The organism is Saccharopolyspora sp. 7B, assembly GCF_020177435.1.
GTDB classification, from domain to species: domain Bacteria; phylum Actinomycetota; class Actinomycetes; order Mycobacteriales; family Pseudonocardiaceae; genus Saccharopolyspora_C; species Saccharopolyspora_C gregorii.
This window is the reverse complement of record NZ_JAIUKC010000054.1, coordinates 1-54,223: the sequence shown is the minus strand read 5'-3', so window position 1 is coordinate 54,223 and position 54,223 is coordinate 1. Positions and strand designations below refer to the sequence as shown.

General features: G+C 73.5%; 53 protein-coding genes. 34 read left to right on the top strand and 19 right to left on the bottom strand.

Annotation, left to right across the window (positions count from 1 at the left end; genetic code table 11):
- The first annotated feature begins 323 nt into the window (after positions 1-323).
- Positions 324-1,823: a helix-turn-helix domain-containing protein gene (locus tag LCD33_RS29360; protein WP_224955681.1), complete on the top strand. Its 1,500-nt coding sequence runs from the start codon at positions 324-326 to the stop codon at positions 1,821-1,823.
- On the opposite strand, the gene LCD33_RS10515 is transcribed toward LCD33_RS29360, so the two are convergent.
- From LCD33_RS10515 to paaI, 3 genes are read right to left on the bottom strand one after another with little or no spacing between them, the layout of a single operon-like run.
- Positions 1,814-2,416, bottom strand: coding sequence for a TetR/AcrR family transcriptional regulator (locus LCD33_RS10515; RefSeq protein WP_224955680.1), 603 nt, complete (start codon positions 2,414-2,416; stop codon positions 1,814-1,816). The genes LCD33_RS29360 and LCD33_RS10515 overlap by 10 nt on opposite strands.
- Positions 2,413-3,717, bottom strand: coding sequence for a phenylacetate--CoA ligase PaaK (gene paaK / locus LCD33_RS10510; RefSeq protein WP_224966828.1), 1,305 nt, complete (start codon positions 3,715-3,717; stop codon positions 2,413-2,415). Before paaK ends, LCD33_RS10515 begins: the two co-directional genes overlap by 4 nt.
- The gene (gene paaI, locus LCD33_RS10505) at positions 3,714-4,106 is read right to left on the bottom strand and encodes a hydroxyphenylacetyl-CoA thioesterase PaaI (protein ID WP_224955703.1); all 393 of its coding nucleotides are present in this window, start codon (positions 4,104-4,106) and stop codon (positions 3,714-3,716) included. Before paaI ends, paaK begins: the two co-directional genes overlap by 4 nt.
- 178 nt (positions 4,107-4,284) lie before the next feature.
- On the opposite strand from paaI, the gene LCD33_RS10500 reads away from it, so the two are divergent.
- Positions 4,285-4,944 (top strand): GNAT family N-acetyltransferase, encoded by a 660-nt coding sequence (locus LCD33_RS10500; protein ID WP_308011260.1) that lies wholly within the window; start codon positions 4,285-4,287, stop codon positions 4,942-4,944.
- A 257-nt stretch (positions 4,945-5,201) separates the two neighbouring features.
- On the opposite strand, the gene LCD33_RS29355 is transcribed toward LCD33_RS10500, so the two are convergent.
- Complete coding sequence (locus LCD33_RS29355; protein ID WP_224966827.1) at positions 5,202-5,840, bottom strand: polysaccharide pyruvyl transferase family protein; 639 nt, start codon at positions 5,838-5,840, stop codon at positions 5,202-5,204.
- Positions 5,841-6,362: 522 nt separating this feature from the next.
- Here LCD33_RS29355 and LCD33_RS10490 point away from each other — a divergent pair.
- Positions 6,363-6,566: a hypothetical protein gene (locus tag LCD33_RS10490; protein WP_224955676.1), complete on the top strand. Its 204-nt coding sequence runs from the start codon at positions 6,363-6,365 to the stop codon at positions 6,564-6,566.
- Positions 6,567-6,953: 387 nt separating this feature from the next.
- Here LCD33_RS10490 and LCD33_RS10485 read toward each other — a convergent pair whose 3' ends face one another.
- Both LCD33_RS10485 and LCD33_RS10480 read right to left on the bottom strand, forming a co-directional pair.
- On the bottom strand, positions 6,954-7,631 hold the full coding sequence (locus LCD33_RS10485) for a M15 family metallopeptidase (protein ID WP_224955675.1): 678 nt from the start codon (positions 7,629-7,631) through the stop codon (positions 6,954-6,956).
- 427 nt (positions 7,632-8,058) lie between these two features.
- Positions 8,059-8,673 (bottom strand): TetR/AcrR family transcriptional regulator, encoded by a 615-nt coding sequence (locus LCD33_RS10480; protein WP_224955674.1) that lies wholly within the window; start codon positions 8,671-8,673, stop codon positions 8,059-8,061.
- Between the two features lie 113 nt (positions 8,674-8,786).
- On the opposite strand from LCD33_RS10480, the gene LCD33_RS10475 reads away from it, so the two are divergent.
- Positions 8,787-9,284 carry a methylated-DNA--[protein]-cysteine S-methyltransferase gene (locus LCD33_RS10475; protein ID WP_224955673.1) on the top strand — a complete coding sequence of 166 codons (498 nt, stop codon included), beginning with the start codon at positions 8,787-8,789 and terminating at the stop codon, positions 9,282-9,284.
- A gap of 5 nt (positions 9,285-9,289) precedes the next feature.
- Here LCD33_RS10475 and LCD33_RS28835 read toward each other — a convergent pair whose 3' ends face one another.
- Positions 9,290-9,505 carry a DUF2277 domain-containing protein gene (locus LCD33_RS28835; RefSeq protein ID WP_255614474.1) on the bottom strand — a complete coding sequence of 72 codons (216 nt, stop codon included), beginning with the start codon at positions 9,503-9,505 and terminating at the stop codon, positions 9,290-9,292.
- 294 nt (positions 9,506-9,799) lie between these two features.
- Between LCD33_RS28835 and LCD33_RS10465 the strand changes: the two genes are divergently transcribed.
- Complete coding sequence (locus LCD33_RS10465) at positions 9,800-10,744, top strand: GlxA family transcriptional regulator (protein WP_224955671.1); 945 nt, start codon at positions 9,800-9,802, stop codon at positions 10,742-10,744.
- A 134-nt stretch (positions 10,745-10,878) separates the two neighbouring features.
- On the top strand, positions 10,879-11,403 hold the full coding sequence (locus tag LCD33_RS10460) for a DUF664 domain-containing protein (protein WP_224955670.1): 525 nt from the start codon (positions 10,879-10,881) through the stop codon (positions 11,401-11,403).
- Here LCD33_RS10460 and LCD33_RS10455 read toward each other — a convergent pair.
- Positions 11,400-11,933 carry an AAA family ATPase gene (locus LCD33_RS10455; protein WP_224966826.1) on the bottom strand — a complete coding sequence of 178 codons (534 nt, stop codon included), beginning with the start codon at positions 11,931-11,933 and terminating at the stop codon, positions 11,400-11,402. The two genes, LCD33_RS10460 and LCD33_RS10455, sit on opposite strands and share 4 nt — an antisense overlap.
- Before the next feature lie 254 nt (positions 11,934-12,187).
- On the opposite strand from LCD33_RS10455, the gene LCD33_RS10450 reads away from it, so the two are divergent.
- Entirely contained in the window at positions 12,188-12,817 is a 630-nt protein-coding gene (locus LCD33_RS10450; protein WP_224955668.1) for a class I SAM-dependent methyltransferase, read from the top strand.
- 18 nt (positions 12,818-12,835) lie between these two features.
- On the opposite strand, the gene LCD33_RS10445 is transcribed toward LCD33_RS10450, so the two are convergent.
- Complete coding sequence (locus LCD33_RS10445) at positions 12,836-14,401, bottom strand: substrate-binding domain-containing protein (RefSeq protein WP_224966825.1); 1,566 nt, start codon at positions 14,399-14,401, stop codon at positions 12,836-12,838.
- Between the two features lie 193 nt (positions 14,402-14,594).
- On the opposite strand from LCD33_RS10445, the gene LCD33_RS10440 reads away from it, so the two are divergent.
- From LCD33_RS10440 to LCD33_RS10415, 6 genes are all read left to right on the top strand, one after another.
- A complete protein-coding gene (locus LCD33_RS10440; RefSeq protein WP_255617307.1) occupies positions 14,595-15,557 on the top strand; it encodes a 5-dehydro-4-deoxyglucarate dehydratase in 963 nt (320 codons plus the stop codon).
- Between the two features lie 13 nt (positions 15,558-15,570).
- Positions 15,571-16,863, top strand: a complete 1,293-nt coding sequence (locus tag LCD33_RS10435) for a glucarate dehydratase family protein (RefSeq protein WP_224955666.1) — start codon at positions 15,571-15,573, stop codon at positions 16,861-16,863.
- Between the two features lie 28 nt (positions 16,864-16,891).
- Positions 16,892-18,202, top strand: coding sequence for an MFS transporter (locus LCD33_RS10430; protein WP_224966823.1), 1,311 nt, complete (start codon positions 16,892-16,894; stop codon positions 18,200-18,202).
- A 139-nt stretch (positions 18,203-18,341) separates the two neighbouring features.
- A complete protein-coding gene (locus tag LCD33_RS10425) occupies positions 18,342-19,145 on the top strand; it encodes an IclR family transcriptional regulator (protein ID WP_224955664.1) in 804 nt (267 codons plus the stop codon).
- 144 nt (positions 19,146-19,289) lie between these two features.
- On the top strand, positions 19,290-20,246 hold the full coding sequence (locus LCD33_RS10420; protein ID WP_224955663.1) for an SAM-dependent methyltransferase: 957 nt from the start codon (positions 19,290-19,292) through the stop codon (positions 20,244-20,246).
- A gap of 368 nt (positions 20,247-20,614) precedes the next feature.
- Positions 20,615-21,535 (top strand): AEC family transporter, encoded by a 921-nt coding sequence (locus LCD33_RS10415; RefSeq protein WP_224955662.1) that lies wholly within the window; start codon positions 20,615-20,617, stop codon positions 21,533-21,535.
- Positions 21,536-21,815: 280 nt separating this feature from the next.
- On the opposite strand, the gene LCD33_RS10410 is transcribed toward LCD33_RS10415, so the two are convergent.
- Positions 21,816-22,532, bottom strand: coding sequence for a dienelactone hydrolase family protein (locus LCD33_RS10410; protein WP_224955661.1), 717 nt, complete (start codon positions 22,530-22,532; stop codon positions 21,816-21,818).
- Positions 22,533-22,632: 100 nt separating this feature from the next.
- On the opposite strand from LCD33_RS10410, the gene LCD33_RS10405 reads away from it, so the two are divergent.
- The 5 genes from LCD33_RS10405 to LCD33_RS10390 all read left to right on the top strand — a co-directional run bounded on the left by LCD33_RS10405 (position 22,633) and on the right by LCD33_RS10390 (position 26,726).
- Positions 22,633-23,418 (top strand): enoyl-CoA hydratase/isomerase family protein, encoded by a 786-nt coding sequence (locus LCD33_RS10405; RefSeq protein ID WP_224966822.1) that lies wholly within the window; start codon positions 22,633-22,635, stop codon positions 23,416-23,418.
- Positions 23,419-23,663: 245 nt separating this feature from the next.
- A complete protein-coding gene (locus LCD33_RS10400) occupies positions 23,664-24,089 on the top strand; it encodes a universal stress protein (RefSeq protein WP_224955659.1) in 426 nt (141 codons plus the stop codon).
- A gap of 121 nt (positions 24,090-24,210) precedes the next feature.
- Positions 24,211-24,288, top strand: a complete 78-nt coding sequence (locus tag LCD33_RS29600; protein ID WP_358444385.1) for a putative leader peptide — start codon at positions 24,211-24,213, stop codon at positions 24,286-24,288.
- Positions 24,289-24,397: 109 nt separating this feature from the next.
- A complete protein-coding gene (locus LCD33_RS10395; protein ID WP_224955658.1) occupies positions 24,398-25,396 on the top strand; it encodes an ABC transporter substrate-binding protein in 999 nt (332 codons plus the stop codon).
- Between the two features lie 13 nt (positions 25,397-25,409).
- Complete coding sequence (locus LCD33_RS10390) at positions 25,410-26,726, top strand: LLM class flavin-dependent oxidoreductase (protein ID WP_224955701.1); 1,317 nt, start codon at positions 25,410-25,412, stop codon at positions 26,724-26,726.
- Positions 26,727-26,750: 24 nt separating this feature from the next.
- On the opposite strand, the gene LCD33_RS10385 is transcribed toward LCD33_RS10390, so the two are convergent.
- From LCD33_RS10385 to LCD33_RS10375, 3 genes are all read right to left on the bottom strand, one after another.
- Complete coding sequence (locus tag LCD33_RS10385) at positions 26,751-27,620, bottom strand: SAM-dependent methyltransferase (protein ID WP_224955657.1); 870 nt, start codon at positions 27,618-27,620, stop codon at positions 26,751-26,753.
- Positions 27,621-27,890: 270 nt separating this feature from the next.
- Positions 27,891-28,751, bottom strand: a complete 861-nt coding sequence (locus LCD33_RS10380) for a helix-turn-helix transcriptional regulator (RefSeq protein ID WP_224955656.1) — start codon at positions 28,749-28,751, stop codon at positions 27,891-27,893.
- A gap of 151 nt (positions 28,752-28,902) precedes the next feature.
- Positions 28,903-29,139, bottom strand: a complete 237-nt coding sequence (locus LCD33_RS10375) for a DUF397 domain-containing protein (protein WP_224955655.1) — start codon at positions 29,137-29,139, stop codon at positions 28,903-28,905.
- Positions 29,140-29,227: 88 nt separating this feature from the next.
- Here LCD33_RS10375 and LCD33_RS10370 point away from each other — a divergent pair, with 88 nt between their 5' ends.
- Both LCD33_RS10370 and LCD33_RS10365 read left to right on the top strand, forming a co-directional pair.
- The gene (locus LCD33_RS10370; protein WP_224955654.1) at positions 29,228-29,509 is read left to right on the top strand and encodes a hypothetical protein; all 282 of its coding nucleotides are present in this window, start codon (positions 29,228-29,230) and stop codon (positions 29,507-29,509) included.
- A gap of 344 nt (positions 29,510-29,853) precedes the next feature.
- On the top strand, positions 29,854-31,164 hold the full coding sequence (locus LCD33_RS10365; protein ID WP_224955653.1) for an MCE family protein: 1,311 nt from the start codon (positions 29,854-29,856) through the stop codon (positions 31,162-31,164).
- Positions 31,165-31,300: 136 nt separating this feature from the next.
- Here the strand turns inward: LCD33_RS10365 and LCD33_RS10360 are convergent, their stop codons facing one another.
- On the bottom strand, positions 31,301-32,392 hold the full coding sequence (locus tag LCD33_RS10360) for an AraC family transcriptional regulator (RefSeq protein ID WP_224955652.1): 1,092 nt from the start codon (positions 32,390-32,392) through the stop codon (positions 31,301-31,303).
- A gap of 105 nt (positions 32,393-32,497) precedes the next feature.
- Between LCD33_RS10360 and LCD33_RS10355 the strand changes: the two genes are divergently transcribed.
- The 3 genes from LCD33_RS10355 to LCD33_RS10345 all read left to right on the top strand — a co-directional run bounded on the left by LCD33_RS10355 (position 32,498) and on the right by LCD33_RS10345 (position 40,429).
- The gene (locus tag LCD33_RS10355) at positions 32,498-34,345 is read left to right on the top strand and encodes a long-chain fatty acid--CoA ligase (protein WP_224955651.1); all 1,848 of its coding nucleotides are present in this window, start codon (positions 32,498-32,500) and stop codon (positions 34,343-34,345) included.
- An 82-nt stretch (positions 34,346-34,427) separates the two neighbouring features.
- Positions 34,428-36,713 carry a molybdopterin-dependent oxidoreductase gene (locus LCD33_RS10350; protein ID WP_224966820.1) on the top strand — a complete coding sequence of 762 codons (2,286 nt, stop codon included), beginning with the start codon at positions 34,428-34,430 and terminating at the stop codon, positions 36,711-36,713.
- Positions 36,714-37,138: 425 nt separating this feature from the next.
- Entirely contained in the window at positions 37,139-40,429 is a 3,291-nt protein-coding gene (locus tag LCD33_RS10345) for an arabinosyltransferase domain-containing protein (protein WP_374108136.1), read from the top strand.
- A gap of 97 nt (positions 40,430-40,526) precedes the next feature.
- Here LCD33_RS10345 and LCD33_RS10340 read toward each other — a convergent pair whose 3' ends face one another.
- A complete protein-coding gene (locus LCD33_RS10340) occupies positions 40,527-41,669 on the bottom strand; it encodes a glycoside hydrolase family 25 protein (RefSeq protein ID WP_224966819.1) in 1,143 nt (380 codons plus the stop codon).
- 202 nt (positions 41,670-41,871) lie between these two features.
- Between LCD33_RS10340 and LCD33_RS10335 the strand changes: the two genes are divergently transcribed.
- Entirely contained in the window at positions 41,872-42,618 is a 747-nt protein-coding gene (locus LCD33_RS10335) for an SDR family oxidoreductase (RefSeq protein WP_224955649.1), read from the top strand.
- A gap of 205 nt (positions 42,619-42,823) precedes the next feature.
- Here LCD33_RS10335 and LCD33_RS10330 read toward each other — a convergent pair whose 3' ends face one another.
- The 3 genes from LCD33_RS10330 to LCD33_RS10320 form a co-directional block, all read right to left on the bottom strand.
- Positions 42,824-43,720: a MerR family transcriptional regulator gene (locus LCD33_RS10330; RefSeq protein ID WP_224977775.1), complete on the bottom strand. Its 897-nt coding sequence runs from the start codon at positions 43,718-43,720 to the stop codon at positions 42,824-42,826.
- 213 nt (positions 43,721-43,933) lie between these two features.
- Positions 43,934-44,542: a TetR/AcrR family transcriptional regulator gene (locus tag LCD33_RS10325; RefSeq protein ID WP_224966816.1), complete on the bottom strand. Its 609-nt coding sequence runs from the start codon at positions 44,540-44,542 to the stop codon at positions 43,934-43,936.
- Positions 44,542-45,258, bottom strand: a complete 717-nt coding sequence (locus tag LCD33_RS10320) for a hypothetical protein (protein WP_224966815.1) — start codon at positions 45,256-45,258, stop codon at positions 44,542-44,544. Before LCD33_RS10320 ends, LCD33_RS10325 begins: the two co-directional genes overlap by 1 nt.
- Positions 45,259-45,384: 126 nt before the next feature.
- Here LCD33_RS10320 and LCD33_RS10315 point away from each other — a divergent pair, with 126 nt between their 5' ends.
- The 4 genes from LCD33_RS10315 (at position 45,385) to LCD33_RS10300 (ending at position 48,095) form a co-directional block, all read left to right on the top strand.
- A complete protein-coding gene (locus tag LCD33_RS10315; RefSeq protein WP_224977774.1) occupies positions 45,385-45,660 on the top strand; it encodes a hypothetical protein in 276 nt (91 codons plus the stop codon).
- Positions 45,661-46,015: 355 nt separating this feature from the next.
- Positions 46,016-46,468 (top strand): FHA domain-containing protein, encoded by a 453-nt coding sequence (locus LCD33_RS10310; protein ID WP_224955644.1) that lies wholly within the window; start codon positions 46,016-46,018, stop codon positions 46,466-46,468.
- Between the two features lie 177 nt (positions 46,469-46,645).
- Positions 46,646-47,119, top strand: a complete 474-nt coding sequence (locus tag LCD33_RS10305; RefSeq protein WP_224966813.1) for a hypothetical protein — start codon at positions 46,646-46,648, stop codon at positions 47,117-47,119.
- A complete protein-coding gene (locus tag LCD33_RS10300; protein ID WP_224977773.1) occupies positions 47,112-48,095 on the top strand; it encodes an SRPBCC family protein in 984 nt (327 codons plus the stop codon). Before LCD33_RS10305 ends, LCD33_RS10300 begins: the two co-directional genes overlap by 8 nt.
- Before the next feature lie 8 nt (positions 48,096-48,103).
- Here the strand turns inward: LCD33_RS10300 and LCD33_RS10295 are convergent, their stop codons facing one another.
- On the bottom strand, positions 48,104-48,709 hold the full coding sequence (locus tag LCD33_RS10295; protein ID WP_224977772.1) for a TetR/AcrR family transcriptional regulator: 606 nt from the start codon (positions 48,707-48,709) through the stop codon (positions 48,104-48,106).
- 96 nt (positions 48,710-48,805) lie between these two features.
- On the opposite strand from LCD33_RS10295, the gene LCD33_RS10290 reads away from it, so the two are divergent.
- The 6 genes from LCD33_RS10290 to LCD33_RS10265 all read left to right on the top strand — a co-directional run.
- On the top strand, positions 48,806-49,612 hold the full coding sequence (locus LCD33_RS10290; RefSeq protein ID WP_224955640.1) for an ABC transporter permease: 807 nt from the start codon (positions 48,806-48,808) through the stop codon (positions 49,610-49,612).
- Positions 49,612-50,472, top strand: coding sequence for an ABC transporter permease (locus LCD33_RS10285; protein ID WP_224977771.1), 861 nt, complete (start codon positions 49,612-49,614; stop codon positions 50,470-50,472). The genes LCD33_RS10290 and LCD33_RS10285 overlap by 1 nt, the downstream gene beginning before the upstream one ends.
- Positions 50,472-51,665, top strand: coding sequence for an MCE family protein (locus LCD33_RS10280; RefSeq protein ID WP_224977770.1), 1,194 nt, complete (start codon positions 50,472-50,474; stop codon positions 51,663-51,665). Before LCD33_RS10285 ends, LCD33_RS10280 begins: the two co-directional genes overlap by 1 nt.
- Entirely contained in the window at positions 51,662-52,663 is a 1,002-nt protein-coding gene (locus tag LCD33_RS10275; protein ID WP_224977769.1) for an MCE family protein, read from the top strand. The genes LCD33_RS10280 and LCD33_RS10275 overlap by 4 nt, the downstream gene beginning before the upstream one ends.
- Entirely contained in the window at positions 52,660-53,658 is a 999-nt protein-coding gene (locus LCD33_RS10270; protein ID WP_224966809.1) for an MCE family protein, read from the top strand. Before LCD33_RS10275 ends, LCD33_RS10270 begins: the two co-directional genes overlap by 4 nt.
- Positions 53,655-54,223, top strand: a 569-nt coding sequence (locus LCD33_RS10265; RefSeq protein ID WP_224977768.1) for an MlaD family protein, incomplete at its 3' end; no start/stop codon positions are given. The genes LCD33_RS10270 and LCD33_RS10265, both read left to right, overlap by 4 nt.

The following is a 54,223-nucleotide window of genomic DNA, read 5'->3' as shown; positions in this document are numbered from 1 at the left end:
GGGGTGGCGGGGGGGGGGGGGCCCCCCGGGCCGGCCGGGGCGCGCCCCCCGGCCCGGCCGGGGGGGGGGGCGGCTTTTTTAATACGGGGCGGGGCCCCCCCCCCCCCCCCAAACCCCGATGCCCCCTTGGAAGGCACCAACAGTAGAGCTTGATCGACTCGGCGGGGAAGTTTCACTTCGCCCAGTCGTGCGGCCGAACAGTAAGAATTTGCCACCTCGGTCGGCGGGCGGCGACGTGGCGCGTGCCGGCGGCGCGGGCGTCCGGTGCCGGGATCCGCCGACCGGCCCCGCTCCGGCACCCGTGCCCGATAGGCTCGGCGCCCGTGCCGCCGCGGACCCCGTCCACCGAGCCCGATCTCGACGCCGACCGGCTGCGCCGCCTGCACCAGGACGCGCTGCTGCCGGACGGGCTCCGGCTGCTGGTGCGCCGCGTCGCCGACACCGTGCGCGGCCGGGCGGCGCTGCTCGACGCCGCCGGAGAGCCCGTCGTGCCCGCGCCGGTGCCGCCCCCGGACGCGCTCGCCGCGATCGCCGACGACCTCGACCGCATCCGGTCCGGGCAGGCGCACTCGGCCGCCGTGCACCGCGACGACCGGATGATCTGCGCCCAGCGGCTCGACGCGGGACCGGACGCGCCCGTGCTGGTGGTGTCGCTGCCCGCCGCCGGAACCGCCGGAGTGGACCGCTACCTCGCCGACGCCTCCCGGCTGCTGGCCCTGCGGTGGCAGACCGACCTCGCCCGGCAGCAGTCCCGGCGGGTGCTCGCGGCGGCGACCGCGGTCCGCGAATCGGTGCTGCACCTGCTGATGCTGGGGCACCCGGACAGCGCGCAGCGGGTCGCGAGCGCGCTCAGCCCGCGGTTGCCCGCGTTCCTCACCGTGTACGTCATCGAAGCGGGCAAGGTCGACCGGGACGCGCTGGCGGCGCGGATCTCCGGGGTCACCGGGCACCGGGCGTGGATCGTGCACTGCCCGGTGTACGTCAAGCACCTGATCGTGCTGGTGCCGTCCGGTGAGCACCAGCACCACCGGCCCGCGAACTCGGTGGCGGAGCTGGTGCGGGACCTGGTGTCCGGCCCGGACCGGATCCGGGTCGGCGCGAGCCGGGTGGTGGCGCTGCGCGAGGTCGCCGTCGGCTACGAGCAGGCGTTCCACGCCCTGGCGGCCGCCCGCGGCGGGGCGGGCTCGTTCGAGATGTTCGCCTTCCAGGAGAGCCAGGCCGCCGTGGTCGGCGCGGCGGGGGAGCGCTGGGCCGAGCGGGTGCTGGCCCCGCTGCGCGCCTTCGAGCCCGCCCGAGCGCAGGATCCGGACGCGGCGGCGCTGGAGCTGACCCTGGGGGCGTGGCTGAACTTCGGCACCGGCGGCGCCCGCCAGCTCAAGATCCACCGCAACACGCTGGGGTCGCGGCTCGCGCAGCTGGAGCGGCTGCTGGACTGCGACGTGCGCGACCTTCCCACCCAGGCGCGGCTGCACCTGGCGCTGCACCTCGCCGTCCGATCCGGGGCGACGGCGGCGGAACCGGGCCCGACGCGGCTGCCGGACCTGCTGGAACCGCCCGAGGTGCGGTCCTGGGCGGCCCGCCTGCTGGCTCCGCTGCGCGACGCCGAACCGCACCTGCTGCCGACCCTGCGCGCGTGGCTGGACGGCGGTGCCCGGCTGGAGGCGGCGGCCCCGGAGCTCGGGTTGTCGGTCCCCGCGGTGCGCAAGCGGATCGTGCGCATCGAACGGGTGCTGGAGCGTTCCCTGCTGCACGGCCCGTCGGTGCGCTACGAGCTGCACTTCGCGATGCGGCTGTTCGACGGGCGGCCCGTCGATCAGGGCTGAGCGGACGGGTTCCGCAGCCCGTCGAAGGTGAGCCGGGTGACGGCCTCGGCGAGCTGCTCGGCGTCTAGGCCCGGCTGCGGCCGGTACCACTCGATGATCGAGTTCACGGTGCCGAACAGCAGCCTGCTGGTCAGCGCCGGATCGAGGTCGGGGCGCAGGCTCCCGTCCCGCTCGGCCTCGGCGACCAGCTTGCCGAGGAACGCGTCGATCTCGCGGCGCCGGGCCAGCGCGTCGCGCTCCACCTCGCTGTTGCCGCGCACCCGCAGCAGCACCGTCACGAACGGCTGCTCGGCGACGAGGACGTGCACGCTGCGCCGCACCACGTGGCGCAGCCGGTCGATCGCCGGGCCCTGCTGCGACCCGGGTTCGCCGGTCACCGCCAGCAGCGCGTCCAGCGCCCGGTCCACGGTGCGCCGCAGCAGTTCCTCCTTGCCGGAGACGTGGTGGTAGATCGCCGACTTGGTGATGCCGAGCCGCTGGGCGAGCACGTCCATGCTGGTGCCGTCGTAGCCGCGTTCGTGGAAGACGACGGCCGCGATGCGCAGCAGCGAATCCAGGTCGTGCCCGGGCCTGCCCCGGCCACGGCCGGTCATGCGCCGCGCCGGTCCAGCACCCGGCGCAGCTTTCCGACGGAGCGCTCCAGCGCGCCCGGGTCGGCCACCACGACCTCCGCGGTGATGCCGATCGCGTCCTTGACGGCGCGGGCCAGCGAGTCCGGTGCGGCGCCGCGCTGCCCCGGGGTGCAGTCCTCGGCGGCTTCGACGGTGATCGTCATGCGATCCATCCGGCCCTGCCGGGACAGGGTGATCTGGAAGTGCGGGGACAGCCCTTCGGCGCGCAGCACCAGTTCCTCGACCTGGGTGGGGAAGACGTTGACGCCGCGCAGGATGATCAGGTCGTCGCTGCGCCCGGTGATCCGCTCCATCCGGCGCATCGCCGGGTTCGCGGTGCCCGGCAGCAGCCGGGTGAGGTCGCGGGTGCGGTACCGGATGATCGGCAGCGCCTCCTTGGTCAGCGAGGTGAACAGCAGCTCACCCGGTTCGCCGTCGGACAGCGGGTCGCCCAGCACCGGGTCGATCACCTCGGGGTAGAAGTGGTCCTCCCAGATGTGCAGGCCGTCCTTGGTCTCGGCGAATTCGGCGGCGACGCCCGGCCCCATCACCTCGGACAGCCCGTAGATGTCGACCGCGTCGATGTCGAGGGAGCGCTCCAGCTCCCCGCGCATCTCCTCGGTCCACGGTTCGGCGCCGAAGATCCCGGCGCGCAGCCCGGTCTCCCGCGGGTCGACGCCCTGGCGGCGCAGCTCGTCGACGAGGGCGAGCATGTACGTCGGCGTCACCATGATCAGGTCGGGGCGGAAGTCGCGGATGAGCTGGGCCTGCCGCGCGGTCATCCCGCCGGAGGCGGGGACCACGGTGCAGCCGAGGCGTTCCGCGCCGTAGTGCGCGCCGAGCCCGCCGGTGAACAGGCCGTAGCCGTAGGAGATGTGCACCAGGTCGCCGGGGCGCCCGCCCGCGGCGCGGATGGAGCGGCTCACCACCTCGGCCCACACGTCCAGGTCGTGCCGGGTGTAGCCGACGACGGTGGGCTGCCCGGTGGTGCCGCTGGAGGCGTGCACCCGGCTGACCTGCTCGCGCGGGACGGCGAACATGCCGAACGGGTAGTTCGCCCGCAGGTCCTCCTTGGTGGTGACGGGGAACTTCGCGAGGTCGGCCAGTTCGCGGCAGTCGTCCGGGTGTACCCCGGCGGCGTCGAACTTGGCGCGGTAGAAGGGAACGTTGCGGTAGGCGTGCCGCAGCGTCCAGCGCAGCCGGTCCAGCTGGCGGGCGCGGAGCTCGTCCTCGTCGCGTGGTGCGGTCTCGTCGGCCGCGGCGGTCGTGGTGGTCCCGGTCATGCGCCCGTCCTCGTCCGGCCGTCGATCGTCCTGCTGCGCCCGCGGAACTCGGCGATCACCGCCGCGTCGTGTTCGCGGCGCACGGTGATGTCGTAGATCCCGCTGCGGCCGTAGCGGGTGCGCTCGGTCGCTTCGGCGTGCAGCCTATCGCCCTCGTGCGCGGGGGCGACGAAGTCGATCTCGGCACCGGCGGCGACGGTCACGGGGCCGTGGCTGTTGCAGGCGCAGGCGAACGCGGTGTCGGCGAGCAGGAACACGTAGCCGCCGTGCGCGATGCCGTGGCCGTTGACCATCGAGCGGGTGATCGTCATCCACGCGGTCGCCCGGCCGTCGGCGGCCGCGTGCAGCTCGATGCCGAGTTCCCGGGACGCGGTGTCCTCGTCGAACATCGTTCTCGCCGCGTCCGCGACGGGTTCCACCGTGCTCACCGGGCTCCACCACCTCGTACTGACCGAACAGTCGGTTATTGCTCGCAGTGTTGGCGGCGGTGGTCGCGATGTCAACCCACCGCGTCGCGGTTCCCGGCGGAGGGCCGCCCGGCGGAGCGGTGGGGCGGAAGAGTCCGAAGTGGACGAACGCGTCCCGCCGGCCGAGATCACCAAGGCCTTCGGTACCAGCTGGTTCCGGTACTCGCCGGGCCCCGCGACCCGGCCGCTGAGCAAGACGAGCCGCAGCACAAGCAGTAGCGTTTCCCGCATGGTGGCGATGCCGGTGAGCGAACGGGTGCTGCTGCGGGAGTGGCGGCCCGAGGACGTCGACGGCGCCTTCGCCGTCTACGGCACCACCACCGTCACCGACTGGCTGGTCCCGTCCATGCCGCGGGTGGCCGACCTGGCCGCGATGCGCCGCGTGCTGACCCAGTGGATCGAGGAGCAGCGCGAGCTGCCGCCCCCGCTGGGCCGGTGGGCGTTCGAGCACCGCGGCACCGGCGAGGTCATCGGCGGCGCCGAGCTGCGGCTGCTGCCCCCGCACTTCGAGGACGTGGAGGTGGCCTGGCACCTGCGCCCGAACGCCTGGGGCCACGGCTACGCCTCCGAGGCGACCGGCGCGCTGATCCGCTGGGCGTTCGAGCACGAGGCCATCGAGCTGTTCGCCGTCGTGGACCCGGCCAACGACCGCGCGCACGCCACCGCGCAGCGCCTCGGCATGGAATGGGTCGGCGAGACCACGAAGTACTACGACCGGCCCCTGGGCGTCTACCGGATCCGCCCGGGGGACCTGGAGTGACCGCGCTGTTCCCGTCGCGCGGGGCCGCAGGGCGGAATCCCGCTGCCCGGCTGCGAACTCGGGCCGCGTAGCGCTCGGGTGGTTCCCCGCTGCCCGCTTCCCCGCCGCCCGCTTCCCGGTCGGGCCGCGCTCCCTCGCGCAGCACGGCGACATCGCCGTCCGGGAACCGCTGAGCACCCGCGGGTGGTTCCCGTCGCTCGGTGGTCGTCAGCCGCCGACGGGCGGCCACCACCGCCGCCGGGTGCGGGCGGGCCCGCTCATTCGGCGGGGGTCGCGGAGCGGAGCCGTTCGACCAGGTCCAACAGCTGGCTGCTGCCCGCGTCCGCGGCCTGGTCGGCGCGGTCGGCGGCCATCTCCCGCCCCTCCGGCCCCAGGCACCACTGCCACCAGCGGTCCAGCAGCGCGCCGGCCTGCCCGTCACCGCCGTCGTAGAGCTCCTCCGAGGACAGCACCGCGGGCCACTGCCACGCCGCGCCCTGCGCCGAGACCTTCCCGCCCCCGCCCACCGGGTCGACGGCGATCGCCGGGATCCCCTGCGCCAGCGCGAACACCAGCCCGTGCAACCGGGAGGTCACCACCACGTCGGCCCGCCCGAGCAGCGTCGCGAACTGGTCGGCCGTCGAGCACAACCGCGCATTCACCCGGTCCAGCCGCAGGTCCACCACCATCGGCGCGCAGTCGGTCCGGCCGATCCAGTTCAGCAGGTACCGGTGCACGCCGTCGTGCCTGCGCAGCGGGCCGTACTCGCGGCGCCCGTGGGACACCACGATCGCCGCCACCGGCGTCGGGCTGATCGATCCGCCCGCGGCGAGGTCCCGGGTCGCCGGCACCCGCGGCCGGTCCCGGGCGAGCACGTGGTGGAAGCCGCGCACCGCGGGCGCCTGTTCGTCGATCACCGTGACGCCGATGGCGGTTGCGCCTGCACCGCGCGTACCGCTGGTGCAGCTCCTCGACCTGCCTGCCGTGCGCGGGACCGCTCACGAACACGAGGTCGGTGAACTCTCCCGGATCCGCGTCGTCGAGGGTCAGCGATCCGGGGACCAGCACCGGGCTCCACGCCAGCTCGTGCGGGATCCCCGAGGTGCCGAGCGCGTCCGCCACCCGCCGCATGGCCGCCACGTCGCCCGCGGAGAACTCGGAGTGCAGGAAGCTGGGCCAACCCGTGATCAGGACACGCACGTGAGCTCCTCGTCGACGATCCCGCACCCCGGAAGTGCCCGGTGCGGCGCCGGTTCAACCGCACGCGGTCCCGCCGGGCGGGTGACGCATCTCGCGGCAGGGCCCCGGCCTCACCCACTCGCGCCACTCCCGGCGCTCCCCGTCCCGGGGTGCGCGGGACGGGACTTTCGGCCGTGTCGCGGCGCGATGGGGCTGGCAGTATCGGCGACCGCACGGAACCACTCGGGGGAGGACGGACGATGCAGGCACGACCCACACCGCAGCAGGCCGACGCGCACGAGCCGACTCCGCAGGAGCGGTCGCGGGCGGTGCGCGCCACCGCGCACCACGCGAACGACGCCGCGCAACTGGCCGAACTGCTCGACATGCTGGGTCTCGACCCGGACGAAGGCCGGGGCGGGGGAGTGCCGCAGGCGCGCTCGGGCGGACCGTCCGCGGCCTGATCCGGCGCTCGGCCACCTCGGTGACTCCTCTCGTCACCGCCCCGCCACCGCGCTGGATTCCCCGCTGCGGAGCGGAAAACCGCGGTGCATGCGGGGAAACTGCGGCAGCCGGGCCGGAGGTCGACGTCGTGGTGGTCGGCGCCGGATGCGTCGGCCTGCACGCGTTGCCCGAGCTGCGGTCCCGCGGAATCACCGCGCTGGTGCGGGAAGCCGGCTCGGACGTCGGCGGAACCCGGTGCTGGAACCGGTGTCCCGGCGCGCGGTGCGACCTGGCGGCGAGCCGTCCGGCGCGCCGCGAACCGCGCCGGCGCGGCGGGACCGGGTGAGCAACGAGCACGGCACCTCCGGCGTGGAACCGCGGCGCGAGGTCGGGTCAGCCCACTGCGGTCACGGCAGTTCGAAGTGCTGGTAGTCCTTCGGATCGTGCCAGGACCCGCCCCAGGTCCAGCCCGCGTCGGTGAACATCCGCACCGCCGCGTCCCCGTCGTGCAGCATCCCCGGATCGCGGCGGGTGCGGTCCAGGTACGGCCCGGCGGTGGCCGGCTGCAGGTCGCCCTCCGAGCTCAGGTACGGGTTGCGCAGCGGGTTCACGTCCACCGCCCGTCCGTAGGCGTGCTGCGACCACGAGCCGCTGCCGGAGATCCCGCGGCAGTTGAACGCCGAGGTGTTGTTCGCCCGCATCGACGTCTCGTCCTCGGCCCCGGGGTAGTCCCCGGCGGGGCGCATCCGCTCGATGGGGAACCGCAGCGCGTGCAGCCGGGCGAAGGCGTCGACGGTCTGGCGCACCCGGTCCTCGTGCACGACGAGTTCCCCGGTGCGCTCCTGCCCGTCCACGCCGACGTGGCTCAGCCGCAGCAGGCGCAACCGGTCCGGGGCGACGGGGCAGCCGGGGTGCCAGCTCGCGCCGAGCCGGGCGGCGTCCACCGGTTCCACGCTGGAGGTGAAGCGCGGTGCCGGTTCGCCCGCCGGCGGTTGCGGGTTCCCGCACTGCACGGTGGTGGCGACCAGCGCGCACGCGAACGCGGCGGTGAGCCGGCGCGACGACGAGCCGCGGGAATTCCTCATGACGTGCCTCCCTTTTCGCATTCCGCTTCGAGTGTGCGGGTGGATGCGCGCGGAATCGAGCGTCGTTTCGAGCGACTTCCCCACGATCGGGGAGCATCCGGGTGTTCTTGTGTTGCGAATGGACAGTGCCCGGTCCACGATCCCGTTGTGGGATCAGTGGTCGCGGATTCCGGAGAACGCAGTCCGACCCCGAAACGGACGCATTTCCGGTGGCGCGACGGTGCTCCGGTGGGGCACTCGCAGACGGCCGAGCCCCGAACCCGGTGCTGTCGCCGCCGACCCACCTGGTGGAGAGCGGGGGTCGCGACCGCGGTGCGGCCTCCGCCTCCGGGGCGTCCCGGGAATTGGTTCCGGCCGGGAAAGCGCGGCCGAACGGGAACCGCGCGTCTCGAATTCGGGTGTTCCGGTTCCGCCCGGCGAGCGGATTTCAGGCCGGGTGCACGCGCAACCCGTCGAACGCCGTCGCCACCACGGTGTCCGCGAGTTCCGCGGCGCCCACTCCGCCGTGCGGGCGGTACCACTCCGCCAGCGAGTTGACCATCCCGAACAGCAGCCGCCCCGCGGTCGCCGGGTCGACGTCGGCGCGCAGGTCGCCGTCCGCGACCGCCTCGCCGACCAGGTCGGTGACCAGCTGGTCGAACTCGCGGCGCCGGTCCAGCGCCGCCCGCTCCACGGGGGTGTTGCCGCGCACCCGCAGCAGCAGGGTCACGAACGGCAGCCGGTCCACCAGCACCAGCACGCTGCCGCGGACCAGGTGCTCCAGCCGCGCCACGGCGCGCGCGTCCTGCTCCCGCGCTTCGTCGGCGACGGCGAACAGGCCGTCCAGCGCGTGGTCGGTGGCGAGCCGGAGCAGCTCCTGCTTGCTCGGCACGTGGTGGTAGATCGCGGACTTGCTGATGCCGAGCTTGCGGGAGAGGTCCTCCATGCTGGTGCCGTCGTAGCCGCGGTCGTTGAACAGCTCCACCGCGACCGCCAGCAGGGATTCCAGGTCGTAGCCGGGTCGGCCGCGCTTGGCCGGGCGCGCGGGTGGTGCCGTCGTCATGGACCTGATTATTCCAGTAGGAATTTTCCAGTCGATCTGCGCGCGGCCCGCACGTCCGAGGCCCGCGCCGCGTCTGCATAGTGGTACCGACGGGCGCGAGACGGGAGCAGGCCATGAGCACGACGCACGCGGTGATCGGCACGCCCCTCGGCGAGCTGACGCTCATCGCCCGCGACGACGCGCTGACCGCGGTGCGCTTCGCGGGCGGCGGGCACCGCGAGGAGGACATCGGCGAGTCCGCCGGGACCGAGCTGTTCGCGGAGGCCGAGCGGCAGTTCGCCGAGTACTTCGACCGGCGGCGCACCCGGTTCGAGCTGCCGCTCGCGCCCCGTGGCGAACCCTTCCAGCTGCGCGTGTGGGAACTGCTCCAGGAGATCCCCTACGGCGAGACCACCAGCTACGGCGCGCTCGCGCGGCGGCTCGGCGACGTCGGACACTCGCAGGCCGTGGGCGCGGCCAACGGGCGGAACCCGCTGCCGGTGATCGTGCCCTGCCACCGGGTGATCGGCGCCGACGGCAGCCTCACCGGCTACGCGGGCGGCCTCGACCGCAAGCGCTACCTGCTGGCGCTGGAGGAACCCCCGGCGGAGGACGCCGGCCGGTTGTTCTGACCCGGTCAGGACCGGGAGCCGCGGACCTCCAGCGACTCCAGCAGCGCGGCCGTGGCCCGCTCGACCTCGTCGACGGCTCGGTCGAACGCCGCCGCGTTGTGCGCGGCGGGCGCGCGGAACCCGGAGATCTTGCGCACGTACTGCAGGGCGGCCGCGCGCACGTCCTGCTCGGTCACCTGCTCCGCGTACGGCGGGCGGAGGGTCTTGATGCTTCGGCACATGCCCCCATCGTCCTCCGCCCGCCGACATCCGTCCGGGCTCCCGCGGCGCCGCACGGCCGCCGCGAGCAGCGCGCCGAGCGGGGAACGCGCCGCCCGCGCCAGCACCTCGTCGATCACCTCGGTCAGCGGACCGCCCGCCCCGCCGGGGGCCACGAGCAGGAACCGACGGCAGGAGCGCGCCGGGCGCCCGCGCGCGTGGCGAGAACGACGGAGACCACCGAATTCTGGCCATCCGCGGGAATCGGTGGTAGCAGTGGAGTTCGACCCGCCCCCGGATCCGTGAACAGGTACCCCATGCACCTCGTCGCCGTGCTCGCCCTCGACCCTGTCGTGCCGTTCGACCTGTCCATCCCGGCGGACACCTTCGGGTGGGTGCGGCTCGCCGACGGATCGCCCGGCTACCAGGTGCGGGTGTGCGCGGTGGACGGCGAGGTGGGCGCGGGGCCGTTCTCGATCCGCGCGCCGTGGGGATTGGACGGGCTGCGCGACGCCGACACCGTCGTCGTGCCGGGGCAGGCCGGGGCGCCCGCGCCCGTTCCGGAGGAGGCGCTGGCGGCGCTGCGGGACGCGGCGGCGCGCGGAGCCCGGATCGCCTCCATCTGCACCGGCGCGTTCGCGCTCGCCGCGGCCGGGCTGCTGGACGGGCGGCGGGCCACCACGCACTGGCTCGGCACCGCCGAGCTCGCCCGCATGCACCCGTCGGTCGAGGTCGATCCGGACGTGCTGTACGTGGACGAGGGCGACGTGCTCACCTCGGCCGGAGCGGCCGCCGGGATGGACCTGTGCCTGCACATGATCCGGCTCGACCACGGCTCGGCGGTGGCGGCCGATTCGGCGCGGCTCGCGGTGATGCCGCTGGAGCGCGACGGCGGGCAGGCCCAGTTCATCGCGCACGAGCCGCCCGCCCCCGACGGCGCCAGCGTGCAGCCGCTGCTGCACTGGCTGGAGGACAACCTGCACCAGCCGTTGACCCTGGCGGACATCGCCGCGCGCGCGGCGCTCAGCAGCCGCACCCTCAGCAGGCGGTTCCGCGAGCAGACCGGCACCACTCCGCTGCAATGGCTGCACCGGGCGCGGCTGCGGCGGGCGCAACACCTGCTGGAGACCACCGGGCACCCGGTGGAGCGGATCGCCGAGCAGGTCGGGTTCACCTCGCCGACGACGTTCCGGGATCGGTTCAAGCGGCTCGTCGGCACCAGCCCGGCCCGCTACCGGCGCACCTTCCGCAGCGTCGCCTGACCTGCCCGCCGACCTGCCCGCCGCCCTCGATCGCCGGCCCGCTGGTGCCGGGCGGTCCGGTCTTTCAGCCGATGTGGGTGTCGGGGGTGTGCTCTAGCGTTCCGGAGGCGATCGACTGGGGAAGGTGCGACGGAATGACGGGAACGGACGAGCGGACGGATCTGCTGGGTCTGCTGGGAGAACAACGGCACGCGCTGCTGATCACGGTGCGCGGGCTCAGCGACGCCGCCGCGGCGCGGCGGACCACCGCGAGCGACCTCACCTTGGGCGGGCTGCTCAAGCACCTCGCCGCGGTGGAGCGGGAGTGGACGCGGGTGCTGCGCTCGCGGCCCGATCCGGAGCAGCTCGGCGGCGCCGATCCGGACAGCCTGCGGATGGGGCCGGATGATGCGCTGGCCGACCTCATCGACGACTACCGGCAGGCCGCCGAGGACACCGACCGGGCCGTGGCCGAGCTCCCGGACCTGGGCGTGCCGCTGCCGCTGCCCGCGGCGCCGTGGTTCCCGCCGGGAGCCGAGTGGACCGCGCGCCGCGTCGTCGGCCACCTGCTGCGGGAGACCGCGCAGCACGGCGGTCACGCGGACCTGATCCGGGAGGCCCTGGACGGCGCCAGCACCACCCGCCAGCTCGCCGCCGACTTCGGCATCGACCGCAGCTAGCCGAGCACCTCCAGCACGAACCGCGCCCGCTCCGCGACCGGTGCCCGCGGCAGTTCCACGAGCTCGTAGCCGTAGTCGGCGTAGGTGTCGGCGAGCACCTCGCAGGTGCGGCGCGCGAGCTCGGGGGACTGCCTGCGCTCCGCGTCGGTCCGGTAGATCGCCGGCCACGGCGGCGCGAGGAACACCGGGCCCGAGTACCGCAGGTCCCGGGCCGCGGCGTGCACGTGCGCGGGCACCGGGAGGCCTTCGACGCGCAGGTAACCGGCGATGTCCGGCAGCCCGCGGTCGAAGAACGTGACGCCGTCCCGCGCGGCCCGGTGCTCGCGCAGCTCCCAGCACAGCATCAGTTCCGCGAACAGCGCCGGATCTACCCACGGCAGCCCGCCGCCGCCGACGGCGAGCTGGTCGCGGATCACGCCGCGTCCGGCCTCCTCGGACCGGGCCCACCCGGCGGCGCCGAGCCGGTCGAGCAGCGTGCTCTTCCCGGAACCCGGGCCGCCGGTGACGACGACGCGGCGCGGTGCGGACATGCGGGGCCTCCTGGGCGGTGCGGGTGGGGTCGGCCCGGGACGGGAGCCGTCCGCGCGGAGCCGGGAGAACGCAGCGGGCGTGCGGCGCGGCTGCGTGCCGCCAGGATAGCGGCGCGCCCTTGACTTCGAGCGCGCTCGAACTCCTAGCGTTCGTTTCGGATCGGGCGGCACCGCACGGCGGGCTCCACCGCCCTGCCCGCCGCCGCGGGCGCCGCCCGATCCACCGGAATTCCGCTGCGACCGAAGGGTTCGAGATGGAGAACACGGTGCCGATCGCGACGTTCGACGAGTTCTACGCGGCGGGTGATCCGCCGTGGGTGATCGGGGAACCGCAGCCCGCGGTGGTGGAGCTGGAGCGCACCGGCGGCTTCCGGGGCGCGGTGCTCGACCTCGGCTGCGGGACGGGGGAGCACACGATCCTGCTGGCCGGCCGCGGCTACGACGTGCTGGGCGCGGATTCGTCCCCGAACGCGCTGGAGCGGGCGCGGGCGAACGCCGCCCGGCGCGGGGTGGACGCGCGCTTCGAGCTCGCGGACGCGTTGCGGCTCCCGGAGAACCGGCGGTTCGACGTGGTGCTGGACAGCGCCCTGTTCCACGTGTTCGGCCCGGCGGACCGCAGCGCCTACGCCCGGTCGCTGCGCGCGGTGACCGAACCGGGTTCGGTGGTGCACGTGCTGGCGCTGGCCGACGTGGCGGAGAGCATCGGGCCGACGGTGCACCAAGACGACTTCGCCGCCGCGTTCACCGACGGCTGGGACGTCGAGGAGGTGCGCCGGGTGTCGTACCGCGGCATCGCCTCCGGGGACAACGCCCGCCGCCTGGACGTCGCCGACGGCGCGGTGGTCGATTCCGCCGCGCACCTGGCCCGGATCCGCCGCCGGTAGCGATCCACAATGGACTGATCACTGCTCGGGGGTGCAGCGGGACGGCCGGTCCAGGTCGGCGCAGGGGACGTCGCCCTCGTGCCGCAGGATCGCGCCGCCCGCCGGAGAACGCAGGAACTCCAGGAAGCTCGACACGAGCGAGCCGGGCCGCGGTTCGTCGTAGGTGTAGGCGAATTCGGTCTCCCAGAAGGGATAGGCGCCGTCGACGACGGTCTCCCGGGTGGCGGGCACGCCGTCGATGCGGACCGGCAGCACCCGGTCGTCGCCCTCGATCCGGCCCGCCTCCGCGTAGCCGAGAGCGCCGGGTGTGCGGCGCACCGCGTCCAGCACCTGGCCGGTGTCGCCGCGTTCGCAGTGCACCACGCCCGGCGCCTCCTCGGGTCGGACTTCCGCGCAGTCGGCGGAGTTCCACGGCGCCCGTTCGCCGCCCGCGCCGAGCAGGCGGCGTTCGAAGACCTTCCGGGTGCCGGACTGCCGGTCGCGGCTCACCAGCCGCACCGGCAGCTCGGCGCCGTCCAGCTGCCGCCAGTCGGTGATCTCGCCCCGGTACAGGCGCCGGACCTGGTCCAGCGACAGGTCCCGCACCTGCGCCTGCTCGCTGACGACGAGGCTGAACACCGACAGCGACACGGGGCGCGCCAGCAGCTTCGGCTCGCGGTTCCCCTTGGCACCGTCGGAGAACGCGAGCAGGTCCGGTGCTCCGTCCCGGGCGGCGCGTCCGGCCTCGCCGAGCTCGGCGAGGCCGGTGTCGCTGTCGCTGAAGTCGGAGATGATCACCGAGCCGGGGCAGCGCCGCTGGTAGGCGTCGGCCGCGGCGCGGGCCGCGTGCTCGAACGCCGATGAACCGGTGAGCGTGATGCGGCCCGCCGCGCACTCCAGCGCCACCGGATCGGGCCGGGTCAACGAGACCGCGAGCTGCCCGAGGCTGACCAGCACCAGGAACAGCACCAGCGCCATGATCCGCCGCGGTGGCCGGTTGTGGCTGCGGGTCTCGCGGATGGCGCCGGTGCCGACGCCGCCCTTGATGCCGCCGACGACCTCCGGCGCGGCGTCCGATCCTGCCGCGCGGTCCGATCCCGCCGCGCGGTCCAGCACCGCCAGCACCTTGTAGTGCGCGCCGCGGTTGAGCGGCACCTTGGGCAGTTCGATGACGTCCCGGTCGACGCGCAGCCCGGAATCCGGCCCGAAGGACGGGCGCAGGAATTCGCTGCTGAGCTCGGTGATCACCATGCCCGCGATGGTGCGGCCGGGGAACCGCACCCGGATGCCGACCTTGTCGCCGTCGAGCACCGCGTAGTCGGCGGGGTCGATGTTGGTGGCCCCGTCGTTCTCGATGCGCAGCAGCACGAACGAGGGCGCGGTGAGCGCGGCGCCTTCGGTGGACAGCTGCAGGGCTTGGAACGCGCCGGGGTCGAGCCGGCCGCGGTCGGGGTGCGCGGCGTCGGTGGCGGTGGTGTCCAGCTGCACCCGGTAGCCGAGCCGTTTGCGGCCGACGAAGGCGAATTCGTAGAGCGCGAGCACGATCGGCACCACGAGGCCGAGCGCGGCCAGCGCGGTCTCCCAGGACCAGTCGAAGTCGGGCATGTCGGCTCCCGTCGCGCGGGGAAGTGCGCTTCCGAGGCCGAAGCTAGGGGCGGCCGGTGCGGCCGGGTCCGGGTGCGGCGACCGTTCGGGAACAGTTCACCGGTGGTCCACCGGGGGCGTTGACAGCGGTGGGGCCGATTCCTAATCTCGTCTACAAGAGGAATCGCAGTCTACATATGAAGACGAGATGCGCATGGCTTCGGCTCCGCTCGGTACCTCGCCACCCGACCCCGGTAGGTTCGCCGCCCACCTCCGCGAACGCATGGCCGCCGGCGTGCTGTCGGTCCCCCTCACCTCGTTCACCGCCGCCGGCGAGCTCGACCTCGCCGCGTTCCGGACCTACCTCCGGGGACAGGTCGACGCCGATCCCGCCGCGTTCTTCGTCGCCTGCGGCACCGGCGAGTTCTTCTCCCTCACCCAGGACGAGCACGCCGCCGTCGTGCGGACCGCCGTCGAGGTCGCGGACGGGCGGATCCCGGTGCTCGCCGGGCTCGGCTACGGCTGGGCGCAGGCGCGGCAGTTCGCCGAACGCGCCGTGGACGCGGGCGCCGACGCCGGACTGCTGCTCCCGCACTACCTCGTCAAGGCACCGCAGGACGGCGTGGTCGAGCAGGTGCGCCGCGTCGCCGAGCACACCCGGCTGCCGCTGATCGCCTACCAGCGCGACCACGTCCGCTTCGGCCCCGGCGCCGCCGCCCGGATCGCCGAGCTCCCCACCGTCATCGGTCTCAAGGACGGCCACGGCGACCTCGACGCGCTGCAGCGCCTCACGCTCAGCACCCCCGCGGACTTCCTGTTCTTCAACGGCGCGGCCACCGCCGAGATGCAGGCCCGCGCCTACTCCGCGATCGGCGTCCCCGCCTACTCCTCCGCGGTGCACGCGTTCGCCCCCGAGATCGCGCGGACCTTCTTCACCGCGCTGCGCGGCGGGGACCGGGAGCGAGTCGAAGGGCTGCTGCGCGAGTTCTACTTCCCGCTCGTCGAACTCCGCGACCGCCGGGCCGGTTACGCCGTGGCGCTGGTCAAGGCGGGCGCCCGGCTGCGCGGCCTGCCCGTCGGGCCGGTGCGCGCCCCGCTGGTCGATCCGGGGCCCGCCGACCTCGCCGACCTCCAGAAGCTGATCGAGACGGGCCTGGCGCTCGTCGACCAGGACTGAGCAGGGAGATCCCATGCCCGAGAGCACCCGCATCGCCGAAGTCCGCGTCACCCCCATCCTGATCAGCGATCCGCCGCTGCTGAACGTCCAGGGCGTGCACCAGCCGTACACGCCGCGCACCATCGTCGAGGTCGTCACCGAGAACGGGGTGAGCGGCATCGGGGAGACCTACGGCGACACCGACTACCTCACGATCGCCCAGGCCTTCGGTCCGGAGCTCGTCGGACGCCCGCTGACGGCCCGCAACGACCTGTTCGCCCGGGTCGCCGCCGCGGCCGCCGAAGTGGACATCGCCCGGATCGACAACACCGTCGTCGCCGAAGGGCTCCGCGGCGCCCGCACCGAGGTGAAGCTGGTGCACAGCGTCGTGTCCGCGTTCGAGGTGGCGCTGCTCGACGCGCTCGGCCACGAGACCGGGTTGCCGGTGCACGCGCTGCTCGGCGGGAAGGTCCGCGACCGCGTCGAGTACAGCGGCTACCTGTTCTACCGGTGGGCCGCGCACCCGCTGCCCGGCGAGCCGGAGGACGACTGGGGCGCCGCGCTCGATCCGGCAGGCGTCGTCGCGCAGGCGCGGCGGTTCGCCGACCGGTACGGGTTCCGCTCCTTCAAGCTCAAGGGCGGCGCGTTCGCACCGGAGCAGGAGGTCGCCGCGGTCCACGCGCTGCACGAGGCGTTCCCGGACGCCCCGCTGCGGCTCGACCCCAACGGCGCGTGGTCGGTCGAGACCAGCCTGCGGGTCGCCGCCGAGCTCGAAGGCGTCGCCGAGTACCTGGAGGACCCCACCGCGGGCACCGAGCAGATGGCGCGGGTCGCCGCCCGCACCAGCCTCCCGCTGGCCACCAACATGTGCGTCACCGCGCTCGACGAGGTGCCCGCCGCGTTCGCCGCCGACGCCGTGCAGGTCGTGCTCTCCGACCACCACTATTGGGGCGGGCTGCGCGCCACCCAGGACCTCGCCGCGATCTGCCGCACCCACGGCAAGCAGCTGTCCATGCACTCCAACACGCACCTGGGCATCAGCCTCGCCGCGATGACGCACGTGGCCGCCACCATCCCCGACCTCGACCACGCCTGCGACACGCACCGGCCGTGGCAGACCGAGGACGTGATCACCGCGCCGCACACCTTCCGCGACGGCTGCGTCGAGGTCACCGACGCGCCCGGGCTGGGCATCGAGCTCGACCGGGACTCGCTGGCCCGGTTGCACCGGCGCTGGCTCGACAGCGACGTGCGCGACCGGGACGACGCGGCCGCGATGCGCAGGGTGCGCCCGGAGTGGCAGGCACCCTCGTTCCCCGTCTGGTGAACCGCTCCTTCCCCTCCCGGAGGCGTCGATGACGACGGTACCGACGGAGTCCACTTCGGACGATGCCGCGCTGCGCGGTGCGGTGGGCAAGTTCTTCCGGCGCATGGTCCCGCTGCTGGTGGTCATGCTGATCGTCAACCAGATGGACCGCACGAACATCGGGTTCGTGCGCCACGACCTGGAAGCCGACCTCGGCATCGGCGCCGCGGCCTACGGGCTCGGGGCCGGGCTGTTCTTCGTGGCCTACGCGCTGTTCGAAGTACCGAGCAACGTGCTGATGGAGCGCTTCGGCGCCCGCGTCTGGCTCACCCGCATCATGATCAGCTGGGGCGTGGTGGTGTTCGCGATGGCGTTCATCACCGACACCACCACCTTCTACGCGATGCGGTTCCTGCTGGGCGTCGCGGAGGCCGGGTTCTTCCCCGGCGTCATGTACTACTTCACCCGTTGGCTGCCGGACCGGTACCGGGGCCGCGCCGTCGCGATCTTCCTCGGCGGTTCCGCGGGCGCCTACGTGGTGACCGGGCCGGTCACCGGCGCGCTGCTGGAGCTGGACGGGGTGGCCGGGCTCGCCGGCTGGAAGTGGATGTTCCTGGCGCAGGGCGTGATCTCGGTGCTGATCGGCGTCGTGGCGGCCTTCCTGCTCGTCTCCCGGATCGGGGACGCGAAGTGGCTCACCGCCGAGGAGGGGGCCGCGCTGGCCGCGGCGGTGGCCGCCGACGACGCGCACCGGGCGGACGCGGGGGAGCGGGTGTCGAAGACCCGACTGCTGCTGCACCCGCAGGTCCTGCTGCTGTGCTTCATCTTCTTCGCCATCTCGCTGACCGGGTACGCGATCACGTTCTGGCTGCCGAGCCTGGTGTCCGGCATCGCAGGGCTGCCGGACTTCGGCGTCGGACTGGTGAGCGCGGTGCCGTGGGCGTGCGCGATCGCCGCGATGTACCTGATGGGCCGGTTCACCGACCGCACCGGCGTCCGCCGCCCGTACGTCACGGTGGCGCTGGTCGTCGCCGCGGTCGGCACCTTCCTGGCGACGCTCGGCTCGCCGTGGTTCGGAGTGGGGGCGATGTGCGTGGCCGCGGTCGGGTTCAAGTGCTCCGCGTCGATCTTCTGGCCGATCGCGCAGCAGGGGCTGGACGGCAAGATCGTCGCGCCGGGCATCGCACTGGTGAACTCGCTGGGCAACCTCGGCGGTTTCGTGGCGCCCACCGCGATCGGCCTCCTGGAGGAGACCACCGGATCCACCACCTACGGGCTCTACGGGCTGTCGGCGGCCTCGTTGCTCGCCGCCGGGCTCGCCACCCTGATCGGCAGGCGCCGGTCCGCCGCCGCCCGCTGACCCCGGACCCCGGGCGCCCCCGCGCCGGACGCCCGGGGCCGCGGAGCCTTCGACGGCCCGCCGACCGCCCGGTGTGTACGGTGTTGCTTTGCGGAAAAGGCACGGTGGCCGGGGGTTTTCCGGTCGCGGGGAGCGCGGGATGAGCGGCATGGCGGACGGGCAGAAGGGCGTGCGGGACGTCAAGTCGGCGGCCCGCACGGTGGAGGTCCTGGAGGTGCTGGGCGGCCTCGACGGTGAACCGGTGAACCTCCGCGAACTGGCCGAACGCACCCAGGTGCCGCGCAGCAGCCTCTACGCCCTGCTGCAGACGCTCGTCGCCCGCGGCTGGGTGCGCACCGACGTCACCGGCTCGCTGTACGGGATCGGGGTGCGGGCGCTGCTGGTCGGCACCTCCTACATCGACGGCGACCTGCGCGTCGCCGAGATCGGGCCGCACCTGGACGAACTGGTCGCCGACCTCGGCGAGACGGTGCACTTCGCCCGGCTCGACGGCGCCGACGTGGTGTACCTGCTGACCCGCGAGTCCAAGCACCACCTGCGCCCGTTCAGCCGGGTCGGCCGCCGGTTGCCCGCCAGCGCCACCGCGCTGGGCAAGGCGCTGCTGGCCGAACGGGCGGACGCCGACGTGGCGGCGCTGCTGCCGGACCCGCTGCCGAGGTTCACCGGGTCGACCCTGGACCGCGCCGGGCTGCACGCGGACCTGGCCGCCACCCGCGATCGCGGCTACGCCGTGGAGCTGGAGGAGAGCAACGTCGGCGTGCACTGCATCGGCGTCGCGTTGCGCTACGACAACCCGGTGCAGGACGCGATCAGCTGCTCGGTGCCCACCGCGCGGGTCACCCCGGAGTTCGAGCGGCGCGCCGTGCGGCGGATGTTGCGCGCTCGCGACGAGATCGAACGCGCCGCGCTGCGCTGGCCCACCTCCCAGGTCTCCTGGCGCTGATGTCCGAAGTGGACTGACACGCGCCGCTTCCACCGAAGGACCGCACCGGGTTCGGCCGGGCGGCCCTTGCGCGCCCGCGGGCCCCTCGCCACGCTCGAAGCCGGAGCTCGACCAGGGGACCGGGCTCGTCGAGGGGAGCGTTCGATGGGGCGGGACGGACGGCGGCACGACGCGGAACGGATCGGAACCGACCCGGGCCCGGCCGCGCCCCAGCAGGCCGCACCGGGCGCTTCCTGGACCGCTGCTCCGCCGCACGCCCCCGGCGTACCCGCCGCCAGGGCGCCGCGGACCGACCCCGGATTCTCGCTCGAATCGATCCCCGGAGTGGACGTGAAGCACGCCAACGCGGCCCGCATGTACGACTACGCCCTCAACGGCGACCACAACTTCAAGATCGACCGCGAGGTCGCCGACCAGGTGTTCGCGGTGATGCCCAGCGGCCCCGCCGTCGCCCGCGCCAACCGCGCCTTCCTGCGCCGCGCCGTGGAGTTCTGCGTGGACGAGGGCATCGACCAGTTCCTCGACCTCGGCTCCGGCATCCCCACCCGCGGCAACACCCACGAGATCGCGCAGGCCCGCAACCCCGAGGCCCGCGTGGTGTACGTCGACGACGAACCCGTCGCCGCCGCGCACACCCGCCAGCTGCTGCGCGGCAACGAGAACGCGGCGATGGTGCAGGCCGACGTGCGCGACCCGGGCGACGTGCTGGCCGCGGAGCCCACCCGGCGGTTGCTCGACCTCGACCGGCCGGTGGCCGTGCTCATGGTCGCGGTGCTGCACTACGTCAGCGACGCGGACGGCATCGTCGAGATGCTGCGGACCTACCGGGAGCAGTGCACCCGGGGCAGCTTCCTCGTCATCTCGCACACCACCCAGGACAACCAGCCCGACGCCTCCCGGGAGCTGCGCGAGCTGCTGGCCGCCTCGGGCACCGAGGTCACGCACCGCGACCGCGCGGCGGTGCGCGCCCTGTTCGACGGCTGGCGGCTGGTGGAGCCCGGCGTGGTGTGGACCCCGCAGTGGCACGGGTCGCCGCCCGCGCCCGGCGCCCCGGCGCCGGAGGAGTCCGAAACCTGGTGCGGCGTGGCCGAACTCCGCTGATCGCCCGCGACGACCCGCCGCGCGCGTGCGAGGACGGGTCCCGGGCAGTTGCCGGAGGGTGCGGATCAGTCCTCTGTGGAGCATCGCGGAACGCCGATTTCCCATCATGTGGTCATCTTCGGCCGTCCCCGTCCCGCGGCATGACATATGTCATTGCCCGCGCTCGTGGTCGCTCGCGGTCGGGTCGGCTATCGTCTGATCCGCATGGCGGCGCCCGCGAGCTATACCGGCGGGCGCCCTGACCGGCGTCCCCGCCCCTTCCGCACGCGGCCGGACGCGTCCTGCCGAAGATCGGAGTGGGCACCGATGAGCCGCGCGCACCGCGCCTGGCGGCGGGGAACCGCCCCCGCCCGCCGATCGGAGCCGACGTGACCGGAGTGCTCACCGGGTTCGCCGTGATCGGCGCCATCATCGCCGTCGGCTACCTGGTGGCGCTGCGCGGCTCCCTCGGCGACCACGGCCAGGAGGTGCTGAGCAGGCTCGCGTTCTCGGTGGGCACCCCGGCGCTGCTGTTCACCACGCTCGCCCGCGCCGACCTGTCCGTCATCGTCTCGCTGCCGCTGCTGATCACTGCGCTGAGCACCTTCGCCGCCGCCGGCCTGTTCGTCGCCGCCGGGGTGGTCCGCGGCTGGGACGTCGGGCGCACCACCATCGGCGCGTTGTGCTCCAGCTACGTCAACTCCGGCAACCTCGGCATCCCGATCGCGGTGTACGTGCTCGGCGACGCGTCGCTGGTCGCGCCCGTGCTGCTGCTGCAGCAGCTCGTCGTCACCCCGATCGCGCTGGCCGTGCTCGACCTGTCGCGGCCCGGAGCGCACACCTCCTGGACGGCGCGGCTGACCACGCCGTTCCGCAACCCCGTGGTGCTCGGTTCGCTCAGCGGCGTCGCGGTCGCCGCGACCGGGCTGCACGTGCCGGACGCCGTGTTCGACCCGATCAACCTGCTCGGCGGGATGGCGGTGCCGGGCGTGCTGCTGGCGTTCGGGATCTCGCTGCGCGGCGCCAGCCTGCCCGGCCGGAGCCCGGAGAAGAAGGTGGTGTTCTTCTCCGTGGCCCTCAAGTCCGTGGTGCAGCCGCTGGTCGCCTGGGCGTTGGGCCGGTTCGTCTTCGACCTGCCCGACCCGCAGCTGTTCGCCGTCGTCGTCACCTCGGCGCTGCCCGCCGCGCAGAACCTGTTCACCTACGCGGCCCGCTACGAGACCTCGGTGGTGCTGGCCCGCGAATCCGTGCTGCTGTCCACCATCCTCGCCGCACCCGCCATCGGGTTCATCGCGGTGCTGCTCGGCTGACTGCCCCTTCATTTTCACTTCGGTTGCGAGGTGGGTCGGGTGGCGGAACCTCAGCAGCTTCCTCGCTGCCCGCTTTCCCAGTGGCTCTTCAACGTCTTCCTGTCAGCGGCGAAGCCGATGAGCTGCCGACCAGGCACGCAGACCGACCACCAGCGGGTTCTCAGCGGTTCCCTCGCGAGGACAGCTTTTCCCTCGTGGCGGAGCCACTGGGAAAAAGATCCCGCAGCGAGGGAACCGCTGAGGTTCCGCCACCCGCCCCGAAGCAACAGAAGGGGGAAGATCACCGCAAAGTGGTAGTCCGCACGAAGCTCAGGGTCTGCGGCCAGGAGTGCAGGTATGCCTCGGCGTTCACCGGGTTCTCCTGGCGGGCGCGGGCGCTGAACCCGTGCTCGGCGCCGGGGTAGGTGTGCACGATGCTGGCGCCGCGCTCGCGGCCGGTGAGCGCCGCGTTCAGCGCGTCGAAGCTCTCCCGCGGCACCAGGTCGTCGGCGCCCGGGTAGTGCATCATCACCGGCGCCTCGATCCGCGCGGCGTGCTCGGCGGCGTCCAGCGCGTGGTTCGGCGCGGGCGGAATCGGCACCGTCGGGTGGTAGGCGATCACGTTCGCCAGCCGCTTGTCCCGTCCGCCCAGCAGCAGCGCGAACCGGCCGCCGAGGCACCAGCCGATCACCCCGGCCCGCTGCACGCCGAGCTCGTTGAACAGGTGCGAGAGCAGCCGCTGCTGCTCGGCGAGCGCCGCCTCGTCGTCGAGCTCGCCCATCAGCCGCACCAGCTCGTCGCGCTCGGTGTCGTCGGCGCTCGGCCCGTCCCACGGGTCCCAGGACAGCGCGGTGACCCCGGCGGCGGCCAGGTCGGCGGCGAACTCCCGCACCTGCTCGCCGATGCCGGTGAGCATCGGCAGCAGCAGCATCGCGCCGCCCGCGTCCACCTCCGGCCGCGCCAAGTAGGCGCGGGACCGGCCGACCGCTACGAACTCCCCGGAGATCTCCTCAGCCATGCCCCCACCCTAGGCACTCGTGGGGGAACCGGCGGGCGGTGGCCGCCCGCGATGATCCACGATGGGCGGGCAGCGCACCCGAACGGGAGGACGACGCGTCGTGGCACCTGGACCGCTCCGGTACGAACCCGACTCCGGGATCGCCCTGCTGACCTTGGGCGACCCGCCGATGAACCTGGTGACCCTGGAGCTGACCCGCGCGCTCGACGCCGCGCTGGACGCGGTGGAGCGCGACGGCGCGCGCGTCGTGATCCTCACCGGGGCGGGTGAGCGGGCGTTCTGCGCCGGTTCCGACATCGGCGAGTTCCCCGGCCTGATGCACCCCGGCGCGGTCGTGGAGCGGAAGCTGCGCAGGCAGAACGAGGTGTTCACCCGGCTGGAGCGGCTGCCGGTGCCGACGATCGCCGCGCTCGGCGGCCTCGCCTACGGCGGTGGCCTGGAACTGGCGGCGTGCTGCGACCTGATCATCGCCGAACCGCAGGTGCGGGTGGGACTGCCGGAGATCAAGCTCGGCCTGTTCCCCGGCAGCGGTGGCACCTACCGGGTGACGCGGCGGATCGGGCGGGGGCGCGCGAAGCAGCTGATGTTCTTCGGCGACCCGGTCGACGCGAGCACCGCGCTGTCCTGGGGGCTGCTCGACGAGGTGGTGGAGCGCGGCGGCGCGCTCGCCGCGGCCCGGGAGCGCGCGGACGTTCTGCTGCGGCGGCCGCGGACCTCGCTGCGGCTGGTGAAATCCCTCATCGACGCCACCGCGGACGAACCGGACGAGGAGGTGCTGCGGCGCTCGCTGGCCGCCAGCGACGAGGCGTTCACCTCCGCCGAGGCGCGCGAAGGGGTCCGGGCGTTCTTCGCCAAGGAGACCCCGGACTTCGACACCGGCCGATAGCCCGCGCCGCCCTGTTCGCGCCCCCCGCTCGCGCCGACGGGCCACCCCGAGCCGCCGGGCTGCCGAGCCGCGCCGGCGGGTCGCCCGTCCCGCGCCGACGGGCTGCCGAGCCGCGCCACGCCGAACGTCCGCCGCGCCTCCAGGTCGCACCGACGGGCCGCGCCACCGAGTCGCCGGGCTGCCGCGCCGCGATGCGACCACTCCGCGGCTGCGGGACGGTGGTGGCTCGGCAGGGGAGGGCGCGCATGACCGAGACCTACCGGATCGTGACCGGAGTGGACGGCTCAGCGTCGTCGCGCGCCGCGCTGCGCTGGGCGCTGTGGCACGCCGACCTCGCCGGGGGCGCTATCACCGCGCTGATGGCCTGGGACCTCTCACCGATCTACGGCTGGGCGCCGGACGACGCCGGGCACCGCACCGCGCGGACGCTGCAGGACGTGGTGCACGAGGTGGCCGGTGAGTCCCGCGTACCCGTGGAGCGCGTCGTCGTGCAGGGCGGTCCGGCGAAGGCGCTCATCGACGCGGCCGCCGACGCGGACCTGCTGGTCGTCGGCAGCCGCGGCCACGGCGGGTTCACCGGAGCGCTGCTCGGTTCGGTGGGTCAGCACTGCGTGCAGCACGCGGCGTGCCCCGTGGTGGTGGTCCGCGAACCCGGTGGCCGCACGGGGTGATCGGCCCGTTCGTCCGCGCAGATCGGTCGTCCGCCGGGCGTCGCCCGCGGTGACGGTGATCGCATTCCCAACCTGTTGGATTGGGTTTACACCGCCGCGGCGCCCTGGCTAGCGTTCGGGCATGCCGCAGCGGCCGATGCTCACCACCCGGGGTCACGTGGACCTGTCGCGGGTGGCCTCGGCGCTCTGTCCGCGCTGACCCGGCTCGTTCCCCCGCACCGGTCCCACCGGTCCTCCCGTCCCGCGCGGACGGACGCCCTCACCTCGTGCCCGGCCGCCCGGCGGCCGCGCCCCTCGCTGGAGGTCCCATGCCGACCCGCTCCACGCGGCGTTCCTTCCTGGCCAAGCTGGCCGCCGCCCCGCTCGTCCTGAGCCCGCTCGCCGCGGCCGCCTGCGGCGGGAATCCCGCGGTCCGCGAGGACGGCAGCGTCGACCTCACCAAGGTCACGCTCACCATCGGCGACCAGGCGGGCATCCAGCAGGCCCTGGTCGAGGCCGCCGGCGTGCTCGACGGCAAGCAGTACCAGGTGCACTGGTCCCAGTTCGCCGCCGCCGCGCCGTTGCTGGAAGCCCTCCGCAGCGGAGCCGTCGACATCGGGCTCGCCGGGGACGCGCCGACGCTCAACGCGCTCGGCTCCGGCGCCGACATCAAGATCGTCTCGGCGACCCGGGCGGTGCGGCAGTACGGACTGGCCATCGTGGTGCCGAAGGGCTCGCCGATCCGCACGGTCGCCGACCTGCGCGGCAAGACCGTCTCGCCGACCACGCCCGGCAGCGTCGGGCACTACCTCCTGCTGAGCGCGCTGCGCGAAGCCGGGTTGTCCGCGGACGACGTGCGGATCAGCTTCCTCGAACCGGTCAACGCGAGCGCCGCGCTCAGCTCCGGCGCCATCGACGCCTGGTCCACCTGGGACCCGTACACCGCCGCCGCCCAGCTCGACCAGGGCGCGACCGTGCTGCGCGACGCGAACGGCCTCGCCCACGGGCTCAGCTTTATCAACGCCTACCAGGAAGCGCTCGACGACCCGGGCCGCCGCGCCGCCATCCGCGACTTCATCGGCCGCTACAACAAGGCGCTGGAGTGGGCGCGGGCCAACCCGGAGGAGAACGCGCGGATCTACGGCGACCTCAGCCACCGGCCGCCGAACATCGCCCGGCTCGTCTCGGACCGCTCGCAGCGCACCGGTGGTCCGGTCGACGACCAGGTGACCGCCCAGCTGCAGGAGGTCGCCGACAACTACCTGGAGTTCGGCGTGCTGCGCGAACACCTGGCGATCGGCGAGCACGTCGACCGCGGCCTGTACTGAGCGGGCGGTGGCGATGACCCGGCGGCTGCACCTCGCGCTCTACCTCGACGACCACGGCATCCACGCCGGCGGCTGGCGCCACCCGCGGGCGGCGCCGCCCGGCGAGCACGGCCTGGCGCTCTATCGGCGGCTCGCCGAGTCCGCCGAGCGCGCCAAGCTGGACCTGCTGTTCATCGCGGACAAGCTCGCGGTCGACGACATCTACGGCGGGGACTTCGGCGCGGTCCTCGAACACCGGCCGAACACCCATCTCGACCCGATCGTGCTGCTGTCGGCGCTGTCCTCGGTGACCGAGCGGATCGGCCTGGCCGCGACCGCGTCCACCACGTACTCGGAGCCGTTCCACGTGGCCCGGATGTTCGCCAGCATCGACCACCTCAGCGGTGGCCGGGCCGGGTGGAACGCGGTGACCTCGGTCAGCGACGGGGAGGCGCGCAACTTCGGCCGCGCCGAGCACCTCGGCCACCAGGAACGCTACGAGCGGGCCGCCGAGTTCCTCACCGCGGTGCGGGCCTTGTGGGATACCTGGGACGAGGGCGCGGTGCTCGCCGACCAGGCCGCGGGCCGGTTCGCCGACGCGAGCAAGGTCCGCTACGCCGACCACGCGGGGGACTGGTTCCAGGTCCGCGGGCCGCTCCCCGTGCCCCGGGTGCCGCAGGGGCGGCCGGTGATCGTGCAGGCCGGGGCGTCGGGGGTGTTCCAGCGGCTCGCCGCCGCGAACGCCGACCTGGTCTTCGCGGTGGCGCCGACGCTGGAGCGCGGGGTGGAGTTCTACCGCGGCTTCAAGCGGCAGGTGCGGGAGGCGGGCCGCGGCGAGCACGAGGTGCGGGTGCTGCCCGGGATCATGCCCGTGGTCGGGGAGACCGACGAGCAGGCGCGGGAGGTCGAGCGGGAGCTGCGTGCGCTGGTGCTGCCCATCGCGGGCCTCACCTTCATGGCGGCGAGCATGAACCTCGACCTGTCCCGCTTCCCGGTCGACGGGCCGGTGCCCGACGTCCGGGACGAGATCCGCGGCAGCAAGGGCCGCTTCCAGCACGTGATCGCCGATGCGATCGACCGCGGGATCATGCTGGGGGAGCTGGGTGCCGAGTACGCGGCGACGCTGTCGTTCCCGCTGGTCGCCGGATCTCCCGCCACGATCGCCGACGAGTTCCAGCGCTGGTTCGAGGCAGGCGCCTGCGACGGGTTCGTGCTGATGCCGCCGTACGTGCCGGGCGGGGTCACGGACTTCTTCGAGCAGGTGGTGCCGGAACTGCAGCGCAGAGGATTATTCCGCACGGAGTACAAGGGGCGCACCCTGCGCGACCACCTCGGCATCGAGCGTCCCTGATCGACGCCGAGGTGGTCCGCCGGATCAGAGGGGCTTGCGCCCGACCCCGGCCCAGATCGCCGACTCGCCGGACTGGCTGAAGTCCAGCTTCGGCGAGTGGTTGGGGCTGCTGTCCTCCGGGTGCCAGTCGGTCGTCCACGCCATGCCCGGCTCCAGCATCTCGAAGTCGCCGAACAGCTCGCGGATCTCCTCCTGGCTGCGCCAGATCACCGGGCTGGAGGAGTTGTCGTACATCTGCTTGATGCCGACCAGCTGGTCGTCCAGCTCGGCGGGGACCCCGTCGTCGGTGAGGTGCGACAGCGCCAGGTACGAGCCGGGCGGCAGCAGCTCCCGGTAGCGCTTCATGACCTGCGGCGAGATGTCCTCGCCGTCCGGACCCGGCTGCTGGACGTGCAGCACCGCGATCAGCAGCACCGCGACCGGCTGCTCCAGGTCGAGCACCCCGGTCTCGATGGCCTTCTGCCACAACCGGTCCGGGTTGCGGAAGTCCGCGTTGATCGCGGCGTGCCGCTCCCCGTCGCCGTGCTTCTCCAGCAGCACCTGGGAGTGCGCCACCGCGACCGGCTCGTGGTCGACGTAGACGACCTTGGAGCCCGGCTCGACCTCGTCGGCGACCGAGTGCGTGTTGCCCATCGTGGGCACGCCGGAACCGATGTCGATGAACTGGTGCACCCCGCGGGCCACCAGGTGCCGGACCGCTCGGTGCAGGAAGAGCCGATTGCTGATCGCGATCGGGCGTAACAACGGGTATTGGTCGACGACGTGCTGGCCGAATTCCCGGTCGATGGCCCAGTTCGCGTTACCGCCGAGGTACCAGTCGTACACCCGGGCGACGCTCGGCTTGGTCAAATCCGCGTGCTGCGGGGGGAACGGGTCCTCATCAAGATCGCTCATTCGCATGGTCCTTTGTCACAACCGGGTGATCTTGCGACGAATAGTAACCCCTCGACCGCTCGGCGTGAGCGGGGGCCATCGGGTGAAAAGCCGGCCGATGTCCGTGGTCAGCGGCCTGCGGGCACGTGGACGCGCGGAATCGGCCGGGCGGTCCGCGGTTCGGTTCGCACGGCAGCACGAAGCGGGGGGGGGGGGGGGGGCCCCCCCCCCCGGCCGGGGGGGGGGGGGGGGGGCGGCCCCCCCCCCCGATCCGGTTCGGTCGGAAAAGGGTCAGAAGGTCAGCTTGGAACGGAATTCGGCGGCCAATTCCTGCAGGAAGTCCACCGACTCGTTCAGTTCCAGCGCGGCACCGCGGATGCGGTCCCACGCATCCACGAACAGCTCGAAGTCCCCTTCGTCGTCGAGGTAAACCCCACCGGCGGCGTGTTCGATGAACACGAAGTCCTTGGTGGCGTCGGGAAAGCGCATGATCGTGAAGTCGTTCGGCGTGAAGGCCAGCCGCACGTCGAACGGCAGCACGTGCACGAACACCCGCGAGTAGCGCTCGCCCAGCGCCAGGAGGTGCTCCACCTGGTCCAGCGCCACCGACGGGTTCGGCCCGCCGGGCATCCGGCGGAACGCGGCCTCACCGATCACGAACCGGTAGTAGGGCGGCCGGTCCAGGTCGAAGACCTGCTTGCGGTCCTGGCGGTTGCGCACCAGCGAGGTCACGTCCGTGGCGCGATCCTCGCTGAACTGGGTGAGCATGTAGTGCTCGGACTGCAACGGGCCGGGGATCCGCTCGCCGTGCCAGCTGAGGATCTCGCCCGCCGCGGGCTCCAGGTCGGTGAAGGTGCGGAACCAGTGCGGCACCGCGGACCGGTACCCGGACCACTGGCCGCGCTGCCCGGTGCTCGATCGGGCCAGGTCCAGCATCAGCTCCGCCTGGGCGTCGCTGCACTGGAAAGCCTCCAGCATCTGCTTGAGCTCGGCCTGCTTGACCGCCACCGCGCCGGACTCGATCTTGTTGACCTTGCCCTGCCTGCAGCCCAGCAGATCGGCGACCTCCTGCTGGGTCATCCCGACCGCCGTCCGCGCTCGGCGGATCTCGTTGCCGAGCTGTCTGCGCCGCGACGTCACCGTGCTCGGCACTCGGAATCTCCGCTCTTCGTTCGGGGTCTCGACAAGCAGATCATCCTAGCCGAGCGGGCACCCGATGGCGTGCTGCCCGGTGGTGACCGGACCGACCGATGATTTCACCCTTAAGGGGAATAATCGACACCACCGATCGTACCGATGGTGATCATGGCAGGTCGAACGCACCGGTGCGGGTCCTGGTCAGGAACGAGCGCCAGCGCGCCGCGTCGAAGACCAGGACTCCGTCGTCGATGTTCTTGCTGTCGCGGACTCCGACGGGGCCGCCCGCCACGGGGTGGTTGACCTCGACGCAGTTGCCGCCGTTGGGTCCGCAGCGGTGCGCGGCCGTCCAGCCGTGCTGGGGGAAATACGAGGTCATCAGGTTCGGGTCCGGTGCTTGCACTGGGCGCTCCCTCCGCACTGTTCAGTTCAGCTCGACAACGAGATTAATCCTTGAGTAGGATTAATCTCAAGCACAGGAGGGAGCAATGATGCCCAGCGTTGCCAACAGCTCCGCACACCTCCGGCGCGACCCCGACGCTGCAGCGGAGCAGCGGGTGTGGGTGTTGCGCAGGCACCCGCGCGTGTCGCTTCGGCAGGCGCACGCGATCGTCTCGGTCGACTGGGACGCCGGTGTCGCCCGCACCGCCTGCGGGTTGGGGTTGCGGCGGGATGCCATCGCCGACGTCCCCGCCGGCGGCTGCATGCCCTGCGTCTCCTGCGTCGCCTCGATACCCGTCGGGTCCCGGCAGCTGGAGGACTCCGCCGACTGACGTCGGTGGCGCAGCCCGCCCGCACTCCCGCCGGTGGGCCCCGACCAGGCCGGGTGCGCCGCGCCGAACTTGCCAGGGCCCCGTCGAGATCCTGCCCGCGGTGATCTCCGGGGCCGCGACCGCCGCCCGGCGGAATGATCTGTCCGGAATGGTCAATCGGATGGCCGGGGTTCTCATGACCCACGTCACCCTCGCGCTCTAGTCTCTTGCCCTGTCCGGCGCCTCCGGTCGTCTTCCGTCCAGAGGAGCGCCACGACGAGGGCCCCGCGGAACCGGCGCGCACCGCGCCCCCGACCGCTGCGGGCCACGTCGAATTGTTCCGGGTTCGAGTCAACGGCGGTCCGATGAGCGAAAACAGCACCAATGCGACGGTGCGGCGCAGGTTGCTGGGGCTGGCGCTGCTGCTGTGCGCCGCGTTGTTCCTCAGCACGACGGTGGCGACGTACCAGGGGGTCTTCCGCCCGAGCGTGGACGTGGTGCTGATCGCCGCGTCCACCGGCAACCAGCTGGGGCCCGACTCCGAGGTGAAGGTCCGCGGCATGATCATCGGCCGGGTCTCCGAGGTGCGGCCCGTCGACGACGGCGCCGAGCTGCACCTGGCGCTCGAACCGGACAAGGCGCGGTTGTTGCCGTCGAACGTGTCGGCGCGGTTGTTGCCGCGGACGTTGTTCGGGGAGCGGTACGTGTCGTTGGACGTGCCGGAGCGGGCGTCGTCGGTGCGGTTGGCTTCGGGTGATGTGATCTCGCAGGATCGGACGCGGGCGTCGGTGGAGTTGGAGACGGTGCTGGCGGACACGATGCCGGTGCTGGAGGCGATCCATCCGGATGATCTGGCGGTGACGTTGAATTCGTTGAGCCAGGCGTTGGACGGTCGTGGTGAGTCGATCGGGGACACGATCTCGCGGTTGAACGAGTACGTGGCGGGGTTGAACCCGTCGGTGCCGCAGTTGCAGGAGAACCTGCGGCAGCTGGTCGGGGTGGCGGAGACCTACGAGCAGGCGGCGCCGGACGTGCTGGCGGCGCTGGGTGATCTGTCGCAGACCTCGCGGACGTTGGTGGACCAGCAGGAGAACCTGCGCAGACTCACCTCCCAGCTGACGACCACGTCGAACGACGCCACCGGGTTCCTCGAAGCCAACGGCGACGACCTGATCCGGCTCGGCGAGTCGGCGCGGCCCACCGCCGACGTGCTCGCGAAGTACTCGCCGGAGTACCCCTGCCTGCTGCGCACCCTCGCCGACACGGTCCCGCGGGTGGACGACGTCTTCGGCGTGGGCACCGACGAGCCGGGCGCGCACATCACCCTCGAAGTGGTGGCACCGCGCGGCGAATACGTGGCGGGCCGGGACGAACCGGTCTACGCCGACGAGCGCGGCCCGCGCTGCTACGACTACCCGGACGGCACGCGGCCGCAGTACCCGCCGGACGGGCCGATCCAGGACGGTTCCGCCCCACCCGCCGCGGGAGACCCGCCGGCCGCCGGATCCGCGGGTTCGGGGTCGCACGGCCTCGGGCTGATCAACTCGCCGCAGGAGCGGGACGCGGTGGCGCTGGTGCTGGCGCCCTCGATGGGCGTCCGGGCGAGCACGATGCCGCAGTGGGGTTCGCTGCTGGTGGGCCCGGTCCTGCGCGGGGCGGAAGTCGACTACACCTGACCGTCCACAGTGCACTCGCTCCGCCGGTGGTCGCACGGTCCGCGCGATCGCGGTCCGGTGGGACCGACGTCCTCGGCGCCGGGCGCGGAGCCGCCGGCCCGGTGGCGGGAATCCCGCCACCGGGCCGGTTCCCGGATCACCGGTCCGCGCCGCGCCGCCGCGCGTAGCTCATCGGCGTGGTCCCGGTCCAGCGCTTGAAGGCGTGGATGAAGCTGGCCGCCTCCGCGTAGCCGAGGCGGATCGCGATGTCGTCCACCGACAGCGCCCCGTCGCGCAGCATCCCCTCGGCCAGCGCGGCGCGGACCTCGTCGCGCACCGACTGGAAGCTGGTGCCCTCCGCGTTGAGCTTGCGGTGCAGGGTGCGCGCGGTGGTGTGCAGCTTGCGCGCCACGTCCTCCATGCCCAGCCGCACCCCGTCGGGGCCGAGCATCTGGTCCCGCACCTGCTTGGCGAACCCGGTGCGCTCCCGGCGGCCCGCGAGCAGGTCGCGGCACTGCGCCTCGCACATCGCCAGGGTCTGCTCGTTGGCCTGCGGCAGCGGGCGTCCCAGGAACGCCGGGTCGAGCACGATCACGTCGTGCGGCTGGCCGAACTTCGGCACCACGCCGAAGAATTCGCCCAGCTCCGCGGTGTTCGGCTGCTCCGGCAGGCTCAACTCGATGCGCTGCACCGGGATCGGGGCGGGCAGCAGCTCCACCATGATGGTGTGGATCGCGGACAGGTCGCGCGCGATGAGGAAGTTCCGCACGTCCGCCGGGATCGCCGCCGCGTCCAGCTCGACGTGCAGCTCGTCACCGGCGAAGCGGACCCGCGGGATGCAGAACGCGAAGCTCAGCTCCAGGTACCGCAGCGCCACCGCCATGCCGTCCTGCACGGTGGGACTGCTGATGAACGCGAAGCCGAGGATGCCGTAGGCGGTGAGGTGGTACTGCAATCCGGCGCGCATGCCGAGGTCCGGCACGTCCGGCAGCGCGCGCACCAGGTTCCGCACGATCCGCAGCTCTTGGTGGGCGTCGACGGACAGGTCCGGATCCTCCAGTTCCGGTTCGGTGAGCCCGGTTCCGGCGAGCACCACGTCCGCGGGCACGGAGTGCTCGCCGGCGAACCTGGTGAGCAGCAGGGCGCTGATCGAGCTCCGGGGGAAGTCCCAGTCCTGCACGACCGGGTCGGGCACGGCCGCCGCGGGGGACGGGCCGGTGTTGTGATCTACGTCGCGACGATGCGGCATGTCCGGAAGTATCAATCACGTGACCGCGGAGGTCATAGCCCCCACCCCGTTCCGGCCTAACGTGATCGTGACGGACGACACTCCTACGCCAGGTGGAGGAAGAGCATGACCGCGACCGAGGTCGAAGCCGAACGAGCGGAGATCGAGGCGGCCATCGCCGGACGCACGGTCCCCGGACTGCTCGCGGACATCGCGCGGACCAGCCCGGACGCGCTCGCGTTCGCCACCGCCGAGCAGAGCTGGACCTGGTCCCAGGTGCACGGGCGGGCGTTGAGCATCGCCGCCGCGCTGCGTTCCCTCGGCGTGCTACCCGGTGATGTGGTGGGGCTGATGGCGAGCAACCGGCCGGAGCACATCCTGGCCGACCTGGGCGCGGCGACGCTCGGCGCGACCACCACCACGCTGTACGCGACGCTGGCGCCCGAGCAGATCCGGCACGTCGTGGTGGACTCCGGCGCGAAGGTCGCCGTCGTCGAAGGCGGGGACGCGTGGCGCCGCTGGTTGCCCGTGCTGGGGGAGCCGACCGAACTCGGCGTGGTCATCACCCTCGGCGAGGTAGGCGACGCGCGGCCGCACGGATTCGCCGGCCGGATCATGAGCTGGGACGAGCTGCTGGAACTGGGGGAGTCCGTCGACGACGGCGAATTCCTGCCCGCCGACCCGGACGCGCAGGAGGAACGGGGGCCCGACCCGCACGACATCGCGGTGCTGATCTACACCTCCGGCACCACCGGCCCGTCCAAGGGCGTGGAGCTCAGCCACCGCGCGCTGCTCTACGAGGTGGAGGCGCTGGTGCGGGCCGCCGGGCTGCCCGAGCAGGTGGTGAGCCTGTCGTACCTGCCGCTGGCGCACATCGCCGAACGGGTGCTGTCGGTGTACCTGCCGCTGCGCTGCGGCGGGGAGACGCACTTCTGCCCCGAGATCAAGCAGTTGCCGCAACGGCTCGCGCAGGTGCGCCCGACGATCCTGTTCGGCGTCCCGCAGGTGTGGGACCGGTTGCGCACCGCCATCGAGAACCGGCTCGCCGAGCAGGACGGGGTGCGCGGCAAGCTCGGCGGCTGGGCGTTGCGCGCGGCGCTGACCGGTGCCGAACCGGACTCCACCGCCGCGGAGAAGCTGCTGGCGCGGCTGGCGCACCGCGCGGTGCTGCACCGCATCCCGGTGGCGCTGGGGCTGGACCGGTGCGCGGTGCGCGCGGTCGGTGCGGCCCCACTGCCGCCGGGCCTGGAGCGGTTCTTCGCCGGGCTCGGCATGGGGCTCACCGGGGTGTACGGCCTGTCCGAGACCTGCGGGGCCGCGGTGATGCACCACGCGGGTTCGCCGCGCAGGCCCGGCACCGTCGGCACCCCGATGCCCGGGGTGGAACTGCGGCTGACCCGCGAAGGGGAGGTGCTGGTGCGCGGCCCGCTGTGCACGTCCGGGTACCGCAACCTGCCCGAGGAGGATCGCGAACTGTTCACCATGGACGGTTTCCTGCGCACCGGTGACCTCGGCTCGCTGGACCCGGACGGGACGTTGCGGATCACCGGGCGGCAGAAGGAGATCATCATCACCGCCGGGGGCAAGAACATCAGCCCGGTGGTGGTGGAGTCGCTGCTGGTGGAGCACCCGCTGATCGAGCAGGCCCTGGTGCACGGCGACGGCAGGCCGTACCTGGTGGCGCTGCTGGCGCCGGACGTCGAGGCGCTGCGCGAGTGGGCCGTGGCGAACGAGCTGCCCGGCAACGCCCCGCGCGCGGAACTGCTGGGGGATCCGAAGCTGCGCGCGGAGATCGACGCCGCGGTCGCGGTGGCGAACACCCGGCTCGCGCGGATCGAGCAGGTCCGCGGCTGGGAGTTCGCGCCGACCGAGTGGACCGAGGACGGCGGCGAGCTCACCCCGACCCGCAAACTCCGCCGCGCGGTGGTGGTCAAGCACAACCAGGAGCACCTGGACGCCCTCTACCAGGGCTGACCGCGATTCCCGCGCGGGCACCGCCCCGCAGGGCCGGCACCGCGGCGCCCGCAGCGAGCCGGGCCCGCCTATGTTGGTCGGCATGACGTGGCTGGGCACGACTTCGCACTGGGGCGCCTACCTGGCGCGCCGCCGCGCGGACGGCGAGCTGGAAGTGGCGCCGCACCCCGCCGACCCGGCCCCGTCCGCGCTGCTCGGCAACGTCCCCGGCACCGCCCGGCACGAGACGCGGATCGCGCGGCCCGCGGTCCGGCGCGGCTGGCTGGAGCACGGGCCCGGCCCGTCGAGCGGGCGCGGCCGGGAGGAGTTCGTCGAGGTCGGCTGGGACACCGCGCTCGACCTGGTCGCCGCCGAACTCCGCCGCGTCCGCGAGCGGCACGGCGACCGGGCAGTGTTCGGCGGCTCCTACGGCTGGGCGAGCGCGGGCCGGTTCCACCACGCGCAGAGCCAGCTGCACCGGTTCCTCAACGCGACCGGCGGCTACACGTCCTCGCGGGGGACCTACAGCTTCGGCACCTCCGCGGTGCTGCTGCCGCATCTGGTGGGGGACGCGGATCCGCTGCTGCGCGGCGCCGACGGGTGGGACGTGATCCGGCGGCGCACCGACCTGGTGGTGGCGTTCGGCGGGCTGGCGCCGAAGAACGCCTCCGTCACCCCGGGCGGGGTGACCCGGCACGTCGGCTCGGCGGTGCTCGCCGACTGGGACGGGCCCGAACTGGCCGTGATCTCGCCGCTGGCCACCGACGTGCCGCCGGGCCGGCGCACCGAGTGGATCCGGGTGCGTCCGGCGACCGACGTGGCGCTGATGCTGGGGCTCGCGCACACGCTGCTCGTCGAGGGCCTGCACGACGCGGAGTTCCTGGACCGCTGCACCACCGGCTTCGACGAGTTCGCCCGCTACCTGCGCGGCGGCCCGGGACCGGAACGCGACGCGGACTGGGCGAGCGCGCTGTGCGGGATGCCCGCCGCGGACATCCGCGCCCTCGCCCGCCGGATGGCGGCCGGGCGCACCCTGGTCTCGGTGAGCTGGTCGTTGCAGCGCAGCGAGCACGGTGAACAGCCGGTGTGGGCGGGGCTGGTGCTGGCGGCGATGCTCGGCGGCATCGGCCTGCCCGGCGGCGGGTTCGGGCACGGCTACGGTTCCATCGGCGATGTCGGCGACACCGGCCCGCTGCTGCCGCTGCCCACGCTGCCGCAGGGCACCAATCCGGTGCCGGAGTTCATCCCGGTCGCCCGCATCGCCGACCTGCTGCTGCACCCCGGCGACGAGTTCGACTACGACGGCGGCCGGTACCGCTACCCGGACGTGCGGGCCGTGTACTGGGCCGGGGGCAACCCGTTCCACCACCACCAGGACCTCAACCGGCTGCGCCGCGCCTTCGCCCGGCCGGACACGGTGGTCGTGCACGAGCCGCACTGGACGGCCACCGCCCGGCACGCCGACGTGGTGCTGCCGGTCACCACGACCCTCGAACGGGAGGACATCGGCGCGGGGCGGCGGGACACGCACCTGATCGCGATGCGCCGGGTGCTGGAGCCGTTCCGGGAGGCGCGCGACGACCACGCGGTGTTCGCCGAGCTCGCCGCCCGCCTCGGCGTCCGCGCCGAGTTCACCGCCGGCCGCGGGACGCGGGAGTGGCTGGTGCACCTCTACGAGCGGTGGCGCGAGCGGCTGGCCGCGGACGGCCACCGGGTACCGCCGTTCGCGGAGTTCTGGGACGCGGGGGAGCTCGAACTGCCCGTGCCGCCGCGCACCACCCCGCTCGCCGAGTTCCGCGCCGATCCGGCAGGCAGCCCGCTGCCCACCCCGAGCGGGCGCATCGAGCTGTGCCCCGCGTCCATCGCGGCGGCCGGGCTGCCCGGCCACCCGGTGTGGCTCGAACCGTCCGACGGTCTCGCCGACGACCGGTTCCCGCTGCGGCTGATCGCGCACCAGCCGCGGAACCGGCTGCACGGCCAGGGCGACGTCGGCGCGGTCAGCCGCGCCGCGAAGATCGAGGGGCGGGAACCGGTGCGGCTGCACCCGGACGACGCGGCGGCCCGCGGCATCACCACGGGCGTGGTGGTCCGGGTGTTCAACGAGCGCGGTGCCTGCCTCGCCGGGGCGCTGATCAGCGACGAGGTGTCCCCCGGGGTCGCGGTGCTCGCCACCGGCGCCTGGTACGACCCGGTGGACGATCCGGCGCAGCCCGGCGGATCGTGGTGCGTGCACGGCAACCCGAACGTGCTCACCGCGGATCGCCCGACCTCGCCGCTGTCGCAGGGCTGCTCCGGGCAGCAGACCCGGGTGCAGGTCGAGCGCTGGACGGCCGAACCGCCGCGGCTGAGCTGCCACCGCCCGCCGCGGCTGGTACCGGGACCTCGCTGAGCGCCGCGCCGCGCCAGGTCCCGGGAACCCGCACCGCGTCCCGGATCCGGTGCGTCGAGCACAATCCGCGCCGCCGGTCGAGCTCGTCGAACCGCGCGACCGGGAATGCGATTAGCGGCGCGGAACTCGATGACGAACTCATCCGAATCCGGATTTCCGCTGGAACAACCCGATCGAGCGACACCGGTGGAACCGCCGGATTCTCCGCGCCGCGGGATCACCGGCCACCACCGCAGGTACCGGCCCGCTGACCGTCTGAACTGGACGTTCGGCCTCCCTTCGATAACCGAAGGATCACAGAACACTGAGAGGAACCTGAGTTCCGCCGCTCATTCCCTCAGCCGTGTCGTTAACCGGTGTGGCGACCCCAACACGGACGTTGATGCTGCGTCGTCGTGATGACCACGACCGCTATTCTCCGGGGCGTGCTCAATGCGGAGAAAGACGACACCGATCACGCGGAGGCGGAATCCGCGCCGTCCGCGGAACCGGCTCGGCCGCGCCCCGATCGGCGCCTCCGACGGCTGAAGCTGCTCGCGACGGTGCTCGGCGTGCTCGGCACGGTGCTGTCCCTCTCCGTCCCGTTCCTGCCGGTGCACCACGACATCACCACGCTGCGCTGGCCCACCGCCAGCGGCACCACCTCGGTCGCCGCTCCGCTGACCACCTTCGCGCCGGTGTGGCTGGACGCCGACATCCCCTGCGTCGCCGCCCGCAGCCTCGACGCGCGCACCGACGGTCCGGCGAACCTGCTGAGCACCAACCCGCCGAACTCCGACAACGGCAGGCTCACCGGGATGAGCCTGACCGTCGACCAGGGGCGGATCACCCTGCTGTCGAAGGGGCGGCAGGTCAACACGATGGCCATCCCCGACGGGGACTGCACGCTCGCGCTGCACAACGACGCCATCGGGTTCAAGGCCGGGTTCGGCGAGGACCGCTGGCTCACCAACATCGCCGGTGACCACCGGCCGCAGGTCACCGGCATCTACTCCGACCTCAACGCCCGCGCCGACGACGTCGCCGGACTGCGCTTCGAAGCCCGCGTGGACAACCGCTTCGAGAGCTCGCCGACCGCGCTGAAGATCGTCGTGAGCGCGCTGGCGATCCTGTCGTTCATCGGCGCCGTGCTCTGCCTGCGACGGCTGGACGCCCGCGCCGGGCGCCGCCCCCCGCGCTGGGTGCAGCCCGGGTGGTGGAAGCCGACCGCGCGGGACGTGGCGGTGCTCGGCTCGCTCGGCATCTGGTGGCTGATCGGGGCGATGAGCTCCGACGACGGCTACACCATGGCCATCGCGCGGGCGCGCGAATCCGCCGGGTACGTCAGCAACTACTACCGCTGGTTCGCCAACCCCGAAGCGCCGTGGGGCTGGTTCTACGAGGTCTACGCGCTGTGGGTGCAGGTCTCCACCGCGATCCCGTGGGTGCGGCTGCCCGCGCTGCTGATGGGCTGCGCGAGCTGGCTGCTGATCAGCCGCGAGGTGCTGCCGCGGCTCGGCCAGCAGGTGCGGCGCAGCAACGCCGCCGGGTGGGCCGCCGCCGCGGTGTTCCTCGCGTTCTGGCTGCCCTACAACAACGGGCTGCGCTCCGAGCCGGTCATCGTGGTGTTCTCGCTGCTCGCGCTGTGCGCCGTGGAGCGCGCCATCGCGACCAGCAGGCTGCTGCCCGCCGCGCTCGGCCTGGTGCTGGCCGCGCTCGCCGTCGGCGCCGGACCGCACGGCATCGTCGCGGTGCTGCCGTTCATCGCCGGCCTCAAACCGCTGATCAAGCTGGTGTGGCGGCGCGCGCGGGAGTTCGGCTGGCTGCCGGTGCTGGCCCCGATCTCCGCGTCCGGCTTCGTGATCCTGACCTGGCTGATCTGGGACCAGACCTGGCAGTCGATCATGGACGCGACCGAGCTGAAGATCGACCTGGGGCCCAGCGAGAAGTGGTACCAGGAGCTCAACCGCTACAACATGCTGTTCAGCCAGATCCCGGACGGTTCGCTCACGCGGCGGTTCCCGGTGTTGCTGGTGATGCTGTGCCTGGCGACCTGCGCGGTCGTGCTGCTGCGGCGCAACCGGATCCGCGGTGCCGCGCTCGGGCCGAGCAGGCGGCTGCTGGCGGTCGCGGCCATGTCGTTCGTGGCCCTGGCGCTCACCCAGACCAAGCACACCCACCACTTCGGGATCTTCGCCGCCGTCGGCGGGGCCGTCGCCGCGCTCACCGCGCTCGCCACCAGCACCACCGTGCTGCGCTCCCGGCGGAACCGGGCCGCGTTCTTCTCCGGGCTGATGGTGATCTCCGCGTTCTCCGCGACCGGGCCGAACGCCTGGTGGTACGTCTCCGGCTGGGGCGTGCCCTGGTACGACATGCCGCCCGCGGTCGACGGGCGCAACGCCAGCACCATCCTGCTGTCCGTCGCCGCCATCGCCGCCGTCGTCGCGCTCGTGGAGCACGTGCGCGGCGACCGCAGCCTCGCCCCGGAGAACGGGGTGGAGCACCGCAGCCGGGCGCTGCGGCTCGGCACGGCGCCGCTGTCGCTGATCTGCGCGCTGCTCATCCTCGGCGAGCTCGCCGCGTTCGGGAAGGCGATCCAGGAGCGCGAAGGTGGCTACAGCATGGGCGCCGACAACATCAAGCAGCTCACCCCCGGCGGCAGCTGCGGGCTCTCCGATTACGTGTACGTGGAGACCAACCCGCAGGCCGGGATGCTCAAGGTCTCCCGGGACCAGCCGACGAACCCGGCGCCCGCGTTCTCCCCGGACGTGCCGGTGCCGTCGAAGCGGCTCGAAGGGGAGGAGACCCCGGAGGAGTACCTCGGGGCGAAGCTCACCGGGTTCACCCGGGACGGCACCCCCGCTGCGCAAGGCGGGACCGCCGCTGACGAGTGGCGGCCGCCGTACCAGTTCGGCGGGGACAACGCCCCCGTCTGGGGCAGCTACACGCCGAAGGGCACCGGCGAGCTGCGCACCCAGTGGTACGACGTGCCGGAGCGCGCGGCGACCGGCGAGGTGCCGATCGTGCTCGCCATGGCCGGGATCGAAGGCGGCGCGAACTCGCTGGCCGTCGAGTTCGGCAAGGACACCCCGCAGGGCTTCCAGATCACCGCCCGGCGCTACCTGCTGCAGGCGGGTGGCCCGGCCTGGCGGGACCACCGGCTCGTCGTGGACGGTGATGCCCAGGGCACCACGAAGATGCGCGTCGTCGCCGTCGACCAGTCGGTGTCCCCGCGCGGCTGGCAGGCGGTCAGCGCCCCGCGCGCCCCGCAGCTGACGAACATGACCGACGTGGTCGGCGACAGCCCCGCCTACGTGGAGTGGCCCGCCACCCTGGTGCACCCGTGCCTGCAGATCTCCGGGCTGCACCACGGCATCGCCGAGATGCCGCGGTTCCGGGTCGCGGGTGGGGAGACCGTGCGGGCCACCGGCCAGGGCTGGTCCTCGCCGGACGCGGGCGGGCCGTTCGGCTGGCTCAACGTGGCCGCCAGCATGCGGGAACTGCCAACGTACCTGAAGAACGACCTCTACCGGGACTGGGGTTCGCTGTACGCGGTGGACCCGTACGAGCCGGGCGCGCTGCCCGCGGAATCCGCGATGCAGGTGCACGAGGAGACGCACTGGGGCGACTGGACCCCGGGACTCCTGCCGCGCACGGTGTCGCTGCCCGGGGACGTGCCGAGCTCGGACGACCGCAACGACATCCGGCCGCTCGACTCGGGTGACGACGACGAGTAGGGCTCGGGCACGGCGAACGGCCCACCACCCCGGGTATCGGGGAGGTGGGCCGTCGTCGTTCTCGCCGCCGCGCCACCCGACGGGCGCGGCGCGGAGATCACTGCGCCGGGGGCTGCTGGGCCGGGGCCTGCGGCGGCGGGCCCTGCGCCGGGATCTGCTGCGGCGCGGCCTGCCGGGCGGCGAGCTTGGTGGAGATCGCCAGCACCAGCGCCTCGGTGCGGGCCGGGTCGTCCGCCCCGAACACCTCGGTCACCGACTCGCGGATCGCCGGACCCGCGACCTCCGAGACCACCGGGCGCAACGCCTCCGCCACCGCCTGCGGATCACCCGTGGCACCGGCGTTGATCATCGCCGGGAGCTGGTACACCACCCCGTTGGTGTCCCGGATCGCGTCCACCGCGGGCACCTGGATGTGCTCGGCGCCGGGGACCCGCGACGGTCGCGGGCCCAGCAGCGCGTTGAACATGTGCACCAGCAGCCCGATGGCGGTGTGGTTGCCCGCTTCGGTTCCCCACCCCACGATCTGGCCCTGCGGTCCGCGCGGACCGAACAGCTCGTGGTGGATCTCGTTGAGCTTCTGCGCCTGTTCAGGAGTCAAGTCGTCCTCCGGGTTAGCTGAGCTGAGCAGCCCCGCGAGCTCTTCGCGGGTGCCGCGGAACGCGTTCGCGTCGACGGGCCGGTGCCCGGCGACGGTGGCGGAACTGGTGAACTGCAGCACCGCGACGCCGAGGCCGCCGTAGCCGCCCCACTGCGCGTCGTAGAAGTCCCGGTACCGCTCGTAGATCTCGCTGGCGTAGCCGCCCTCGTTGCTGGCGTAGCGCGAGTACCACAGCGGTGGTAGCCCGGCCAGCGACGGCGACCCGATCTGCTCCCAGTACCAGCGCGGCAGGTACAGCAGCGGCGACCGGTACCCGGCGGCCAGCAACCGGCCGATGATGTCGCGCGTCAGGTCGGCGCCGCCCCCGCCGTCCTCCACGTCCAGGATCACCGGGACGTCGGCGGGCACCGTGTTGATGATGTGCCCGGCCTGGGAAGCGGCGCTCGAGTCGGCGCGCTGGTAGTGGTAGGCGGCGGTGAGCAGCCCGGCGGCCCGCGCGTTGGCGAGGTTGGCGCCGAACCTGCTGTCGACGAAGGAACTCCCCTCGGTCGCTTTCAGGAAGGCGAAGTCGAACCCTTCGGCCCGCGTGCGGCCCAGGTCGAACGCGCCCTGGTGGTGGGAGATGTCGATGCCGTAGAGCACGGCCGGCCTCACCTCGCGTAGGTCGACGGCGGGTGGTGCGCGGAACTCGCCGTGGATGGTCGGGACGCTACTCACGGTAGCCGACCGGGAGCGCGGAAGTGGGTCATTGGGAAGAATCGGACCCCGAGGCCCGCTGTGCCACCGCGCGGCGCCGTTTCCTAGGGTTGGTCCGAGATCGGCTTCGAGCAGGGGAGATCGTGTGATGCAGACCGCCGTGGTGACCGGAGCCAGCAGCGGGATCGGCGCGGCGACCGCCCGCCGCCTGGCCGCCGACGGGTTCCACGTCGTGGTGGCCGCGCGCAGGCAGGACCGCCTGGCCGCGCTCGCCGAGGAGATCGGTGGCCGCGCGCTGCCGCTCGACGTCACCGACCGGGACTCGGTGGCCACCTTCGCCGCGGAGCTCGACGCCTGCGACGTGCTGCTCAACAACGCGGGCGGCGCCTGGGGATCCGACTCCGTCGAGGGCGGCGACCCCGCGGACTGGCAGCGCATGTACGAGGTCAACGTGCTCGGCACCCTGCACGTCACGCAGGCGCTGCTGCCGCTGCTGCGCGCCGGGAGTGGCGGCACCATCGTCAACCTCACCTCCACCGCCGCCTTCGTCAACTACGAGGGCGGGGCCGGCTACAGCGCCGCCAAGCACGGGCAGCACGCGCTCACCGAGACGCTGCGGCTGGAGCTCGCCGGGCAGCCGGTGCGGGTCATCGAGATCCAGCCCGGCATGGTGCACACCGACGAGTTCTCCCTCAACCGCTTCCGGGGCGACTCCGACAAGGCCGCCGCCGTGTACGCCGACGTGGACCGGCCGCTGACCGCCGAGGACGTCGCCGGGGTCATCGCGATGGCGGTGGCGCAGCCGCTGCACGTCAACATCGACCAGCTGGTGCTGCGGCCCCTCGCCCAAGCAGCCCAGCACAAGGTCCACCGAGGTCGGCTCTTCGAGGGGTGATCTTCCCGGCGTCACCTTGCATTGGTGGTGGGGTGGCGGAACCTCAGTGCGCCCCTCGCTGCGGGATCGTTTTCACAGGTGGCTCCGCCACATGAGAAAACGCTGTCCTCGCGAGGGGCCCACTGAGAACCCGCGGGTGGTCCGGCTGCGTACGTGGTCGCTGCTCAGCGGCTTCGCCGCTGCCAGGACGGGCAAGACCTGGCGGTCAGGGCGTTGGGGAGTTCTGGGTGGCTAGGGCTGTGGCGAGTTCTGCGCAGCGGAGGCGGGCGGGGGAGAAGTCGTAGGGCATCTTGCCCATGGCTTCGAGCGCGCTCGTGGGGGTCGGGGTGCCGGTGGAGTCCTCGTCCTCGCCTTCGTCTGCCGGATGTTCGGCGTCCCAGGTGTCGAAGAGGGCGTCCTCGTCCTCGTCCAGGCCGGATTCCTCGATGGCGGCCTGCAGGGCGTTCTCGAAGGCGTGCCGCTCGGCGGCCACCCGGGCCACCCGCGGATCGTCGACGGCGACCCCGTCGTCCAACGCCTCCTCGGCGGCGTCGATGCGGTCGGTGGCCTCCCGCAGCGCGGGATCCGCGGCCAGCGCGAGGAAGCGGGTGGCCTGGACGGCAGCGCCGAGCGGGCCGAAGATCCGCTCGGTGACCAGCAGCGCGTCCAGGTCCTCCTGGCGAAGGGAGTCCTCGGGCAGGCCCGCCAGCCGTTCGGTGACGAAGTCGGAGAGCAGGCCCAGCCGGCTGCCTTCGGCGCGCATCCGCTGCACGGCGGCCCGTTGCCGCCGCAGCTCCGCCTCCTGCGCGGCGAGGGTCCCCGCCAGCTGCTCCAGGACGTCCGCGATCCCCTCCCCGCCGTCCGCACCGGCGGAGTCCTCCGCGCCCGTGGCGAAGGCGTCGCGGATGTCGTCCAGGGCGATCCCCGCGTCGGCCATCTTGCGGATCCACAGCAGGCGGATCATGTCCTCGTAGCCGTAGCGGCGGCGGTCGTCGCCGCCCCGCTCCGGCTCGGGCAGCAGGCCGATCTCGTGGTAGTGGCGGATCGCCCGCGGCGTGGTGCCGGCGAAGGCCGCCGCGTCGCCGATCTTGACCTGGCGGGGCGGGGTGAACGACGAATGCATGGTGCAGGGACCTTTCCGCGGGATTCGGGACGTGGTTCCACCGGACCACATGCCGCTGCGGCATGTGCAACCCCGCGCGCCGATGCCGGTGATCGCCGGGCCGTCCGTGGACGCTGCGGGCCGCAGGATCACGGCCGCGGATCGCCGCGACCGGGTTCGAGCCGCGAGTTCATCGCACCGCCGGCGCCCTCGGCGGCTTCGCCGCCGGGAGGATCAGCCGATCCGTTCCGCCGCGCCGAGGTAGCGGGCGAGGATGGTCCGGAGCGTGGGGAGTTCGGCCAGCGGGTCGAAGTCGCGGTCGATCCCGGCCCGGGAGAACAGCGCGTCGGTCAGGCCCAGCACCCAGTGCGCGGCCTGCGCGGGATCGACCTGGTCGTCGATCCGGCCCTGCTCCGCCGCCCGGGACAGCAGGGCCGCGATGCCCGCGCGCAGCTCGCGGTCGTTGCCCACGACCAGCTCGGCCAGCTCCGGGTCCCGCCCGGCCTGCGCGATCAGCTCCACCACCAGCCCCGCCGAGTCCGGATCGGCCAGCGGGCGCACCAGGTGGTCGACCAGCCCGAGCAGCCCCGCCCACGGGTCCGCGTCGGCCACGGCGAGCGCCAGCTGCTCGGCGTTGTCCCGGCCGTCCTGCTCGAAGATCGCCAGGAACACCGCGCGCTTGTTCGGGAAGTAGTGGAACAGGCTGCCGGAGCTGATCCCCGCCGCCGCGCAGATGTCCGCGGTCGTGGTGCGGTCGAAGCCCTTGCGCGCGAAGCAGCCGCCCGCCGCCTCGACGATGTTCCGGCGGCGGGCGGCGTAGCGGACCGGGTCGACGGTGCGCATCAGTCCTCGTCCCGCTGCGGACGCTTCCGCCAGTACTGCTGCTTCTTCTCGTCGCGCACCAGGTATCCGGCGCGGACCAGCGCGTCGCGCAACTTGTCGGTCTCGGCGTGGTGGCCCTTCTTCCGCGCGTGGGCGCGGGCCCGGAGCAGTGCGTCGGCGCGCGGGCCGACCTCCGGCGTGTCCGGGACCCACAGCTCGAACTCGCCCGCGTGCGGATCGGCGTCGAGCCACCGGTAGCCGTGCGCGCGGAACGCGGTGCGCAGCGCGCCCGCGGTGATGTCGGTGCGGGCCCTGGCCGGTTCGTCGCCCACCGCGTCCAGCAGCACCAGCGCGCCGTGGTCGAGCAGCGCCGCCGACACGCGCGAGCCGGGCACGGTGGAGACGTCGCGCAGCCCGCGGCGCAGCTCGATCTGCTCCGCGGACACCGAGACCCGGAGCCGGTCGCCGATCATCAGCGACAGGAACCCGAGTCCGGCGAGCACGCCGAGCCCGGCGACGCCCAGCGTGCCGTGCGGTTGCGGCAGCGAGGACACCAGCTCGAACACCCCTTGGAACGGCGCCCATGGCAGGCCGGCGATCCAGTCCGCCGCGAGCGCCAGCAGCCAGCCGAGCGCACCGCCCACCACCGGCAGGCCGATCGCGGATCCGTAGCGCAGCCACGCGGGCTCGACCGCGACCGCGGCCTTCCCGGGAACCGGGGGAGAGTGCGACGTCATGACCGGAATAGTAGAGCGAGCGCTCGGTTTAACTTCTGCGGGGCCTTCGAGTGGCGATCCCGGGGAGTTCCTTGTGCAATGGGCGCCATGACGACGTCGCGGTGGGTAACGACAGGGATGCTGCTCGTGTCCGTCCTGGGCATGGCGGGGGCGGCCGCGCCCGCGATCGCCGATCCCGGTGCCGAGCAGATCACCGTGACCGGCCGGGTGCAGGCGGGCGTGGAGCCGCGCTGCTTCCTGCTCCCCGGCCAAGGCCGTTCGCCGTACCTGCTGGTCGGCGGCGATCCGTCGGTGGTGAAACCCGGTGCGCACCTGGTGGTGCGCGGCCGGCCGGACCCCGGCGCGCCCACCACGTGCATGCAGGGGACCCCGCTGCACGTGAGCGAGGCGCACCCCGCTTAGGGCCGGACGAGGCGGTACTTCAGCGGGGAACGCCGGCGGGGGCCGGTCTGCCGTGGTCGGGGCGGCAGACCGGCCCCCTTTTCCCTGTCCCGGGGTCGCGGGCGCCGGGCTCCGAGCGGCTCGCCGGTGAACGGTTTGCTGCGCCGGACGCGCCTCCGGTGAACCGGTGGGAGTGGCGCGGAGTGCCGATCCCGGTGCGGTGGGTCACCCGGCCGGACGCGGTGCGGGGTCGGCCGGTGACGCCGTGTGCCGGAGGACACGACGGGTTCGGGACCTAGGGCCCGGTCGCGCCCCGGGGATCCGGGGCCACAGTGGGAAATGCACGAGCTGAGTGGTCCGCGCAAGGAGAACTACGATGATCCGATCCCCGTTCGGCACCTACCGCCCCGGTACCGAGGCCCCGGCAGCCCGGGAAGCGGTTCCGACCCAGCAGGACGAGCGCGCCGTCGGCGTTCCCGCACCGCGAGCCGACGAAGCGGGTTCCGCCGCGGTGGCACCGCCGCGCCCCCGCACGGGGGTGGCGGCGCTGGTGATCTCCCGCGGCCCGGACCAGGGCGCGGTGTTCCCGCTGGAGCGGGACACCACGGTCCTCGGCAGGCACCGTGACTGCGACATCGTGCTCGGCGACGTGACCGTGTCGCGCTACCACACCGAGATCCGCCGCGACGGCGAGAACTTCGCCATCCAGGACGCCGGGTCGCTCAACGGCACCTACCTGAACCGGCAGGTGGTGGATCGGGCGGTGCTCGCCGATGGCGACGAGATCTGGGTGGGCAAGGTCCGGTTCACCTTCCACGCCGGCAGCTGATCCCGACGCTCCGGCGGCAGGTCCGGTCGACCCTGTCGTCGCAGGTCCCGGGGCGTAGCGTGGGCGGCAGCACCCGTCGCTCCCGAGCGGACCGGCGTGCACTCCGAGCATCTCGACGCCCTCGACCGGCATCCGGCGGCGGAGCATCCGCGGTCGCCTGTCGCTGGGAGGTCCACCATGAAATCTCGCATCGCAGCCGCGGTGGCCGTCGGCTACCTGCTGGGCCGCACGCGGAAGATGAAGCTGGCGATCGTGGTCGGCGGTCTGCTGGCGGGCAAGAAGTTGCCCACCGATCCCACCGAACTGCTCAAGCAGGGCCTGAGCTCGGTCAGCGGGTCGGAAGCGCTCACCGGTGACCTGCGGGCGCGGCTGGTCGACGCGGCCAAGACCGCGGCCGGCGCCGCGGCGTCCCGGCGGATCGACTCCTGGGGCGACGCGCTGACCGAACGGGCCGCCGGACTGCGGGGAGAGGGCGCGGCGGACCTCGAAGACGAAGCCCCGGCGGAACCGGCGGAGGCGGGTCGGCGCCCGCGCGGCGAGGACCCCGCCCGCAGCCGTCCGGGACCCCGTTCGCGCGGCGCCCGCCCGGCCGGCCGTCCCTCGCCGCGGCGCGGCGGCGACCGCTCGACGCGAGGTGAGGACGATGGCTGAGCAGCGGGACGACTCCGGCGGCGGTGCCGCGCGCGGACTTCCGTGGGACCACCTGCGCGACGCGGTGCGCGACCTGCTGTCGGCGCTCGCGGAGCGCGCGGTGTCCGGGCTCGGCGAACGGGCGGAAGGACTCGTCGGCAGGCTCACCGACTACGCGCGGGACGACGAGGGCGGTGGCTCCGGCCTGCTGGCGGCGGTCACCGGCGGCGGGATCTCCGGCGCGGCCGGTGGGGACTCGGCGGGTGGGGGAGGCTCCGGCGGCGGCGGTGGCGGCGGCAGCTCGGCGAAGGTCGTCAACATCGTCGAGCAGTGCGACGTCGGCCTGCCGCTGCGGGTGGCCTACGACCAGTGGACCCGCTTCGAGGACTTCCCGAGCTTCACCTGCAAGGTCGAGAGCGTCCAGCAGGAGTCCGACGAGGAGCTCGACTGGCGGGCGCAGATCTTCCTGTCGCACCGCAGCTGGCGCTCCACCATCCAGGAGCAGGTGCCCGACAGCCGGATCGTGTGGCACTCGACCGGGTCGAAGGGGTCGGTGGACGGCACGGTGACCTTCCACGAGCTCGGCCCGACGCTGACCCGCATCCTGCTCGTCCTCGAGTACCACCCGCAGGGTTTCTTCGAGAAGACGGCGAACCTGTGGCGGGCGCAGGGCCGCCGGGCGCGCTCGGACTTCAAGCACGTGCAGCGGCACCTGATGACGCGCACCGTGCTGGAGCAGGACGAGGTCGAGGGCTGGCGCGGCGAGATCCGGGACGGCGAGGTGGTCCGCAGCCACGAGGACGCCGTGGCGCAGGAGCAGGGCGAGTCCGCGGACGACGACGGATCCGCGGACGACGACGGCGGGTCCGCCCGGCGGGAGGACGGCGACGACGAGGAGCTCGCCGACGAGATCGGGCAGGACCGCTCCGGCGAGGCCCCCGCGGAGCCCGAGCCGGTGCGCAGGCCGCGCGGCGTGCGCCCGGTGCGGCGCCGGTAGGTCCCGCGTCAGACGGCGGAGTTCTGCTGCGCCAGCCGGGCGAAGTGCTCGTTGAAGATGCGCCGCGCCCGCCTGCGCAGCTGGTCGCGGGTGGACAGGTCCGAACCCGCCAGCAGACCGGTGCCGACCACCAGGGTGCCCAGCACGCTGATCTCGTGCGGCAGGTCCAGGCCGTCGGGCAGTTCCCCGCCGGCCACCGCCTCGGTGAGGTGGCGGCGCAGCAGCGAACGCCACACCTGGTAGCCCGCGCCGAAACCGCCCGCCGGGTCGTCCGGCTGGTGCGACCACAGCGCCAGCCACACCCGCCAGCAGGTGAGCCGTTCCTCGTCCACCGGCAGCAGTCCCTGGGTGGCGCGCTGCACCGCGTCCAGCCCGCGCCGGTCGCCGACGGCCGCCACGACGCGCTCCGCGGCGATCGCGCCGTTGAACCGCAGGGCCGCGCCGATCAGCTCGGCCTTGTCCTCGAAGTAGTGCGTGACCGAGCCGGTGGAGACCTCGGCCTCGGCGGCCACCGCGCGCACGGTGGTGGCGGTGAGACCGCGCTCGGCGAGCAGCCGCCGCGCCGCCGCCACGATGTGCTCGCGCGCCTTCGGGTCGCGGATCCTCTTGGCCACGGCGGTTCCTCCCCAGGAAGACGAAACACTTGTTCCGTAACGCATGCTACGCAACACTCGTTCTAGTGGTGCGACGCACTGCGGAGGGAGCCGACGATGGCCCTGGAGACACCGCCCGCCCGGGGGCCGGTCGCGGACGCGGCCGCGCAGGCGGGTCTGCTGGTGGTGTTCGCCGCGCGCACCGCGCGCGCCGGGGTGCGGGCGGTGCTGGGCCGGCGGCTGGCCTGGCGGGAATGCCTGGAGCAGTGCTGGTTCCTCGCCGCGGTGAGCGCGCTGCCCGCGGTGCTGATGACGATCCCGTTAGGCGTGCTGGTGGCGGTGAACATCGGTTCGCTGGCCGGGCAGCTCGGCGCCGAGGGCTACGCGGGCGCGGTGGTCGCGTTCGTGGTGGTGGGCCAGGCCGCGCCGCTGGTGTGCGCGCTGATGATCTCCGGGGTGGGTGGTTCGGCGATCTGCGCCGACCTCGGCTCGCGCAAGCTGCGCGAGGAGACCGAGGCCATGGAGGTCATGGGCCTGTCCACGGTGGAACGGCTGGTGGTGCCCAGGGTGCTCGCCGCGGTCGTGGTGACGGTGCTGCTCAACGGCGTGGTGATGGCCGTCGGGATCGGCGCGACGCTGTTCGTGCACGTGCTGCTCGGCGGTTCCTCCGGCGGGTTCCTCGCGACGCTGACCGCCTACTCCGACCCGGGCGGGTTCCTGGTCGCCGAGGTGAAGGCCGGGGTGTTCGCGGTGCTGGCCGCGCTGGTCTCGGCGTTCAAGGGGCTCACCGCCCGCGGCGGCCCCAGCGGGCTCGGCGACGCGGTGAACGAGGCCGTGGTGATGGCGTTCGTGCTGGTGTTCGTGGCGAACACGGTGCTCACCGAGCTGCACCCGCTGCTGCTCCCGCCGAAGGGCGAGTTCTGATGGCCGGTCCGCTGGTCCGCGCGGTGCGGCGCGGTTCCGCCCGGCGGTGGCGCGGGCTGGGCGACCTGTTGGTCGCGTTCGGGGTGCAGGCCACCTTCCACGTCCGGGCCGTGCTGGCGGTGCCGCGGGTGCTGGTGCACTACCGCAGGCACGTGGCGCGGCAGGTCGCGGAGATCAGCTTCGGCTCGGCGTCGCTGTTCGCCGGGGGCGGCACCATCGGCGTGATCTTCGCGATGTCCTTCGTGGCCAGCACTCAGGTGGGGCTGGAGGGCTACCGGGGGCTCGACCTGATCGGCCTGACGCCGATGTCCGGGCTGATGTCGGCGATGGTGAACACCCGGGAGCTGGCGCCGCTGGTCGCGGGCGTGGCGCTGGCGGCGAAGGTCGGCACCGGGTTCACCGCGCAGCTCGGCGCGATGCGGATCTCCGACGAGATCGACGCGCTGGAGTCGATGGCGGTGCGCTCGCTGCCGTTCCTGGTCAGCACCCGGATGGCGGCGGCGTTCATCTCGGTGGTCCCGCTGTACCTGGTGGGCCTGTTCGCCTCCTACCTCGCGACCCGGGTCGCGGTGGTCGTGGTGCAGGGGCAGTCCGGGGGCACCTACGACTTCTACTTCCAGCTGCTGCTGAGCCCGTCGGACGTGGCGCTGTCGCTGGCGAAGGCGGTGGTGTTCGCGATGGTGGTGACGCTGGTGCACTGCTTCTACGGCTACTACGCCACCGGAGGCCCGGAAGGCGTCGGCCGCGCCGCCGGGCGGGCGCTGCGGGCGAGCATCGTGGCGATCACCTTCACCGACATGGTGCTGACCCTGCTGTTCTGGGGCCTGAGCCCCAGCCTCCCCGCGCTGGGGGTGCGCTGATGGTGGACCTGTCCCGCGGCGGGGTGGGCCGGAGCGCGCTGGCGGTGCGCGGTCTCGGCGGGGTGCTGCTGGTGCTGGGCGCGGCGGTGCTCGCGGTCCTCGGCGGTGCGGGGGCGTTCCGGCAGGCGCCGCTGGTGCACGCGAGCGTGCCCGCCGTGGCCGGACCGGTGCGGGAGGGGTCCGCGGTGCGCTACCGCGGGGTGGTGGTCGGCGCGCTCGCCGAGGTGGTGCCGGACGCCGCCGGTGCGCGGCTGGTGCTGCGGATGGATCCCGCCGCGCTCGCCGCAGTCCCGGCCGCGGTGCGGGTGCGAGTGCTGCCGAAGACGCTGTTCGGCGACCAGTACGTGGAGCTCGCCGCGCCGGACGCCACCGGGCCCCGGCTGGCGGCGGGCGACCGGGTCGAAGCCGACGCGGGGCCGGAGGCGGTGCGCATCTACGCGGCCTACACCCGGATGTTCGCGCTGCTGGACTCGCTGCGGCCCGCCGAGCTGCAGGTGGCGCTGGGGACCGTGGCCGACGCGCTGCGCGGCCGCGGCGCCGCGCTCGGCGAGACGATCGACGGGCTGCACGAGCTGACCGGGCGGATCGACCCGGCCCGCACCGCCGGCCGGATCGGCGAGGTCGCGGGGCTCGCCGACCAGCTCGCCACCGCGGCCCCGGACCTGCTGGCCACCGTCGACGACGCGGTGGCGCTGTCCCGGGCTGTGGTGGCGCAGCGGGAGAACCTGACCGAACTGCTCGACGCGGGCGCCGAGCTCACCGAGCGGTCCCAGCGGTTCCTGGACGAGAACGGGGCGCGCGCCGTGCGGGTGGTGCGCACCGCGGAACCGGTCTCGGCGGTGCTCGGCGGGAACGCGGATGGGATCACCGCGACGCTGCACGAGCTGCGGGAGTTCACCGCGAACGCGAGCCGCACCTTCGTCGACGGGCGCTTCCAGATCCGCGCGCCGGTGACGCTGGACGACCCGTACCCGTACGACGCGGCGGACTGCCCGCGCTACCCGGGGCTGGACGGGCCGGGCTGCCAGGCACCGGCCGCGGCCGGGGGAGCGGTCGGCCCGGTCGGATCCGCCGCGGAGAAGGCCGCGCTGCGGGAGGCGTTCCCCGTCGAGTCCACATCGGACGGTGGGCCGGAGCTGGTCGGTCTGCTGGCAGGCCCGGTGCTGCGCGGCACGCAGGTGGTGCTGCCATGAGGCTCGCCGCCACCGCCGCCAAGTTCACCGCCTTCGCCCTGGTCGCCGTGCTGTGCGCGGTGCTGGTGGTCAACACGCTGAACCACCCGCTGGGTGGCGCCACCCGCGCCTACCGCGCCGAGTTCACCGACGCCCAGGGCGTGCGGACGGGCAGCGAGGTCCGCATCGCCGGGGTCCGCGTCGGCGCCGTCACCGGCGTGCGGCTGCGGGACGGGACCGCCGTGGTGGACTTCGACGTCCTCGCCGAGCAGCCGCTGCCCGCCGACACCCGCGCCGCCGTCCGCTACGCAGACCTGCTCGGCGGCCGGTACCTGGCCCTCGACTCCACCGCGCGCGGCGGGCCGGAACTCCCCGCCGGGGCCACGATCCCGCTGGAGCGGACCCGCCCCGCCTTGGAGCTCACCGCGCTGATGAACGGGTTCCGGCCGCTGTTCGACGCGCTCGACCCGCGGCAGGCGAACCGCCTCGCGCACCAGCTGATCGCGGTGTTCCAAGGCGAAGCCGGCACCCTCACCGGGTTGCTGGAGCGGGTGGTGTCGGTGACCGCCGGGCTCGCCGAGCGGGACCAGGTCGTCGGCGAGGTGCTGGGCAACCTGAACGCGGTGCTGCACACCACCGGCGAGCACCGCGCCGAGCTGCACGCCCTCATCGGCAGGCTCGGCGACCTGACCTCGGCGGTCGCCGCGGACCGGGAGCGCATCGCCGGGGCCCTCGACGCGGGCGGGGCACTGGCGAACTCGGTGCGCGGTTCGATGGGCCGGATCACCCCTGGCCTGACCCGCGACGTGGACGCGCTCGGCGAGCTGTCCCGCGGCTGGGTCGCCGAGCAGCACCGGTTCGACACCGCCGTGCAGGGGCTGCCGGAGCTGGTGACCCGGTTGAACCGGACGCTGGACCACGGCAGCTGGGTCAACATCTACGTCTGCAACCTGCGGTTGTCGGTCGCCGGGGCGCAGGTCGACCTCGGCGGCGGCCCGCACTCGGAGGTGTGCCGATGAGGCGGCGATCGGCGTGGCGGGACGATCCGCTCGTCACCGGCGGGGCGGGCATCCTGGTGCTGCTGCTCGTGCTGGGCGGCGTGATCGCGGTGCCGCAGCTGTCGTTCCTGTGGCGGACCCGGGAGTACACCGCCGAATTCGCCAACGCCGCCGGGCTGACCGCCGACGCCCAGGTGCACGTGGCCGGGGTGCCCGCCGGCCGGGTCACCGGGCTGGAGCTCGCCGGGGACCGGGTGCGGGTGGTGTTCCGGCTGGACGCGGGGCAGCGGCTCGGTACCGCCACCTCCGCCTCGGTGCGGCTGGCGACCGTGATGGGCGCCCGCTACCTGGCCGTCGAACCGGCCGGCGCGGGGCGGATCGACGCCGGGGCGGTGATCCCGCTCGACCGCACCCGGGTGCCGTACAGCCTCGACGAGCTCGGCGCCGCCGCCACCGGCATCGCCGAGGAGCTGGACCTGGGTGCGCTGCGCGAGATGATGCGCACCGCGGGCGAGGCGATGCCGGACGACCCGGAGCTGGTGGGCCGCGCGCTGGACGGGATCGCCGGGGCCGCGGCGCTCGTCGACCGGCACGACGAGCAGCTCGACGCGCTCCTCGACGGCGCGCGCGGCACCACCGACGCGCTGGTGCGCCAGCAGGACGTGCTGGTGCGGCTGCTCGGCGACGCCGACCTGGTCGTGCGCACCCTCACCGAACGCCGGGACGTGGTGCTGCGGCTCATCGACGACGTGGACGCGCTCAGCGCCCGGCTCGACGAGTTCCTCGGCGCGAACTCCGCCAAGCTCGGGCCGTTGCTGGGCGACCTGCGGGAGATCACCGCCGCGCTGCACCGCGACGAGCAGGCCATCGCCACCACCATCGCCACCCTCGGGCCCGCCGGAAGATCGCTGGCCAACGCCACCGGCAACGGCAGCTGGGGCGACGTCGCCGGGCCCGCCGGGCCGCTGCCGGACAACCTGCTGTGCCTGGCCGGACTGCTGGAGGGGTGCCGATGAGCCGGACGACCCGCGCGATCGCCCTCGGCTGCACCGCCGCGCTGCTGCTGGTCGGCGGCTGGTACGCGCTGCTGCGGCCCGAACCGGCGCGCGTCGTGTCCGCCGACTTCGCCACCGTCGACGGCATCTACCCGGGCAGCGCGGTGCAGGTGCTGGGCGTGCCCGTCGGACTGGTCGAGGACGTGTCACCGCGCGGGCCGGTCGTGCGGGTGCGGATGCGGATCCGCCCGGACGTGCCGGTGCCGGCCGACGCGCACGCCTACGTGCTGAGCCCGCAGCTGATCAGCGACCGGTTCGTCGAACTCGGCCCCGGGTACACCGGTGGGCCCCGGCTCGCCGACGGCGGCGTGATCCCCGCCGCACGCGCGCACGCGCCGATCCGCTGGGACGAACTGATGTCGTCGCTGGACACCGTGCTCACCGCGCTCGGTCCGGACGGGCTCGACGAGCAGGGCGACCTCGGTGCGCTGCTGCACCGGGCGGCGACGGCGGCCGACGGCAACGGGCCGAAGCTGCGCAGCGCGATCGACCGGCTCGCCGGGGCCACCGGGGTGCTGGCGGGGGA

What these genes read in the sequence shown, in the direction of transcription:
- LCD33_RS10355 (WP_224955651.1), top strand. Translation starts at nt 32,498, where the DNA reads ATGACCGCGACCGAGGTCGAAGCCGAACGAGCGGAGATCGAGGCGGCC.
- paaI (WP_224955703.1), bottom strand. Translation starts at nt 4,106, where the DNA reads ATGTTCGACGAGGACACCGCGTCCCGGGAACTCGGCATCGAGCTGCAC.
- LCD33_RS29600 (WP_358444385.1), top strand. Translation starts at nt 24,211, where the DNA reads ATGCCGCAGCGGCCGATGCTCACCACCCGGGGTCACGTGGACCTGTCG.
- LCD33_RS10420 (WP_224955663.1), top strand. Translation starts at nt 19,290, where the DNA reads ATGGGGCGGGACGGACGGCGGCACGACGCGGAACGGATCGGAACCGAC.
- LCD33_RS10280 (WP_224977770.1), top strand. Translation starts at nt 50,472, where the DNA reads ATGGTGGACCTGTCCCGCGGCGGGGTGGGCCGGAGCGCGCTGGCGGTG.
- LCD33_RS10270 (WP_224966809.1), top strand. Translation starts at nt 52,660, where the DNA reads ATGAGGCGGCGATCGGCGTGGCGGGACGATCCGCTCGTCACCGGCGGG.
- LCD33_RS10395 (WP_224955658.1), top strand. Translation starts at nt 24,398, where the DNA reads ATGCCGACCCGCTCCACGCGGCGTTCCTTCCTGGCCAAGCTGGCCGCC.
- LCD33_RS10320 (WP_224966815.1), bottom strand. Translation starts at nt 45,258, where the DNA reads ATGACGTCGCACTCTCCCCCGGTTCCCGGGAAGGCCGCGGTCGCGGTC.
- LCD33_RS10300 (WP_224977773.1), top strand. Translation starts at nt 47,112, where the DNA reads ATGGCTGAGCAGCGGGACGACTCCGGCGGCGGTGCCGCGCGCGGACTT.
- paaK (WP_224966828.1), bottom strand. Translation starts at nt 3,717, where the DNA reads ATGACCGGGACCACCACGACCGCCGCGGCCGACGAGACCGCACCACGC.
- LCD33_RS10490 (WP_224955676.1), top strand. Translation starts at nt 6,363, where the DNA reads ATGCAGGCACGACCCACACCGCAGCAGGCCGACGCGCACGAGCCGACT.
- LCD33_RS10370 (WP_224955654.1), top strand. Translation starts at nt 29,228, where the DNA reads ATGCCCAGCGTTGCCAACAGCTCCGCACACCTCCGGCGCGACCCCGAC.
- LCD33_RS10465 (WP_224955671.1), top strand. Translation starts at nt 9,800, where the DNA reads ATGCACCTCGTCGCCGTGCTCGCCCTCGACCCTGTCGTGCCGTTCGAC.
- LCD33_RS10385 (WP_224955657.1), bottom strand. Translation starts at nt 27,620, where the DNA reads ATGAGCGATCTTGATGAGGACCCGTTCCCCCCGCAGCACGCGGATTTG.
- LCD33_RS10335 (WP_224955649.1), top strand. Translation starts at nt 41,872, where the DNA reads ATGCAGACCGCCGTGGTGACCGGAGCCAGCAGCGGGATCGGCGCGGCG.
- LCD33_RS10285 (WP_224977771.1), top strand. Translation starts at nt 49,612, where the DNA reads ATGGCCGGTCCGCTGGTCCGCGCGGTGCGGCGCGGTTCCGCCCGGCGG.
- LCD33_RS10275 (WP_224977769.1), top strand. Translation starts at nt 51,662, where the DNA reads ATGAGGCTCGCCGCCACCGCCGCCAAGTTCACCGCCTTCGCCCTGGTC.
- LCD33_RS10480 (WP_224955674.1), bottom strand. Translation starts at nt 8,673, where the DNA reads ATGACGACGGCACCACCCGCGCGCCCGGCCAAGCGCGGCCGACCCGGC.
- LCD33_RS10475 (WP_224955673.1), top strand. Translation starts at nt 8,787, where the DNA reads ATGAGCACGACGCACGCGGTGATCGGCACGCCCCTCGGCGAGCTGACG.
- LCD33_RS10350 (WP_224966820.1), top strand. Translation starts at nt 34,428, where the DNA reads ATGACGTGGCTGGGCACGACTTCGCACTGGGGCGCCTACCTGGCGCGC.
- LCD33_RS10310 (WP_224955644.1), top strand. Translation starts at nt 46,016, where the DNA reads ATGATCCGATCCCCGTTCGGCACCTACCGCCCCGGTACCGAGGCCCCG.
- LCD33_RS10430 (WP_224966823.1), top strand. Translation starts at nt 16,892, where the DNA reads ATGACGACGGTACCGACGGAGTCCACTTCGGACGATGCCGCGCTGCGC.
- LCD33_RS10360 (WP_224955652.1), bottom strand. Translation starts at nt 32,392, where the DNA reads ATGCCGCATCGTCGCGACGTAGATCACAACACCGGCCCGTCCCCCGCG.
- LCD33_RS28835 (WP_255614474.1), bottom strand. Translation starts at nt 9,505, where the DNA reads ATGTGCCGAAGCATCAAGACCCTCCGCCCGCCGTACGCGGAGCAGGTG.
- LCD33_RS10435 (WP_224955666.1), top strand. Translation starts at nt 15,571, where the DNA reads ATGCCCGAGAGCACCCGCATCGCCGAAGTCCGCGTCACCCCCATCCTG.
- LCD33_RS10325 (WP_224966816.1), bottom strand. Translation starts at nt 44,542, where the DNA reads ATGCGCACCGTCGACCCGGTCCGCTACGCCGCCCGCCGCCGGAACATC.
- LCD33_RS10445 (WP_224966825.1), bottom strand. Translation starts at nt 14,401, where the DNA reads ATGCCCGACTTCGACTGGTCCTGGGAGACCGCGCTGGCCGCGCTCGGC.
- LCD33_RS10290 (WP_224955640.1), top strand. Translation starts at nt 48,806, where the DNA reads ATGGCCCTGGAGACACCGCCCGCCCGGGGGCCGGTCGCGGACGCGGCC.
- LCD33_RS10390 (WP_224955701.1), top strand. Translation starts at nt 25,410, where the DNA reads ATGACCCGGCGGCTGCACCTCGCGCTCTACCTCGACGACCACGGCATC.
- LCD33_RS10365 (WP_224955653.1), top strand. Translation starts at nt 29,854, where the DNA reads ATGAGCGAAAACAGCACCAATGCGACGGTGCGGCGCAGGTTGCTGGGG.
- LCD33_RS10410 (WP_224955661.1), bottom strand. Translation starts at nt 22,532, where the DNA reads ATGGCTGAGGAGATCTCCGGGGAGTTCGTAGCGGTCGGCCGGTCCCGC.
- LCD33_RS10305 (WP_224966813.1), top strand. Translation starts at nt 46,646, where the DNA reads ATGAAATCTCGCATCGCAGCCGCGGTGGCCGTCGGCTACCTGCTGGGC.
- LCD33_RS10425 (WP_224955664.1), top strand. Translation starts at nt 18,342, where the DNA reads ATGAGCGGCATGGCGGACGGGCAGAAGGGCGTGCGGGACGTCAAGTCG.
- LCD33_RS10400 (WP_224955659.1), top strand. Translation starts at nt 23,664, where the DNA reads ATGACCGAGACCTACCGGATCGTGACCGGAGTGGACGGCTCAGCGTCG.
- LCD33_RS10455 (WP_224966826.1), bottom strand. Translation starts at nt 11,933, where the DNA reads ATGTCCGCACCGCGCCGCGTCGTCGTCACCGGCGGCCCGGGTTCCGGG.
- LCD33_RS10330 (WP_224977775.1), bottom strand. Translation starts at nt 43,720, where the DNA reads ATGCATTCGTCGTTCACCCCGCCCCGCCAGGTCAAGATCGGCGACGCG.
- LCD33_RS10460 (WP_224955670.1), top strand. Translation starts at nt 10,879, where the DNA reads ATGACGGGAACGGACGAGCGGACGGATCTGCTGGGTCTGCTGGGAGAA.
- LCD33_RS10450 (WP_224955668.1), top strand. Translation starts at nt 12,188, where the DNA reads ATGGAGAACACGGTGCCGATCGCGACGTTCGACGAGTTCTACGCGGCG.
- LCD33_RS10440 (WP_255617307.1), top strand. Translation starts at nt 14,595, where the DNA reads ATGGCTTCGGCTCCGCTCGGTACCTCGCCACCCGACCCCGGTAGGTTC.
- LCD33_RS10485 (WP_224955675.1), bottom strand. Translation starts at nt 7,631, where the DNA reads ATGAGGAATTCCCGCGGCTCGTCGTCGCGCCGGCTCACCGCCGCGTTC.
- LCD33_RS10515 (WP_224955680.1), bottom strand. Translation starts at nt 2,416, where the DNA reads ATGACCGGCCGTGGCCGGGGCAGGCCCGGGCACGACCTGGATTCGCTG.